We start from the raw sequence: 56,861 nt of genomic DNA on the forward strand, positions 1-56,861 counted from the left end.
TTGCGGGGTATCTCCTTTCGAGGATAGGTAGGAGTTGATTCGAAAGGTACCCGCGATGGTCGCCTTTGTGTATACCGACACGAGGATCACCGCGGGATACAGATACACCACACTAACGGACGCAACCGCGTACCTATCGAATTCGGCGATAAAGAAAAACAGCGTGCATTCCGCCGGAAATTCTTTGGGGTGGTCTATCAAAATGCTGAGCTTTACGGCCCCATGAGCGCAGTGGAAAACGTTGCGCTTCCACTCCTCTTTTCCGAGGATAAAGAAGTACGGAAATATGCTATTGGCCGGGCCCGCACATTATTAGAAGAACTCGAAGTCGAATCTATCCACATCCCCGCTTCCCAGCTCTCCGGAGGGGAACGGCAACGCACATCTTTGGCCCGTGCACTCATCACCGAACCGAAGTTCATTCTTGCGGATGAACCAACCGGAAGTCTTGATGATCTCACCAAAAATCGCGTTGCGGACTTGCTCTTCGAGAAACAACGGCTCCACGGCTTCGGTATTCTTTTCGTTACTCACGATCACGAGCTGGCCCGCCAGGCCGATTCATATGCCTTCCTCACTCACCAAGGGCTCCGCGATTCCCAGCCGTCCGGAAACGGTGATGGCCATGAGTGACCCGCTTTCCGCAATTATTCGGATGCCCACCTGGAGGCGCCTCTGCCTCGCGTTTTTTGTTAGCGCTTTTATTCTGGCAGTAACCAGCATTGGCATGATTAGCGCAGGTTATAGCGGTGCCGCCCAGCGCAGCCCCATCCCCGCGGGAGTGCCAGCGCAGACCAACGCGGATACCATCGCGCTTTTCAGTTACGGCTGGGATTCTCTGGAAACTGAACAATACGGTGTTTACTACTACATCCGCACAAATGATACCGCTCCCCCACCACCTGGCTTAGATTCGTGGCCAACTCCTGGCTCAACCGCGGCTTCTCCCGAGCTTTATGAAGCCCTCCGTAGCGAGCGTGGATCTTCTTCCACCCAAAATATGGCCGTTATTGCGCCGCAGTTTTTGACACAGCCCACTGAAAAACTGGCCTACGTCTTCCCCTCCCGTGCCCAAGCCCAGCTTGATAAGTTCACTCCAATTTCGGCCTACGGCGGCAACCTGGCATCGGTGAGCGAAATGCTCAACTACCAGAATATGTGGATGTTGCAGGCCGTCTTCGCCCTCATGTTCATCCCCGCCGCCGCTCTGGGTATTTTCACCGCTGCCCGTATTGACCACCAGCGCTGGAGGGACCTATCCCGCATTTTCCGCGTCCTCGCGCTTCCCCACCGCGATTTACGCGCTCTGATTCTTCGATACGTGACGCCCAGCCTGCTGTACGGGATTGCCGGGGCGGTCATTATCCTGGCTGTCTTCTGCACGCTGCCGATCCGTCTGCCTTTCACAGGTTTCGTCACCACACCCTCCGATTACAGATCCGCGTTAATCTTGCTTCTTCTCCTCGCAACCCTCGGGCTGGTATGCGCCACATTCCTGACCGTGAGCGCCATCGCTACGCATCTGAATAAAACATCAGGAACAGCTCACCGCGGCTCAGAATTACGCTGGTATCACTATGTGTGCGCCCTGGTTTTCCTCACGATACTATGCGGGTTAATCCCCCTGGTTTCTCTCCTATCCGATATTCCCATTATTGAGCTAACAACGATCATCTACGCGGCATGCACGATTGTGGCGTGCACCGTTCTCCCCGGAACCATCACGCTTATCTCAGCGCTCACGGGCAGGCTCACCGCCGCGCTCGGAAAACGCCGCCACGCCGGCGCACTCCTCCTGGTCGGAACGGCCCTGCGCAGCGCACCACGCATGGCTGGTAAAACTGCAACAATTCTCGCCTTTGCCCTATTCTTCGTATCCCAACTTCAGTTGTGGCAGGGGACCCTGGGGCGCGATTCGCGGGGAATCGAGATATACCAGGCTCAATTCGGCCATATTCTTGAGGGGGACGACAACGCACCAGCCGTCCTCGAGCACTTCCGCACGGGTCTGGATCAGATTCCAGAAGCAACCTGGGTTCTCATGTATATGGATCGAGCCGAGAGCGGTGATCGTGAACTGACGGTCTCCGCAACAGATGAGAATCTTCGGAAACTGGGGGTTGCTGCCGGCACCGTTCATGAACTCAACACCAATTCTTCCCCTTCCGACTCAATTCTGGAACAGCGCGCGAGCCTGTTACGGGTCGAGCGAGTGTATTACACCTCCCTCACGGAAGCTCATCCGGAAAGCCGCTTAGCTCTTTATTCGGACGGAATCCACCGTTTTGACGCGAAACAGGTCATCAACCTTGGCCGGAGCGTCGCACCTTTTTACAGGTTTGACACTCCCGCTTCTTCCTCAGTGATCGGATCACAACGTCTCATCCACCAGGGGCACTGGCTGACATTCGCCACGGTAGGAGGATGTATTCTCCTCACCTTAGCCACTCTCATCTGGACAGCTTCTCAAGCACGACTGAAGCCAGAGGAATGCGGCCCACTTGCCATAAGCAATGTTCCTCGCTCTGCCGCTCGCAGACTCACAATGTCCAGATTTATGGTTCCGGTGTGGATCGCCATCGCGCTCTCCTTCCCCATGACCTACGTTTTTGGCTATATCCACATTGACCCGCTTTTCGGCGTAACTATCCCCTGGCCGGCACTCTTAGCAAGTGCGGCATGCGTGGTGCTGTGTGCCTGGATCATCGGTCACTACGTGGCTAGGGCGTCCGCGAATACCGCGGACGCCTGGACTCCCGGCAGGAGCCAAGGTGAGCTTTAGCTAGCGCGCCACTTCGCCGCCGGAGATCTCCGCGATGGTGAGTTCTTCGCGGGTGGGCCCGCCTTCCCAGTCCCCGATGGTTCCCACTGCGAAGGCTCCCAGCAGGTGCCCGCGATCCAGGCGTTCCGCGAAGGAGAGCCCCTCGAGCCACCCGGAAAGATAACCAGCCACGAAAGCATCGCCAGCCCCGATGGTATCCACCACGGTGACCCGCCGCCCCGGTCGTTCCACCGACTCGGTGGGGGTGGTCACGCGCGCCGTCGTCGAATCTTTCCACACTACTTCCGCAACGCCCCAGTCCAGCAGGCGCTGAGTTGCCGCGGCCACCCCGGATTCACCGGTGAGCAGCTCCAGTTCCTCCGTGCCGCCGAAAACCACATGCGCCCCGCGCGCGATCTGCGCGAGCACCGGGGCTGCGTCCGTGGCATCCCAGAGCCGGGAACGGAAATTAACGTCAAAGGAGACCGGCACCCCGCGCTCCCCGGCCAGTTCCACCGCGAGCATCGCGGCAGCACGCGCCTCCTCCCCGAGCGCCGGAGTGATACCCGTCAGGTGCACAATTTTCGGCTCCAGATCAAACATGGCGCGAATCTGCGCGGCGGTAATGAGGCGCCCGGCGGAGAACTTACGGTGGTAATCCACCGCAAAAGTCCCCAACCCCGCATGGCGCGAAACTAGCACCCCGGTAGGCGCGGTGGTGATCTGGCGGGCGTGATCCCAGCGCACGCCCTCGCCGCGCAGGGTACGCATAATCATGTAGCCAAACAGATCCTTGCCGACGCTCCCGACCCAGGCGGTGGAATGCCCCAGCCGCGCCATCCCGATGGCAACATTCGTTTCCGCACCGCCGAACGACGCGCGCGGCCGCGCTCCGATCTGCGGGGATTCCGTGAAGGTGAGAGCCCCCATCGATTCGCCAAAAGTCACCAGATCCGTCATATTTTTCCTCCTTGACGACGACGCCGCCCGCGCCCCGCAGCCCCGGCCTTGTGCGCCGGCGCAGCTCACGTGGCGGTCACCATAGCCATCATATCGAGGGGGAGCACGCGCGGGAGGAGAGGCCCGGCGTCGTCGTTAATAAAGGGAAAAGCACGCGGAGCACGCCGCCACGAGACGCAACCACCCGCGTGAAACTCAGCACATCACAGCTCCCGGCGCCCCACGTAACTAAAACATCACGGGAGTTTTACTGTATCTTTACCAATGGGAGGAGGTTCCACGCACCTCTCCCGTCAGCTTCGCGCAACTATCGCAACCGTAGGAGGGACGATGAACGCATATACGCCGTGGACCATGCTGGTCGACGCCGGAATGATTGGCCTGCTGCTCGCCATTGGGGTGTTCCTGCGCGCCCGGGTGAAGTGGCTGCAGAATATGCTGGTTCCCGCCTCGGTGATCGCCGGTGCGCTGGGGCTGCTGCTCGGCCCGAATGTGCTCGGGGCGGTAGCGAAAAGCCGCGGCTGGCATATCGGCTCCTGGCAGGTGACCGGGATCCCCTTCTCCGAACACATGGGCACCTACGCCTCGATTCTTATCGTCATTGTGTTCGCCTGCATGGCTCTCACCGATGATTTCGATATCCGCAAAGTCAATAAAGCGGTAGGCGGCTTCGCGTCCTACGGGGTGCTTATGTACGGGGCGCAGGTGGCGCTCGGCATGGCCTTCGCGCTGTTGTTCCTCACCCCGGTACTCGGTTCGCCGGACGTACTGGGAATTATGCTTTTCACCGGCTGGGCCGGCGGCTTCGGAACCGCCGCGGCCGTGGGCAATATTTACGCGGAAAACGGGCAGCCGGAAGTGGCGTCGCTGGCCTTTACCTCGGCCACGGTCGGACTGCTGGTCGGGGTGATCGGTGGGATTATCCTCGCGAAATTCGGGGCGCGGCGCGGGCAGGCCAAGGCCTTCCGCGGCATGGAGTCCCTACCCGATGAACTCCGCACCGGGGTGCTCGACGCCAATAAACGCCGCCCGGCGCTGGGCTACCACACCTTCTCCGGCGGCTCGATTGAAACGCTTTCCTTCGAGGTGGGGATTGTGAGCCTGGTAGCGGTGGCCGGCTACGGCATCGGCCAGCTCCTCAAGCATCTTTTCCCCGGCATTTCCTTCCCGCTTTTCGCCATCGCCTTCCTGGTGGGCATCGTGGTGCGCATCGTTATGAACGGGGTTGGGGCATCCCACCTGCTCGACGCGGGCACCCTGCGCTCGGTATCCGGGCTGTGCACGGACATTCTTATCGTGTGCGGTATCGCGTCGATTCGGCCGGAATTTGTATCTGATCACGTCCTCGCTCTCGGGCTCCTCTTCCTCTTCGGCCTTATCCTGTGCACGTCCTTAGGGCTGGTGGTGGCCCCGCGGCTCATGGGCGAAGGCTGGTTCGAACGCCAGCTCTTCACCTGGGGCTGGGCCACCGGCTCGGTCTCCACCGGCCTGGCGCTGCTACGCATCGTGGACCCCAAGCTGGAATCGGGCACCATCGAGCAATTCGGTTACGCCTACCTACCCGTGGTGCCGGTGGAGATTTCGGCGGTATCCTTCGTGCCGGTGATGGCGCTGGCCGGTATGGGATGGGCCGTGGTGGGCGTCTGGGGCGCCATCGCGGTGCTCGGGCTGCTGGGCGGCTGGTGGGTGGTGCGTTCCGGGCACGCGAATACCCACGGCGAACCCGGGCCGGTGGGGACCCTGGGTACCGGGTTTACCGGCTAGGCGGCCCGCGCCGATGCGAGGGCGCAAAACCGCCGCGCCCTCGCTCAGGAAGAAATTTTCCGCCGTCCGTTATCTATTTAAAGCTTTCTCGGGCACACTAGAATGTATCTATCGCCACGTTATTGGCCGACGCAAAGGGGATGTGATGGCGCAAAAAGATGTTGAGAACGCACGGGCAAGCACCACCGGGCCGCTTCCGGGCTCCGGCTACGTGGCGTCCTCCTCCGAAGAAGCACGGGCCGCGGCGGCGCGCGAACCGAACCGCCGCACCGTGGGCGAATTGTTCTCCTCCGCCACGGCGCAATTCTCCACCCTGGTTCGTGATGAAATTCAGTACACCCAGGCCAGCCTCAAGCACAAAGTCCTCAACCTCGGGATGGGCGGGGTGTTCCTCGCCGTGGCCGGCGTGCTGGCCTTGTTTATGTTCGGTTTCCTGCTGCACGCGGCGGCCGCCTTCTTCGCGATGGTCTTTGGTGGGCGCTGGTGGGCCGGCTACCTGATGGTCGCGGGAATTCTGCTCCTTATTATTGCGGTGCTCGCGCTGCTGGGCCTCCTCAAGCTCAAGAAATCCGGAAAGTATCCAACTAATCTTGTTGGCGGCCTGAGCAAGGACGTCGACGCCGTGAAGAAAGGCCTGTCGAAGTGAGCGCTTCCGATAACCGTAAACCTGAAGATATCCAGCGCGATATCGAGCGCACTCGCGCGGAGCTCACCGCCACGGTGAATGAGCTGGTTGACCGCCTCGATCCGCGCACGAATATCAAAAACGCAACAGACGCCGCGAAGGACAAGATGGCTTCCACCACGGCCACCCTGAAAGATAAGGCTGCCGCGTTTGCTGAGGCCGCGAAGGATAAAACTGCTGCTTTCACCGAGAGCGCCAAGAGCACCGCGGCCGACGCCTCTGCCAAGGCCTCCGATTTCGCGCACACCGCGAAGGCGAAGGTAAGCGACCTGGCCGATTCCGCGAAGGAACACTTCGCCGGCGCGGGTGCCAGTGCCGGGGGCGTTGATGACTGCGGCCCGTGCGGTTGCGGTTGTGCCGATTCTGACGCAGCGGTTGCGGAATGCGAATGCGGCGGAGCTTGCGGCGGCGATGGCGCGTGTGAGTGCGGTGGCGGTGCGTGCGGTGGCGCGCATCATTACGACGACGCCGCAGCTGGCCACGGGTGCTCGGGCCATTGTTCCGCGGCCCATCTCTCCCCCCGCCAGGTAGTTCAAGATGTCATTGACGATGCTCGGCGGGGGGAACAAACCGGCCTCGCCGTGGTAGCTGGCCTCGGGATTGCCGCCTTGGGTGCGGCCACGCTGCTGGGCGGTGTTCTCTTCAAGCGTGGCGCGTGACACCTGTCGCGCGGCTCGCCCGATATTTATAGGCCATCTACCTGGGAAAGGTGAGGAGCGCCGTACTATTTCCGCGTATGTCACATAGCCATCTATGGGCTACAGCGGCTAATATAGGTCACGAAATAGTAAACCGGGCTAGAAGAGCCCAGATGAGATGAAGGGGGTCGAGCTCATGGGGCGCGGCCGTCAGAAGGCTAAGCAGCGTAAGGTAGCCCGGAATCTCAAGTACTTTACACCGGATACTGATTACGCCGCTCTCGAACGTGAGCTGGGTATTAATCGTGATGCGCGCCAGGAATCCCACTACGATTCCTCGGATGATCCGTACGCTCGTTACGCAGACTACGCAGATTACAACGAGTCAGATGACAATGACGATGACTGGGCGGACGATTACGATCCGAACAATATTCCACCAGCCACCAAATAGGTACTCATTCCTTTAACGGACGTGCCGGCAGCCCCGAGGCTGCCGGCACAGTTGTTTCCAGAGAGCTAGGCGGCTTTCCCGTAAGCGGGCTTTCCCACAAGCCGGGTTCCCCATAAGCCGGATTTCCCGTGGCAGGTTTGCCGTGGGCCGATTCGCCGTGGAATATCTCTCCGACGAGATTATGCCCCGCGAGTTAACCTTCCCGCGAGCTACACCCCGCGGCCCGCAGAGAACCCGAGCAGCTCTCACCAGACATCGCTGCCTCCGCCAGCATACGCTCCACCGAAACAACAAAATGCAACGGCAACTACATTAACTTTTCTAAATCATGCGCTGACGTTGCTTTCTGTGAGCCCCCACGCTGAGGCGTTGCATTCTGTAAGGCCCCGCGCTGAGATGTCGCATTCTGGAAAGACCCCGTGATAGAACGTTGCTTTTCAGGAGGCCTTGTACCAAGAGGTTGCATCTTGCGAGCCAAACCGCCGAGACGCTACTTTTTACGTGGCCCCATGCCGGGACGTTACTTTCTATTCACTACCGCCACAGGGCGTTGCTTTTTGTGAAACCGACGGCGGCACTAACCACGCACCATCACCCCAACTCACAAAGTGGTACTGGAGCTACAACCAACACCCGATTCCCTGTCAGCTAGTACCACTTTATAAAAGCCGATGTCGTACAGGACCACTTTGCCCTCACCTCACAGGACAGAGCCTCCTACCAACTCACCAAACTAGACCTCCCCAACCCCACCAACCCACCACACCAGCGAAGCAGAGTCTTTTTCCAGGGTGTACTTCGCATGTACGACATCCGCACTACACCCCAAACAACACATACCAGCCCCGCAGGGCTTCGTGTGACTATTGCAGCTTGTGAGGCTTGTGAGGCTTGTGGGATTCCCGCAGGCGATCCACATCTTCGACGCGGCGCTCCACGCCCTCGGCTCAGCGAGCCGAGCCTGCCACATGCACCAGCGGGAGAAACTCGGATAGGTTCGCACGGGTCCCCGATGCGTCTACCCGCCCGGAAGCCACGGCATCGTCCCAACCCAGGGTACCCACGCACAGTCCCAGGAACGTAGCAGCATCGCATTCGACCACATTCGGCGGGGTACCGCGCCGATGGCGCACCCCGGCGACCGCCTGCACCGCCCCAACATAGGGAACCCGGATTTCCACCGCATGCCCGGGATGCCGGTCGGCAAGCTCCTCGAGAAGGAAACGCACAGCTGTGCGTGATTCGCCCGCACCCAGCTCCTCACCTGCGCAAAAACGGGCGAGGAGGGGCAGCGCGTCCGCGCTATCGATTTTTCGTGTCACGTCTCTACTGTACGACGCCCGGGAGGACGACGATGCAAGGTACGACGGCGCCACCGCTAGCGCGCTGGACATGCGCCGGGCAGATGCTACGAGCGCGCCGAACTCCGCGCCGGCCGCCCCGCCACGCGCCACAACCAGCATCCGCCACCGCGAGCGCACTGCGCCACGCACGGCGCTCTTAGATCACGCCTTGCGCGATCATCGCCTCTGCGACCATCTCAAAGCCCGCGGCATTGGCACCTACCACGTAGTCACCTTCGTGGCCGTAGCGGGCGGCGGCATCCAGGGCGGTGTCGTGGATATCGCGCATGATGTCGTGCAGTTTGGCATCCACTTTCTCGAAGCCCCAGCTTTGCCGTGCGGAATTCTGCTGCATTTCCAGGGCGGAGGTGGCTACCCCGCCGGCGTTCGCGGCCTTGCCGGGGGCGAAGAGCACGCCGTTCTCCTGGAGGAGGTGGGTGGCTTCCAGGGTGGTCGGCATATTCGCGCCTTCCACTACCGCACGCACTCCCCCGTCGAGGAGCTGGCGCGCATCAACCTCATTGAGCTCGTTCTGGGTGGCACACGGGAAAGCAATATCCGCGTGAATCCCCAGCTCAGCCAGGTTCCACACCTTCGCCCCGGCCTGGTATCGGGCCCCGGGGCGCTGCGCCGCGTAATCAGAGACCCGCCCGCGCAGATCTTCCTTAATATGGCGGAGAAGCTCGACGTCGATGCCGGCGTCGTCGTACACCATCCCGGAAGAATCCGAGGCGGTGACCACACGCGCGCCCAGCTGCTGCGCCTTCGCGATCGCGTACAGCGCGACGTTCCCGGAACCGGATACCACCGCGGTGCGCCCGTCCAAGCTTTCCCCGCGCGCGGCGAGCATGGCGTCGGCGAAATAGACGGCGCCGTAACCGGTGGCTTCGGTGCGCGCGAGCGATCCGCCGAAGCCGAGCCCTTTGCCGGTGAGCACGCCGGCGTCGAAGCTATCGCGGATGCGGCGGTACTGGCCGAAAAGATAGCCGATTTCGCGCCCGCCCACGCCGATGTCGCCCGCGGGAACATCGACATCCGGGCCGATGTGGCGCTGCAGCTCGGTCATGAAGGACTGGCAGAAACGCATGACTTCGTTATCGCTTTTACCCTTGGGGTTGAAGTTCGCGCCACCCTTGGCGCCGCCGATGTGCTGGCGGGTCAGCGCGTTCTTGAAGATCTGCTCGAAGCCGAGGAATTTGAGCATGCCCAGGTAGACGGTGGGGTGGAAGCGCAAGCCGCCCTTGTAGGGCCCGAGCGCGGAGTTGAATTGCACCCGGTAACCTTTGTTGACGCGAATTTTGCCGGCGTCATCCACCCACGGCACCCGGAAAGCGATAATGCGTTCGGGTTCGACCAGCCGTTCCAGGATGGCCTGGTCGGCGTACTCGGGGTGAGCATCGAGAACCGGCGCAATGGAATCGAAAACTTCGCGTACGGCCTGATGGAATTCGGGTTCGCCCGGGTTCGCGGCGATGACCTGATCGTAAACTTTATTCGCGTAATGCATATCAAAATGGTAAAACGTCCGGGCGCTTTCGCGGTATGATTTCGAACCGCGAACACTACTCCGCGGTGCACGTCACATTTAGGTACGGTGTGCGTGTGGTTCGTGAAGCACGACGACGCCGCCCCGGCCAACCGGAACCCTGGCGAGCGCAGCGAACGCGGGGTGCGCCCCGCGCGCGGCAGCCGCACCTAGCGCCCGGGCCAGCGCTCCCCGGTGAGCATTTCGCAAACGCGCAGGTAGCGGTCGCGGATATCAGCCACAACGCTGGCAGGGAGAGCCGGCGGCTGGGTGCCCTGCTCCGCATTCCACCCGGATTGCGGGGACATGAGCCAGACCTGGGCCGCGTCCTTATCGAAGGAACGCAGCGCTTCCGGGGTGGGCAGTACCTCCCCGGATTTCACCGCGCGGTATTCGGTGGACAGCCAGTAGTGGGCGGTATCCGGCGTGAAGGCTTCGTCGGCCAGGATGAGCCGACTGGATCCGGCATCCATATCCGTACCGAATTCCAGCTTGGCATCGGCAAGCACCAGCCCGCGGGCCAGCGCGATGGCGTGGGCGTGTCGGTAAAGGTTGAGAGCCAGAACGCGCACCCGCTCCGCGGTACCCTCCCCCACGCGCCGCATAAATTCCTCCCACGGAATGGGGATATCCGGGCAGCCCGGCCGGCGCTTTTCCGCAATTCCGACCCACGGTAGTTCCAGCTTGGCGCCCACTTCGATGGCGCCGTCGTACGGCATGGCATCGAGCGTGCCGAGGGTCCCGAGCGAGCGCACCGCGCCCGCGGTCAGATAGCCGCGCACCATCACTTCGTAGGGGAGCATGCGCAGGGCCCGCACCAGGATCCCGCGCGCGGCGATATCCCGCGGGACGCCGCCGGGTAGGTAGTGGCTTTCTGCGATGTCCCCGGTGCGGTCGAACCACCAGCGGGCAATCCGGGTGAGGATTTCGCCCTTGTCTGGAATGAATGTGGGAACAACGTGGTCGAAAGCAGCGATACGATCCGAGGCCACAATGAGATAGGTATCCATCCCGGCCATCGCACCCCCGGGCACGGGCCGGTATAGATCGTGCACCTTCCCGGAATAGGTGCGTTGCCATCCCCGAATGGGGACAAGGCTACCTGTGGTGTATGTAGACATTCCCGCCCCTCAATCTCTTCACGCGGGAGGCTCCTTCGCGTTCCCGCTCCGGTGCTGCATGAGGGGCCGCCGCGGGCTCCGCGTAGCACATCGCAGCCCGACGGTGATCCTCCCCACACAACGTTCTTTCCTTATAGTAAAGGAATCTTTACCACCTGCCCTGGGAGCTAAGTCACCTATAGCACATTTACGCAGGTCAGACCGGGTAAAGTGCGACGGCGCCAAGCTCAGCCAAACTCAACGAAGCTCAGCCAAGCAGATCGTGGAGCACGATCGTCTGTTCGCGATCCGGCCCCACTCCGATGAGCGAGAAGCGGCAGCCGGCCATCTCCTCCAGCCAGCGCACGTAGCTTTGCGCATTGGCGGGCAGGTCCGCGAATTCGCGCACCGTGGAGATGTCCTCGGTCCAGCCGGGGTGGTACTCGTAAACAGGCTTAGCGTTAGCGAAATCCCAGGTGTCGATGGGGAATTCGTGGACGCGCTGGCCGTCAATCTCATAGCCCACGCACACCGGGATCTGTTCCACGCCGGTGAGCACATCGAGCTTGGTGAGAACCAGGTCCGTTAGGCCATTGACCCGCACCGCGTAGCGGGTCACCGGGGCGTCATACCAGCCGCAGCGGCGCGGGCGCCCGGTAGTCACGCCGTATTCGCCGCCCGCTTCGCGCAGCCAATCGCCGGTATCTCCGTGCAGCTCAGTGGGGAACGGACCTTCGCCCACGCGGGTGGCATAGGCCTTGACGATGCCCACCACCCGGTCAATGCGAGTCGGGCCCACCCCACTGCCGGTGACCGCCCCGCCGGCCGTAGCATTCGAAGAGGTCACGTAAGGATAGTTGCCGTGGTCAATATCCAGGAGGGTGGATTGCCCACCTTCAAAAACGACCGTCTTGCCGTCATCAAGGGCCTGGTTGAGTTCACGCGAGGCGCTAATCATCATGGGCGCGAGGCGTTCCCCGTAGGCGAGGAGCTCGGTGAGCACGTCGTCGACGTTAATCTCCGCACGCCCCAGGGCCCGCAACACCAAGTTTTTCTGCGCCACCGCGGTCTCTACCTGCCCGCGCAAACGCCGCGGGTGCACGAGGTCCACGATGCGAATCCCCACCCGGTTCGCCTTATCCGCGTAGGTGGGGCCGATACCGCGCCCGGTGGTGCCGATTTTGCCGTCGCCGAGGACTTCCTCGTTGAGGCGGTCAAACATTTTCGTGTACGAGGTGATGACGTGCGCGTTTCCGGCGATGCGGAGGTTTTTCGTGGAGATGCCGCGCGATTCCAGCTCCGCCATTTCCGCGAAAAGAGCTTCGGGATCAACGACGACGCCGTTGCCAATCACCGAGATGCAATCTGAATTGAGAATGCCGGACGGGAGGAGGTGGAGAGCGAATTTCTGGCCATCCACGCTGACCGTATGGCCGGCATTATTACCCCCGTTAAATTTCACAACATAATCGGCACGCTGGCCGAGCTGGTCAGTTGCCTTGCCTTTTCCTTCGTCGCCCCACTGGACGCCGAGAATAATGACCGCGGGCATAGTATCTAATCTCCTCGTTATATCAAACAGGTGTAAAGAGCTCCGCCACCCGTGCCATCGTGCGGCTGCCATGCCGCCACCGTTGGCACCCAGGCCCCAGACCCTCGGGCGAACGTCCCGCTTTACTACACAATAATAACCGCCACAGCCCAACCGGGGCATCTATTCACATTTTCGCAAGGTTTCTCGGCTAGGATAGAGAAGGCACGTGCCCGAATATTTCGAGGAGCAAAATGTCTGAACTGACTCAACCACTCGGGGCTTTTACCCGTTCGGTATCCGGTGTCTCGACCTCCGGATCCTCCCTACGTGATTACTGGGAGGGGCTGTCCGAGCTCACCATGAGCCGGCTGGCCGATAACTGGGAAGCCACCACCAAGAAATACCGGGAGGGTCAGCGCGCCAGCTACTTCTCCGCGGAATTCCTCATGGGGCGCGCACTTCTCAATAATCTCGTCAATCTTGGCCTGGTGGAAGATGCCCGTAAGGCCCTGGAAGATTACGGTCTCAACCTCACCGATGTGCTCGATGAAGAACCCGATGCCGCGCTCGGTAACGGTGGGCTGGGGCGCTTGGCCGCCTGTTTCATGGATTCGTGCGCTACCCTCAATTTCCCCGTGGTCGGCTACGGGATTCTCTACCGCTACGGCCTGTTCAAGCAGAGCTTCGTGGATGGTTTCCAGAAAGAAGAGCCGGATCCGTGGATGGAAAACGGTTCTCCGTTCGTGGTGCGCCGGGAGGCGGAAGCCAAGCACGTGAAGTTCGCGGATATGGATGTGCGCGCGGTTCCTTATGATATGCCGATCACCGGCTACGGCACCGCGAATGTCAATACCCTGCGCCTGTGGAAGGCGGAGCCCCTCGAAGAATTCGATTACGATGCCTTCAACTCTCAGCGTTTCACCGATGCGATTGTGGAACGCGAGCGCGTGAATGACCTGTGCCGGGTGCTCTACCCGAATGACACCACCTACGAAGGCAAGGTGCTGCGGGTGCGCCAGCAGTACTTCTTCTGCTCGGCTTCCCTCCAGTGCCTGATCGCGGAACATAAGGAAGCCCACGGGGATATCCGTTCCTTCGGGGAATACAACTCTATCCAGCTCAATGACACCCACCCGGTGCTCGCCATTCCGGAGCTCATGCGTCTGCTCATGGATGAGGAAGGCTTGGGCTGGGAGGATGCCTGGAAGATTGTTTCCCAGACGTTCGCCTACACCAACCACACGGTGCTGGCCGAAGCGCTGGAGACGTGGGAAACCTCGATTTTCACCAAACTTTTCCCGCGTATTTACGACATCGTGGCGGAAATGGATCGCCGTTTCCGTGCGGAGCTGGCGGAGGCCGGTTTCCACCCGGGCAAGATCGAGTACATGGCTCCGCTTTCCGGCGGACTCGTTCATATGGCCTGGATCGCGTGCTACGCGTCGTTCTCTATTAACGGGGTGGCCGCGATCCACAGTGAGATCCTCAAGCGCGATACTCTCCACGACTGGTACGACATCTGGCCCGAACGTTTCAATAACAAGACGAATGGGGTGACTCCGCGCCGCTGGCTGCATAATTGCAATCCGCGCCTGGCCGCGCTGCTCACCGAAGTGCTCGGGGATGATTCCTGGGTGACGGATCTGGATAAGCTGGCCACCATTGAGGAACGCGGGAATGCTGATATTTACCGCCGTCTCATGGAGATCAAGGCGGAAAATAAGCGTGATTTCGCGCGTTGGATTAAGCGCCGCGACGGCATCGACATTCCCACCGACGCTATTTACGACACGATTATTAAGCGCCTGCACGAATACAAGCGCCAGCTTATGAACGCGCTGTACATCCTCGATCTGTACTTCCGGATTAAGGACAATCCCAGCATGGAAGTCCCGCCGCGGGTCTTCATTTTCGGGGCGAAGGCCGCGCCGGGGTACAAGCGCGCCAAGGCGATTATCAAGTTCATCAACGAAGTGGCGAAGCTCGTGAATAACGACGCCGATACGCGCGGGAAGATCACCGTGCTCTTCGTGGAGAACTACAATGTTTCACCGGCCGAGCATATTATTCCGGCCACCGATATTTCCGAGCAGATTTCCCTGGCCGGGAAGGAAGCTTCGGGTACCGGCAATATGAAGTTCATGATGAACGGCGCGCTGACGCTGGGCACCATGGACGGAGCCACGGTGGAAATTGTGGACGCCGTGGGTGAAGAAAACGCCTATATTTTCGGGGCTCGCGAAGAGGAGCTGCCGGAATTGCGGGCGCGCTACAACCCGCGTGAACAGTACGAAACCGTGCCCGGCCTCAAGCGGGTGCTTGACGCCCTGGTGGACGGCACCGTGAGCGACGGCGGGACCGGCGAATTCCACGACCTCCTCGGGTCTTTGCTGGACGGTTCTTCGTGGGAGACTCCGGACGTGTACTACGTCCTTGGCGATTTCGCTGATTACCGGGCCACGCGTGATCGGATGGCCGCGGATTACGCCAACCAGGAAGAGTGGGGCCGCAAGGCGTGGATCAATATCTGCCGCTCGGGCCGCTTCTCCTCCGACCGCACCATCGCGGATTACGGCCGCGATATCTGGGGCGTGGAGGCGACGCCGATTAAGTAGCGCGGGCGCTGCGTGAGCTGCGGCGCGAACTAAGCGGGCGGCGGGTGTGCTGATTCTGGCACACCCGCCGCCCGTATGTGTATATGCGCTTATCTACTTCGGGCACATCAGGATTGCCCGCTATCAATGTTCATACGCAGGAGACTTCTTATGTTTAAGAACGACGACGCCGTGCCTCTTTCCCGCCCCTAGGGTGCATAGCGCAAACCCAGAACAGAAAAACCGCCGCAACCGTGCCTCAACTTGCACTACGTGATGATGGGTGGCACGCTGCCGGCTCGCGAGGCTCCCCAGACCTCACGGACCTCACAAATTTCAATAGCCGCATGAAACTCGGAATTCACACGAGCACCTGCCGGGGCAGTATGTGTTTTCAGAGCTGTACTGCATCTGTCATACATGAGAAGTACACCCCAGAAAAAGTACCCTCTACCCTCTACCCCCCTGCCCCTCCCCACCAGAGTTGCGAGTATGGCTCAGCAGGTGGGCATCGGAGTGGTACCGGAGAGCTGCGAGCGGCGTTCACATATGTGGACTGCGCAGAGTGGTGCAGGGGAACCCCGGCCCACACAAAGTGGTACTGGAGAACACCAGGCTGCGCAAAGTGGTACCACACAACAGGAAACCGGGTATTGATTGTAGCTCCAGTACCACTTTGTGAGCTGGCCCGGCGTGATGATGGGCGGCTGCCTGAGGCTTTCGCATTGGATTAGCCTTCGGCTTCGGTGAGGAGATCATCGAGTACCGGGCGTTGCAGCCAGGCCGTGAGGTAGAGCGGCACACTCAGCCCGGCCAACGCCAATGCCCAGAAGATGGCCAGGCGCGAAACCGGCGCATAAAGCCAGGCCAGCGGGAGCGCCACCCCGGCCGCTACGCACGCGGCCGTGCGTAGCGGCCGGGTGATGGCGAGGAGCACCGCGTTACCTAAGTGTTCCAGGAAGGCGTTGGAGAAGAATGCCTGGAGCGTCACCAGCCAGACCAGCACGGCAAGCACGAGTAGCAGCGCCACGATAATGAGGCCGGAGAGGATGCCGGCTAAGCGCGGATCCGCGGCGAGAGTCGGGCCGGCCAGGCCAGAGAGCCAGCGGTTTTCCCACCAAGCCAACCCGAGCAGGCCGAGAGTGGGCAGCCACCAGGCCAGCGACGGGAGGAAAGCCGCGCGCACGTGCTGCCACCAGAGGCGCCACGGGCGGGGCGCCTCGCCGCGGAGCAGCTGGGCGCTCACTCGCGCGGAGGCCACCAGGCTGGCTCCCCCGCTCACCACCGGGAGCAACCCGAGCAGCGTCATGATATTAAGCTCCACCAGGACGACGGCATCGGAAAGTCCGCGCTGGAAGGGCGAATCAGGATCGAATATCCGGCGCATACATCTCCTTCGGTTGGTGGCACATCAGCTGGCATAAAGAGTGCCGGGCGAATCGGCCGGGGCGGGATCCGGCGCGTAGCGCGTGGAATACGCGCTCGGGGCCCGGCGCGAACCGCGCGAAACACCCGCTCGGCGCCCGGCGCGAAGCGCGTGGAGCACACACCCGGCGCTCGTGACCAAAGCACCACACAGCCAAAGCACCACGTGGCCGATTTACGGCGCCGCGCTCCCGGTATCGGGGGCGCGGCGCCGCGTCGTCGTCGTGCTTCATGGTGCCCCGCACGAACGGCGGGCACCTACCCCTTGACGGAACCTGCCGCAACGCCTTCCACAATATAGCGCTGCGCAAAGAGGTAGAAAATAATAATGGGGATAATGGCGAGCACCAGCACCGCCATCTGGGCCCCCAAATCCTTATTTCCGTTCGAGCCCACCAGGAATTGGATCACCACCGGGACGGTCCGATAGGCCTCCTCTCGCCCGATCACGAGGTTCGGCAGCAGGAAGTCGTTCCAGATCCACATGGTGTTGAGGATCGCGACCGTGACCGCCGTGGGCTTGAGCATGGGCATGACCACCTGGAAGTAGGTCTTGAACGGCCCGGCGCCGTCAATGGACGCCGCCTCTTCAATTTCGCCGGGAATCGACCGCACGAAGCCCGCGAAAATAAATACCGAGAGCCCCGCCCCGAAACCGAGGTACAGCACGATCAGGCCCCACGGCGAGGACAGCCCCAGCTTGTCCGCGATTTTCACGGTCGGGAACATAACCATCTGGAATGGCGCCACCATGGAGAACACCAGCAGGTAGTACAGCAGCGACGTCCACCAGCTCCGCACCCGCGCCAGGTAGTAGGCCGTCATCGCGCAGAAGAACACAATGACCAGCACCGAGGCCACCGTCACGAAGAAGGACCAGCCCAGGGCCCGCATAAAGCCCGAAAGGTTCAGCGCGGTCTGGTAATTATCTATCCCGGCGAAGGTTTCACCGGCCGGGAGGCTAAAGGGGTCGTCCGAGATGAAGAAACGCCCCTTGAAAGAATTGACGAGGATGAAGAGCAGCGGCACCACGTAAATAAGGGAAAGAATCCCGAGGAATCCCACCGCCGCCCAGCGTCCGGGCGTCATGCGTACCCGGTGGCGCGGGGCCTTGAGCTTCGGTTTCGCCGCGGGATCGGCGCCGCGTACGTCCGTGCGTGTTTCCGTGCGCGTATCCGCGGGAACGACGGCGCGCTTGGACTCAGCGGCGACGGCGCGTTTGCCAGTTTCGGTACTCACAGGTCCACCTCCTTCGTGCGGGTGGCGCGCAGCTGAATAAGCGCAATCGAGGACACAATGAGGAAGAAGATCACGGCTTTGGCCTGCGATACTCCTTGCTGCCCGACCTGCTCATACATGCTCTTGACGATATTGAGCGCCGCCATTTCGGTTTCCCGCATGGGGGCGCCGTTCGTGAGCGCCAAGTTTTGGTCGTAAATCTTGAAGGTATTCGCCAGAGTCAAGAAGAGGCAGATCGTAATCGAAGGCATCATCATGGGGATGGTGACCGAACGGAGGGTGCGCCACCGCCCGGCGCCGTCGATCTGTGCGGCTTCGTTGAGCTCAGCGGGCACATTCTGGAATCCGGCGATATAGATGATCATCATGTAGCCGATCATCTGCCAATTGACCAGCAAGATGAGGCCGATGAATCCGTATTTCGCGTCGTTGACCAGCGTGGTTCCGTAATTGGAGAGGACCGCGTTGAGGAGTGACTGCCAGGTGTAGCCCAGCACGATCCCGCCGATGAGATTCGGCATGAAGAAGATCGTGCGATAGAAATTCGTGGCGGGCAGCTTCTGCGTGAGCAGATACGCCAAGAAGAACGCGATGATATTAACGCTGATAATAGACACAATCGCCACCGAGGCGGTGAAGATCAAAGCCCCGACGTAATTTTGTTGCTCCGTGAAGGCATTGACGTAATTTTGCACGCCCACCCAGGTGGCATCATCAAGCGTGGTGAAATTCGTAAACGAAAGATAAATACCAATAAAGAACGGGGCGAGGAAAGCTATCCCGAACGCCACGTACGTGGGCCCCACGAAGGCAAGCCCGTGTTTTTTCAATGTTCTCATGAGAAACCCCCTGTGACACGCGGGGCCCACCGCGATGGTGAGCCCCGCGCCTCACCTCAGGCAAGGCAGGTGTGGTAGCAGTAGGCGCGGGCGCTGCGTGGCACGCTGCGTGGCGCGCGCAGCACAGCTAATAAGCGCCCGCGGTAGCCTAGCTACTTCACCCCGGCAGCTGCCTTCTCAGTATTCCACTGGGTGACGAAGTAGTCCTTCACCTGATCCCAGCTTTCCTTACCGACCGCATACTGGCTGAGGTGCTGCCCCAGCCCGTTCTTGAAGTCCATAGAAGGTGCCACCTGGAAGTCCCAGGCCACGTTGTAGTGTTCGGTATCCTTCATGTACTTGATGACTTCCTTACCGAGCGGGTCGGTGGGCGAGAGACTCGCGTATTCCTTGAAGGGGGCAATGAAGCCGAGGTCCTCCGCGCAGAGCTTGGCGCCGGTCGGATCGTTGAGCATCCAGTTAAGGAAGTCCATCGAGGCCTTCTTATCGGCATCCGAGGCCTTGTTATTGATGGTCAGGTAGGCTTCGGTCCCCACCGAGATGCCGGCCTTTTCTTCACCCTTAACGCCCATGTAAATAGGCAGGAAGTGAATATCTTCCGACTTGACGGTATTGCCATCCACGCCATCGATCTGGGACCAGGCCCAGTTACCGTTCTGCACGAAAGCCACCTGGCCCAGCGCGAATTCCGCCATGGAATCGGTAACCGCCTTCGCGGTGGTTTGCGAGGGTTCCACCGTGGAATCAGTGAGGTAGAGATCGAAGATCTTCTTCATATTATCCAGGTAGGTACCTTCGATGCTCCCGGTGTCCTGCACGCCCTTATCCCGCAGCTCGTAGAAGAGCGGCCAGTTCATGAGGTGGGTCTGCCAGCGCCAGTCCTCATTCGGGGACAGCGAAGTGACCGCGAAGGCGCCCTTAATACCGAGCTCATCCTTCTTGGCCTGCATATCATCCGCGACTTCCTTGAGCTTGTCGAAGTTCTTGATTTCATCCACGGACTTAGCCTTGGCGCCCGGCAGCGCAAAGTACTTCTGCAAAATAGCATCGTTGTAAATGATGCCGAAGCCTTCCACCGCGTGAGGGACGCCGTAAATCTTGCCGTCTTCACCCTTGAGGGCCATGTCCTTATCCGTCATGGCTTCAATGAAGGGAGCATCGGAAATATCGCTGGCGTACTGCTTCCATTTGGCCAGGCCGATGGGGCCATCCACGCGGAAAATGGTGGGGCCATCCGCGCGGCCGAGCTCATTGGCGAGGGTGGGCTCATACGAGCCACCGGTCGCGGATACGATCTTGATATCCACCCCGGTTTGCTCATGGTATTTCTTCGCCAATTCTTGGAAGGCCTGGTCAGATTCGGGCTTGTAGTTGAGGTAGTATACCTTGCCGGCCCCACCGTCACTACCGCCACTATCGGAATTGGATACACAGCCACCCAATCCCGCGATGGCCACCAACCCAGCTGCGGCGAGAGCCGCGATTTTCTTCACTGAATGCATCGTTACGTCTCCTATGATCGTCAATGCCAGCAAGAAAGCCGTAACCGCGACAGCACCGTAGCGCCCGGCTCCCTTACCTGTGTGGTGGTACTAGTTTACACCACAGTGTGACTTATCTCGCGTCCTACAGGACTAATTTATTATCACCTTCTTGCATGCTTCCGGCGTTGCGGCGTCATCGCCCGTTTCAGCGACGACGCCGCCAACCGCGCTATCAGCACCCCTCCTCGGTATCTGTGCTGAAAGGCACCAGGTAGACCGTGGCATCCGGCGGGAGCACACCTTCTTCCTCCAGGGGTGCGGAGCTGAGAAGCACAGCCCAGCCTTCGGGTAAGGGTAGGGGCTCGGCAAAAGCCGTCATGACCAAGAGGTCCCCGCGGGAGGTGGCGGCGGCGTCGCCCGCAAAATTGACGAGCGCGATGCCGCTGCCGGCATACTCGGGAGCGCGGCGCAATCCGCCCAAGCCCAGGTCGTAACGGGCTCGCAGGTGCAGTAGCTTCGTGTAATAGGCGAGCGCAGATTCCGGATCCGCTTCCTGGGTGTCGACCGCGAAACGGCCCCAGTCCGCAGGTTGGGGCAGCCAGCTTTCCCCATCGGGGGAGAATCCGAAGGCCGGGGCATCCGCGCGCCACGGGATGGGTACCCGGCAGCCGTCGCGCCCCAGTTCCTCACCTCCGGTGCGCGCGAAGGTGGGATCTTCGCGCGATTCGGGCGGCAACTGGGTGGCTTCGGGCAGTTCGAGTTCTTCGCCCTGGTAGAGGTAGTAGGAGCCGGGCAGTGCCGCGGTGAGGGTGTGCCAGGCCCGCGCCCGGCGCGCCCCCACTGCCGCATCGGGCTGCGGGTCATCCGGGCCGATGCCGCTCGGGCCGTTCCCGCACCAACCGGTGGTCACGCCCGCCAGGCCCAGGCGCGAGGTGGCACGCAAGGTATCGTGATTGGAAAGTACCCAGGTGGTAGGGGCGCCCACGGCGTCGGTGGCGCGCAGCGAGGATTCGATCAGCGCATTAATACGATCCGCGCGCCAGGGGGCGGAGAGGTACTCAAAGTTGAAAGCCTGCTGCATTTCATCGCTGCGCACGTAACGAGCCAGGTCTTCCTCGGTGTCCACCCAGGCTTCAGCCACCATCATGCGGTCGCGCCCGTATTCATCCAGAATTCCGCGCCATTCGCGGTAAATATCATGGACGGCGGGCTGGTTGGCCATGGGCGCGGGCGGCACGCTCACGTCCGGGTTGTAGCGCACCTCCTCCACTTTGTAGGGCCAGTCCGGGAGAGCTGGGTCTTTGGCCAGGCCGTGGGCCACATCCACCCGCAGGCCATCCACACCACGATCCATCCAGAAACGAATGGTGTGAGCGAATTCATCATGAATAGCCGGGCTTTCCCAGTTGACATCCGGCTGGGAGCGGTCAAACAAATGCAGGTACCAGGTTTCTTCCGTTTCCTGCGGAGTGCCTTTCACCCAGGGGATGTCCTTGACCTGGGACCAGGCCGGGCCACCGAAGGAGGAAAGCCAATCCGTGGGCGGCTCGCTCCCATCTTCCCCACGCCCGGGGCGGAACCAGAAATTATCGCGCTGCGGGGCACCCGCGCCGGCCAGCACCGCTTCCCGGAAAAGCTTGTGATCCCAGGAGGTATGATTCGGGACGATATCCACAATGACTTTCATGCTGTGCGCGTGGGCGGTCTCGATGAGCCGCTCGGCATCCGCGAGGGTGCCGAAGCGCGGGTCGACATCGCGACAATCGGCCACGTCGTAGCCGGCGTCGAATTGCGGGGAAACATAGAAAGGCGAAAGCCACACCGCATCCACCCCGAGCTTCTCCAAATAATCGAATTTTTCGGTGATGCCGGGCAGGGTGCCGAGCGGCCCGCCGCTCGACGCGTAGGAACGCGGATAAATCTGGTAAATAACGGCATCGCGCCACCACTGGTCGCGCTGCTGGGGCGGGTGGATAACAGTGCCGGGGTGTTGTGCTGTCACGATCAACCTCTTCGTTGCCGGGAACGGAGCCGGTGCCGGTTGGCACCGCACTTCCAAGCTTACGTGATAGGTACGACGACGCCGACAGCTACAGCTACCCGAGCGCTCCGCCGGCGGCGCTGAGTTTGCGGCGGAATTCTTCCAGGTCCCGCGCCGGGCCGGCCGGGAGTTCACCGCCGTCTGCCGCAGCGGCTTCAAGTGCGCTAATGGCAGCCTGCCAGGCGGTGCGCGCAGCGGTCATATCCCGAGCTTCGGCATGGAGATCGCCGAGCAAGCCGCGGCAGTGGGCAGCGGAAAGTTGCTCACCCAAGCCCGCGTAGATAGCGGCAGCTTTCTCCATAGCGGGCACGCCCTGCGCGGGCGCTCCGTTTTTCGCCTGGGCCACCGCAACGTGATGCCAGGACATAGCGGCGACTTCCCAGGCGGCCCGCTCCCCGCCAGCCACATCTGCGCCAGGCTGCTGCGCGCCGGTGACTTCCCCGCCGGTAACTTCCCCGCCGGCCAGCTCCGCAGCGCGCGCCGCCACCTGCGCGAAATGCTCCGCGGCGGCCGGATAGTCCCCGCTTCCGAGCACCGCGCGAGCCCGCCCGAAGGCACAATCAATCGCATTAAATTCCTGGCCGGGGAGCGCCGCGAAAGCCGCCTCCGCCACCCGGTAATCGCGCGCGGCCGCCGCGAATTGCCCGGCGTCCAAGCGCGCCGCGGCGAGGGTGGCCCGAATAGCCACCCGCCCCAGATCCACCTCCGGCAGCGCCCCCGCGGGCACCAGCGCAGCTTCCAAGGCCGCGATAGCCGCGGTGAGATCGCCGGCTTCCGCGTAGGAGATCCCGGCGTTATACAGCGCATTGGCCTGCTGAGCATCGTGCCCGCCCAGGGCTGCGTACACGCCGGCCGCCTCCCGCATGGCCTGAGCGGCTGCGGCGTCGTTAGCGCCGTCGTGCAAAAAATATCCGTATGTTTCCCAGGCGCGCGCGGCCCGCAAGGACGGCGGCGCAGCGCGATACGCCTCCACGGCACGGCGCGCGAGTTCCAGCGGGTTCTCCCCCAGCTGGCCGGTGGCCAGCGCCGCGAAATACAGGGCATCCGCGTCCGTGACCCGGGAGAAGAATTCCTCCGCAGCCCCGCCCGCGGCGCGACGCTCGGTTTCCCGCGCCTCCACGAAACGGGCGCGGGCTTCGCTTTCATTGTGGCGCTCAAGGGCGGCGAGCCCGGCGCGCAGCAGCTCGGTAACGGTGGCGTGCATAGACATCGTTGAGATCGATGAGCCGGCCTAGATGGACCGGAGTTTTTGGAGGACTTCGATCTGGAGCTCCTGGGTATTCGGCGCGGTGCGGTAGGCCGAATACGCCTGGTTGTAAGAGATGCGGGCGGCGTCGAAATCGCCGGCTTCCTCGTTGATCTCCCCGATATGCCAGAAGCAATTGCCCATGCTGACCGCGGCGTCACCGTTTTCCGGGAACTGTTGGAAAAGCGCGATCGCGCGGCCGAGCCGGTCCGCGGCCTCATCCATCTCCCCGATGGCCTTGAGGGAAATCCCGAGCTGGCCGTTGGCGACAGCACGCTCAAGATAGAGCTCCGGATCCCGCTCGAAAGTATCCGCGGCCTTCCGGTAGAGCTCCGCGGCTTGCTTGAGATTGCCGGCACTAAAAGCCTGCTGGGCATCGTTGAAATAGGCAAGGCCCGCACGCTTGCCCTCGTGCGGATCGCGGGCGGCAGGCTCCGGATGCGCGGGAGTGACTGGTGATTGCGTCATGTGCGGGCTTCTTTCTTACTTGTTCGGTTACGTGAGAGCGGCCGCCGGCACGAGGCCGTGGCCTGGACCACTGACCATTCTATTCCTTGTGAGCGGAAACACAAACTCGAGTGCCGCCGCGACGCGCGGGCAGGCACGCGAAAGGCGGGAGGCCGGGCGCTTATCGCGCTCAGCACTCCCGCCCCGTCGCTACCTTTCGTTATTGATCGCTACCCGTCGTTATCTGTCGCGACGTAGCAGCGGATCCACCGCGGTGGATTATTCTCCACGACGGCGCAGCGCCAGCACCCCGCCAGCCAGCAGGGCAAGGACCGCTCCCGCGGCTCCCAACACATCGGCACCGGTGCGCGGCAGGCGCGGACCGGGGCCAGCCGGTGCGGGCGACGCCGGAGTCACGCTCGGATTGCCGCTCGCGCTCAGCGTCGGGTTCGCACTCGGGGTCGACGACGCCGCCGGCCCGTCCGTGCTCGCGCTGGGCTGGGGCGCGGGCGCCGTGGTGCTCGCCGTGGGCACCGGGGCGCTCGGAACCGGAGACGTCGGCGCGGGCGTGGTAGGCGCGGGAACCGTCGGTTCCGAAGTTGTGGGCGCAGGCGCCGTCGGCTCGGGTGCCGGCACGGTTGTCGTCGCGGTCGGCTCCGGCGTTGTCGGCTCCGGTTGCGGTGCGGGTGCCGTGGTTGTGGGCACAGGATCCGGAGTCCGCGAAGGTTCCGGTGCTACCCGATCCCCCGTCGGCTGCGGCGCGGGAGTTGTGGGCGCCGGAGTTGTGGGTTCAGGCATCGTGGGCTCGGGTGCCGGCGGGACCGGCGGCTCCGGCGGAACCGGAGGCTGCGGCGGCACGGGCGGGACCGGCGCCACGTAGTGGAAGCCGAAATCGGCATCCAGCACATCCGCGGTGCTCAGGGTAATCTCCCCGGAGCTGGCCTTCTCCTTATCGCCCAACCCTTCCCGAACATGGGTAGTTTCCCAAGTTCCCTCGCGCTTCGGAAGGGTAGCGCGGTCAACCACAACCGAGTACGTGCCAGGTTCCAGGCCGCGCACAAGGTACTTACCGCTGGCGTCCGTCGTCGTCGTAATAAATGGTTCCGTATCACCGGGGCGGAACACCTTCACGGTGACGCCCGCCAGGCCCGATTCGCCCGGATCGTCCACGCCGTTGTTATTGGCGTCCTCCCAGATGCGATCACCCAGATCCACACCCACGGTCAGGCACGCATTCGCCTGCGCGCCCGCGAACTTCGCGCCCTTCGAATCGAGGCGATCCGCGGCCGGGGTGAGGGCCTCATTGCACACCTGCTGGGAACGCGCGGTCTCATCGACCACCGCGAACAGGTGCAGCACTTCTTCGCTGCCCGGGGCGATCCCGCGTTCGTGCGTGAAGCGCAGGTAGGCATCATCGGTGGCGTTCGGGTCCGCGCCCTCCACCGGGTCACCGGTGCTCGGGTCGATCACGTCGGTCACCGTGTCATTTACGCGCCACGTGCCGGTGGCGGCGTCATACACGCCGTTCGTGCTCCAGTAGCCCACGTACGTGACGCCCTTGGGGAGCATATCCGTGATTTCCACGCCGGTCGCGAAGCCGGGGCCGGCATTCTTGGCGCGCACCACATATTCCACCACGGAGCCGGTGGCCCAGCGGTCAGTTTCGTTCTTCTTCTCAAGATCAGCCAGCGCCACGCCCTCGGCCAGGCCGGCGTGCGCGGGATCAGCGGTGGCCTTCTCGCTCAGTACGCTGAGATCAGCCGATTTCGCGTGGATATTTTCCTTGGTGAGGTCCAGGTCGAAAGGCATGGTCAGCCCGACCTTCGCCGGCTCGGTCGGCATGACCGGTGCGCCGGTTTCAGCATTCTTGCCGGTCACCGCGTAGCTATTCCAGGCGATGCCGCGGGCGGCCGCCGGGGCCGTCACGTTAGCGCTAATCGTCCAGGTATCCGCACGGGTCAGCTTAGAATCCTCCGGGAATTCCACCCGGAAAGCACGCACCTGGGAGAAGTCCCCACCCAGCTCTTCGGCGGTCTTCCACGTACCGGTCTCACAATTCTGCGGGCCGGACTTCGGCGCACCACCCAGGGTGATGACCTCACCGCGGCACGGATTCACGGAGGTGGAGTAGAGCACCGAGGTGGGCTGCGGGGTGCCTTCCCCGAAGGTCAGCGGCCCGTTCAGGCGCGGGCGCCAGGTGGATTCGCGTTTATTCTCAGGGGTATTCGCCCCGCTCACGCCGTGGTCACCCGGGTAGGGCAGCACATCGTACACCACCACGCCAGAAACCCCGGTGTTACCGTTATTGACGAGGTCCAGCTTGAGTTCGGCCGCTGAAGAAGGCGAAACCGTCCCGTAATTCGGATTGGCTTGGAACTCGGTGTCGACGTCGCCCTTCACGTAATTCTTGCCCGCGAGCGCCGGCAAGCCCGCCACGTTGAACTTCGTGGAGGTGGTGCAGCCGCGCGCTTCGGGGCGGTTGAGTCCGTCGAGGTTATCGGTGAGTTTGCGGCTATCCGTGCGCGCCCACCAGTTGCGGATGCACTGGTTCGGGGCGGTGGCGGTGCCCAGGTTGGGGCGCTTGGCATCCGCGAGGATCATGTCATTGGTATTTTCCCCGGGCTCGGTGGCCGCGGTGATCTTCGCACCGAAGTAGAGCACCATCTCCGAGGAGTTGGAGCTGCTCTGGTCCCCGGTGCTGGGCGGGGCGAAGTAGTCGCCCGTGCCGTCTTCCGGCCAGGTGAAGCGCACCAGCTGGCGCTGCTTGCCGTCCACCGTTTTCATCTCGGTTTCCACCCGCATTTTGTCCAGCGGGAGGGAGGCCGGCCAGTTCGCGGAGGTGGTGACCTGCTGCTTGGGATCGTATTCCATGCCGGGGGCGAGCAGGTCCATAATCACCGGGTAGAACTTGGCGCCCTTACCGGTGTAGAAGCCCAGCCCGAAGGTGTAGGTCTGGCCGGTTTGGAAGAGCTCACCGGGTTTGGTGTCGAGGTTGCCGACCATCTGGCCACCCAGGTGCGAGGTTTTCGACACCCCGTAGGTGGGGTAGCCGTCCACGATAGCGACCTGCGCCACGGATTCCCGCGTGGTGATATTCGCGGGCAGCTCCGGGGTGGGGTTGCCGGCAAAGTCAAGGGATTGCGCGGTCACGACGGCGCGATTTTCCAGCGTGGGAACCTCGTAGCGCGGGGCGTAGCTGTAGGTGGCACCATCGGGTGCGGTGGTGCCGTTATGCACATCAGCCGGGAAATCATCCGCTACGGTACCGCGGATGGCCAGCGTGATATCGCTACGTTCACCGTTCATCACGTCCGCGTCCAAGGCGATGGAGGTGATTTCCTCTCCCGCGGGAACGGTGAGCGGGAAATCGCGGGTGGTGGTGGGGTCGACGGCGACGCTGAGCTCCTTCCCACTCGTGGTGGTGTAGGTGACCTTGGCGGGGACCTTCTTGAGGAGCGGGCGCACCAGGCCGGCCGTGACATTACGCAGGGCCGGGGTGGCGCAAGCACCGGGAGCCTCCGGGGAAATATAGCGGCAGGGTAGGTTATCGGCCACGTGCATACGCAGCGGCACGTTCCCGGTATTGGACCAAGAAATATTCCAAACGGCTTCCCCGCCGCGCTGGGTCACGGCCTTATTGGCCGTTTTGCGGAAATTACCTTCGGCACGCAGGTTTTGGAGCTGGCGGGTCACGGAATCAGCGGCGGTGACGGGCGCGAGCTTGGGATCGAGCGGAGTGCCGGTGGCGTTGACGGTGTTGGTGGCGCTGGCACCTTCCGCGAAAGTACCGGTGGGGAAAACAACCGTCACGCGGTAATCGGCAACGGCGTGCACAATAGGCGAACCGGGAACCACCCAGGTGACGGTGCGGGTGGCCGGATCGTAGGTGCCGCCATCGGTGGCGCGCACAAATTCCGCACCTTCGGGAAGGGTATCAACCAGGCGAATTTCCGTTAGGCCCATGAGGCCGGGAACGCCGGTGCCCGGGTCCTTGAATTTATTTTCGTTGGTATTGAAGGCGCCTTCGTAACCTGCGGTGATGGTGTAGGTGTACTGACCACCGATAGCCGGGCGGGATTCGGGAGCGAATTTACGCACCGCAATGCTGGGCTTGGCGTGCACCGGGGTGGCGAGTTCCACCGGATCGGCCACCTGGCCGTTGGTTTCCCCGGCCACCTTCGGGCGGATTGCTTCACCTTCGGGCCAGCGCAGATTCTCCGGGCGCACCTGCACCCGCATGGCGCCGGTGGTACCCACCGGCACGGTTCCCAGATTCCAGGTGTAGGTATCGCCCTCCCGCACCGGGAGCGCGGCCTGATCATGGGAAGAATTAGTGGCAGTTACGTGGGTGAGCGGGAGCTTATCGGCATCCGAAACGGAATCGACCAAGCCCGGAATGGTCACGCTGAGAGTGGTGTTCTCGCATTGACCTTGCACGCCGGCGCAGGACCATTGCACGTCATAGCTGGCCAGGGCGCCGGATTGGACTCCGGCGGCTTTCTGATCTGCTGGTTCGGCCACCGCGACTTCCAGGCGTGCCGACGAGGCCGCGTCCGCGGCCCGATCGGCGGTTTCGCCGGCCGCGTTGGTGTCGGTTCCGTTGGCAGCCGTGCTGCTGGTAGCCTCGCCGTTCGCGGTCGTTCCATTGGCAGCATCCGTTGCGACTCGCACGTTCGCGGCCATGGCCGGTGCGGTCAGCGGAATCGCTCCACCCACCGCGACGACGGCGGCAATAAGAGCCGCCACCGCGCCCGTGATCAAGCGGTGCACCGCGACTCGCGAGCGCGTCGCTCCCGTTCGTAATTTTTGCATTCTTCGATCCCTTATTAGTTACCCGTTTTTACCGGATTCCACGCCCGGCAGCGCGGTGAGACGCCCCAAACACGTGGCTCAGCTGCGGAAACACCTTGATTTCTCGAGGCACTCCCGGCGCCCCGTGATTGTAAACCATTTGGAAGGTGTTCATGCACGACTTAAATAACTATGTGGTAAATCTTATCTTTCGTGGCAACTGTCTCAAAATATGGCCACCGGTGTGGAGGGCGTGCATAGTGCAAGTCCAGAACAGAAAAACCACCACGACCGTGCCCCAACTTGCACAACGTTTTTCGGGGTAGCGCGGAACCCGGCGATGGGAATCCCGGGAACCTCACAAACCTCACTAGTAACACGAGCCCCTGCGGGGGTGGTATGTGTTGTCAGAGCTGTACTGCATTTGTTGTACATGCGAAGTACACCTCAGAAAAACACTCCTGCCCCCTGAGCCCTGAGCCCTGAGCCCTGAGCCCAGTCTGCGGATCAACCAAAGCACACATCCTGAACCGTTGGGGTCGCGCGTTTGGCCGGTGTAATAGTACTGGAGAGCGTCGGGTCTAACAGAGTGGTACTGCACGACAGAAATTCGGGGATTGGCTGTAGCTCCAGTACCACTTTGCGATCCGGCATGCTGATGTGCGGCCCTCATCGCCGCCAGCCTCGCAAAAAGCAACGTCCTGCCGCGGCGGTCAACAGAAAGCAACCCCCTGAGCCATTGACTCACAGAAAGCAACACCAGCGCACGATTTGGCAAAGTTAATGTAGTTGCTGTTGCATTTTGAGGGCTCGGCAGCTTGAACGCGTTGAACGCACGGGAGCTGCACCGGACCGACGCCCACTCGACGCAAGGAATGCGTATTCGCTCAACACCCGTTCCGCGCACACCCCGCACACCCCGTGCACCCCACGCGCCCCGGAAAATTCCCCGCGCAGCAGGGCAGCAGGGCAGCACGAAGGGCCGGCAGCCCATAATGAGCTACCGGCCCTTGTTACCGCTGTTACGGTTCATGCGCGGCGCCGCGAACGGCTCCACGCCCGCGAATGGCTCGCGCACCCGCGAAAGCTAAGCGCGGCGCGCCCGCTTCACAGGCAACGCCCTACTTCACGCAGCTGCGCGCCCGCTTCACGGGCACCGCTGCACGGGCACCACCCTTACTTCATGCGAGTACCGGTGGAGCCGAGGCGCTCGCACGCTTCGACAACGCGGGCGGCCATGCCAGCTTCGGCGGCCTTGCCCCACGAACGCGGATCGTACTGCTTCTTGTTGCCGACTTCGCCGTCGATCTTGAGAACGCCGGAGTAGTTGGTGAGCATCCAGTCGGCCACCGGGCGGGTGTAGGCGTACTGGGTGTCCGTATCCACGTTCATCTTGATGACGCCGTTTTCCACCGCGGTGCGGATTTCTTCGGCGGTGGAGCCGGAGCCACCGTGCATGACCAGGTCGAAGGGCGATTCCTTGCCAACCTTGGCGCCGACTTCCTTCTGGATCTCACCGAGGATTTCGGGGCGCAGCTTGACGTGGCCGGGCTTGTACACGCCGTGCACGTTGCCGAAGGTCAGCGCGGTGATGTAGCGACCGTTTTCGCCCAGGCCCAGCGCTTCAACCGTCTTGAGGCCGTCCTCAGCGGTGGTGTACAGCTTCTCGTTAATTTCACCGACGACGCCGTCTTCTTCGCCACCCACAACACCGATCTCAATTTCGAGAATAGTGTTGGCCTTCTGGGAGAGCGCCAGCAGTTCCTTAGCGATTTCCAGGTTCTCATCCAGCGGCACGGCCGAGCCGTCCCACATGTGGGAGTTGAAGTAGGTCTGCTTGCCGGCCTTGTGCTGCTCAGCTTCGAGCTCCATAAGCGGGCGAATCCAGGAATCGATGTTCTGCTTGGCGCAGTGATCCGTATGCAGGGCGATGGTCACATCGTAGTTCTTGGCGACGGCGCGCACGTACTCCACCAGGGCGATGGAACCGGCCACGCGATCCTTGATGGTGGAGCCGGAGAGGTATTCGGCGCCGCCCACGGACACCTGGATGATGCCGTCCGATTCGGCTTCCGCGAAACCGCGCAGGGCAGCGGTGGCCGTCTGGGACGAGGTGACATTGATGGCCGGGTAGGCGAACTTATTCGCCTTGGCGCGGTTGAGCATTTCGTCGTACTGTTCGCGGGTTGCAACAGCCACTGAGATCTCCTTATATTCGGCGTTCCTCGAACCATCTGTCCGAGAGGTTTTCTGTGTGAGCACGCGAACCACCGCGGTGTGGCGAAGGCTCCGTGCGAGTGCCGCGAGCGGCACTCTTTGAGGGTTCCTCAAACAGGTTTTATTATCCCACGTTTGGCCCCGCCGTGGCCGGACCTTTGCCCTGAGGGGAAAGATTCACCCCACCGCGCATTCGAGTTACGATGAGCGAGGAAGGTGCACACCGGCCGCCGCGCCGGTACCGCTCGCACGATCAAGACCGCAAGCCGCGCCGCCCGCACGCCAGCATGAGGGAGTCACCATGATCACCAGCGACACCACCGAGGCCGCTCGCGCCCTAGCCGAGCTCATGGAGGGGCGCACCACCGTGGTTATTGCGGGAGCGGGCGTCTCCACCGCTTCGGGCATTCCCGATTACCGCGGCACCGGCTCCTCCGATGTCCCCTCCATTGATTACGATGCTTTCGTTTCAGACCCGGTGTGGCAGCGCTGGGTGTGGCAACGTAATCAGGAGACGTGGCGCGCGCTGGACGGCGTCGTCGCCAATAATGCCCACACGGCACTGGCGCGTTTCGAAAAAGCGGGGCTCATTAACGGCGTCGCTACTCAAAATGTGGATAATCTCCACCAGAAAGCCGGTTCTACCAGGCTCGCGGAACTGCACGGAAATTTTTTGCGGGTCGTGTGCGTGGAGTGCGGGGCGGAGTTCCCGCGCGCGCAGATTGCGGCGCAGCTGGACCGGCTCAACCCGGGATGGCCGGAGGATCCCGATCCGGCGCACGTAGCGATTTTGGCGTCCGCGGATCGCGCCGGTGCGGAGGCTTCCGCGTTCCGGGTGGCGCCATGCCCGCGCTGCGGCGGCCTTCTCAAACCCGCGGTGGTGTTTTTCGGTGAGGCGTTGCCGCGCGCGGCGATGGAGCAGTCCTTCGCGTGGGCGCGGGAGGCGGATCTTGCGCTGGTGGTCGGCACCTCGCTCGCGGTTCTCACCGGTTCGTGGGTGCTCGGCGAGGCGCTCCAGCACGGCGCTGCCTGCGCGATTGTCAATATTGGCCCCACTACCGCGGATCGTTACGCCGATCTGCGCGTGGAGGGGGACGTGGGGACGGTGCTCGCGGGCGCCGCGGATCTTTTAGGAGCGTGAGTCCATGCGTGGTTCAGCTTTTAGTGACGACGACGGCGCACGCGGCTGGTTCAAACGCCGCCGCCAGCGTAAACGCGCCCAGGACCTAGCCGAGTGGCAGACCCGCACGCACCGCTCGGCGTTTTCGGAAAGCCAGCCGCACGCCAGTGCGGGGTCGGCTTTCGGGGAACCGAAAAACGAGCGACACCCGGTGGCGGCGCGGGCGCACGCCGGTTCGCGCGCGAAGCCGCATCCGCGTGATAGGCGGGCGCGCGTCCAACAGGAAGCCGGCCGGGGTTACGCGAGTTCGGCGCAGCTGTTCCCAACCGTTCCGCCGCTCCCCTATCCCGCGAGCGCGAATGCGCAGCAGCCCGCCGGTGCAACGCGGGTCAATACGGCACCACCGCCTGAAGCTCCTAAGAAAAAGAAGGATCACGCTCTTTTCTGGTGGATTTTTATTGTTTTTGTGTGTTTCCCGGCCGGGTTCTTCCTCGCGGATATGGACGATGAGGTTAGCGATCCGCCGCCGGCCGAGGTGGAGAGCGCGCAGGGCGCGGAGTCCGGCAGCCGGCCTGATAGCAGCGCTGCGGCCGTGGCTCCGGAATCTGGCGCGCAGCCGCTGGCCGCTTACGCACCCGTTCCGCAGAATTTAGCTGACGCGCAGGCGGTGCGCACGGAAGGTGTTATTCCCACAACCGCTGGTTCGACTTTCGTTATTCCGGCGGGGCACGTCTTCGGGACCTACGATGCGGAGGCGGATTCCACCGGTTTTTATGACACGGAAACCGGGCAGCTGCGCTACACCCTGCCCGGAGCGGTTATGTGTTCCCCTGCGGGGGATACCGCGAATATGTGGTGCGCGCCGAATACGTGGACGAGCCCGTACGCCAGCTCGTATATTTCAGAGGTGCCCGCCACCCTGCGCGCGGCTGCTGATGGCAGCGTGATCTGGGAAAGCGGTGCTGAGGCGCAGGGCTTCGCGCCGGGGGTGCTGCTTTCCGATGCTGATGTCGGGGAGCAGCGTTTTTCATGGCTGTCTCCCACGGATGGCGCGGTGCTCACGGAGGTAACCCTTCCGGCGAGTTACGGAGAATTCCGTGTCACCCCGAACGGGGAAGTTCTCTATCTTGCGCGCAATGACAAGAATATTGAGTGGACGGTTTTCGACGCCGCGGGCCGTACGCGCGGTTCCGGGGTCGCAACGGATACCCGGATCAGTTTCACCCCTGTTATCACAGCGACGGACGGCTGGTTCTTCCCGGAAGCTGATGTGGCATTCACCCTGGATGGGAAGATGAACTCCTGGTCTGCCTTGCCCTCGAACGTGCGGGTGCGGGCAGCTCATTGCGCGGCTCCGCAGGCGAGCACCGCGCAGCTACGTGAGGTTTTGGAAACGTTGCTGGGCCAGAGCGCGGCGATGACCTCTGGGAACTATCACGTGGGGATGTCGGCCTGTACCCCGGGTGGCCTGGGGTATCTATCCGCAATGTCCGGGACTACCACGGCGCTTGTGGCTGGCGGGCAGGCGCGTGAGCTGCCGGTGGCGAGCACCAGTTTAAATTTCCTTCCGCTGGGCAACGGCATCGTGGTGTCCGGCTACCGGGCGGACTCGCGTGATGTTACTTTCGCTTTCGACTGGAACCGGGGTGAGGAGCCAGTCTGGTCGGTTCGAGCTACCCTCACCGATGCCGTGCCCGGCTATGGATTCATCGGTATCGACTTCGCCACCCCTGATTCGGAGCCGGTCTATTACGCGTTGCGGGTGAAGTAGTATCCAGAGGTCTTGCGCTTTTGCGCTCTTGCGCTCATGAACTTTGGCCGCAGCATTGAGCCTTTGCGGCGGTATTGCTAGAGTTTAGCTACCAGAACCGGCCGCCCACTTTCTTTGCGGAGTGGGTCAGGGCCGGTCTTCACATATCGAGGTTCAGCGAGGGCGCGTGACCGAAACAATGTGGCCAGTCCCAAGCCATCTCAACGTCGAAACCTTCGTGCTCCGCGAAACCGCCATCGCAGATCCGCGCGAATTAGCCGACCAACCCGATTCCTACTTAGCCTCCATCACGCGCGAACCACGCGCAGCCGCCAAATGTTGGCGCCGCCAGCACGAAGCTAGCAAGTTCGCCGGGGAAGGTTGGATTTCCCTGGTGCTCAACGGCCAACAGCTCATGCCGCGCGAAGCGTGGACGCATATCGCGCTGTTCTGGCAGAGCATGCTGGATGCGGTGGAGAACTATCTCGATACCGGCGCGGGGCGCGGCGATTTCAGCGAGGAAACCGCGGGTTTTTCCCTCTCCCGCAGCGGGCAGCTGCTCATCTTCGAGCTGCGCGGCCAACGCTACCCGGCCGAGCCGTTCTCTTTCCTGCACGGCCTCCTGCGCGGCGCCGATCAGTTTTATCAGTGGGCCCACGAATATTTGGGGACTGTTCCCGCCGCTAGCCTGGAACGCCTCGCGCAGCTGCAGGCGCGTATTACCGAGCTCGCCACCGCCCGCAAAGCGCGCTAAGCGTGCTAAGCCTCCGGGGCGGATTGCGCGGCCGGATGCCGTTTGTCGATATACGCGGTACACCCCATGGACGTCACCAGCATCCACACCACCAGCAGGAACGACGGCCACCGAATCGACTCATACGCGTACTGAAACACCAGGAAGGACAGCCCGGCAATGATTCCGTAGCCGGCGTCGAGGAGGTAACCGAAGCGCCGCGGCGTTCGCCCTACCGCGCGCGTCATCCAATAACTGGCGATGCTAAAAAGAATGAGTGCCGCGATAAAGCTCCACAGCGGGAAAGAATGCCGCCCGGCGAGGACAACCACGAGGAGCGCCAGCCCGAGGCCCACCACGAGGATGATCGCCCAGCTCGCGATTTTGCCGACCAGAATTCTTTTCTCCCCTTGCCGATTCGGCGCTGCATCTGCCATAGTCCATTCCCGTCGTCGCTGAATGTAGGTAATAATTATCCTATGCACGAGCACGCCACACAAGAATCCGAACAGCTCCGGGGCGCTGCGGCCGCGCAGCCCGCCGCGGAATCCGACGGGCGCAGGGCCCGCTACCGCAAGGGAGCCACGATCCTCATCATGATCGCCTCCGGACTGGCCGCGGCCATCCTCCTGTTCTGGGCCACCGGCAATCCGAGCGTGGAGATGTGGATGTTTTGGACCTCCACCCTCGTTTACTTGGCCGCGAGCGTGCTGCTCACGAAGGCTGCGGCCGTCCTGCGCCGCACCCGGGGAGCTCGGAGCCTGTGGGGCTATGCCCTGGATGCCATCTACGGCGCGTTCTTCGGTATCTCTTTCGTGATCGCGACGGAACTGCCCCGCATCAAGCTCTTCGGCGGCTTCAACTGGTACTCCGCCCTGGCCTGGCTCTGGCTCCTCGCCTTCACGGTCTTCTTCAGCACCTACTTAGCTCAGCGGCATCCGGGCCACAGCACAACGTAGGAAACCCCGAGGAAGTAAATTGTCCATGTCCGCGCTTGATAAGTCAGAGAAGACTGAAGCCCTACGTCCGTTTGTTAACAACCACTTACAACCGCCCCTAGCGCAATCATTTCCACTTCAACGGATTCACCTATCACCCCCAGTCTTTATTCACTTTCCTATAACCGTCATCTGAAGGCTATTCTTGATACTTCTTGAAGTTCTCCGCTTGCTCCATGATTTGATCAAAAACTTCTTTTTTCCATTGGGGTGGGTACCCATTCTTGTAGAGCAAAATGGTGATGTCCCGATTCAGCATACTTTTTACATCGCTCCTACCAGCCCAATCGGCGTATTGAGATTTATCATCAACAAGTTTTTTAATCGCTTTTGCTAGTGGAATACACTTGTCGTCGGCATATTCAAATTCGTGATCATCGCGAACTTTGATCAAGATGTCATAGAACGCTTTTTCCTCGTAACTAATGCCCATCGCCTCAAACGAGTTTTGGTCTTCCTGCAAGTCGTGCAAGATTGTGATGATCTGATCAGAAAGATCATTGATGAAGTCTTCGACTACCTCAGAAACAAATACATCATCACGCGAGTTGTATCGCTCAACAACAAGTGTGAGTCTTTCCTCGAACTGGGCCGCCTTGACCTTATTGGTTTTGCGATAATCCCGAATTGATTGCTTTAGAAGCATCAACAAAGCGTTGAACTTTGTAATTGGCATTTTCATTCGTTTCAGCTTCTCGATCATCTCGTCGCCGAAGAGGTCGACGGACTTATCATCATCGATGATTGATTCGACGCCAGTTGTAGAGATGGCATCGGCCACCATTTTCTCTACCGTTTTGTTCATGATCTCTGCGTCTGGTGCGTCGCCTTTGGTTTGCTTGTAAATAATTGAGCGAATTGCCATGTAAAACTGCGCTTTAGCAATTTCTGAGTCGCTCAACTCCCCAGTAGGCAAAACAATTTGATAAGCACCCTTCATCCGTTTAGTGATGAACATGAACCTTTGCTGGTTTTCAGCACTTTGCTGAATAAACTCCGCCCCTTGATTCAGGCACAACAGGCGCTCTAGCGGAGAACCCCTGAAATATTTGGATGTATCAAAATCGTTGAACAGTTCATCAAGTAACGCGAGTTGGTTCCGAAATACACCAACAGATACTTCGATCTCATCAACAGGACTTTCTTGTGTGTCGCCGTATTGCTTGAGAGCTTGCATCATTTGTTTCTTGATGCCTATGTAGTCAACGACAAGACCTTTATCTTTTCCTTCGAACACTCGGTTCACACGCGAGATCGTTTGCACCAAAGTGTGCCGTTGCAGAGGCTTGTCTATGTACATAACAGCCAAAGATGGAACATCAAAGCCGGTAATCCACATATCCACCACTACCGCAATTCGGAAGTTGGATGCATTGTTTTTAAATTGGGCATCCAGCATTTTGCGGTATTCTTTGTTGCCTGCAGCCTCATATAGGTCTTTTGGATCGTTCGCTCCTTGTGTTACGACTAGGTTTACTAGGGGCAACGCGACGAGTTCGTCGAGCTGGTCTTTACTAAGCGAAGACTCGTCAGCAGCTTTTCTAGGCGCACCCCATTCTGGGCGTTGCCTAATGATCTCTTGGGTCAGACGGAAAGCTATCGACCTGTCGGTACAAACAACCATGGCCTTCTGTACGACGTTTGGTTTTTCAGCAACCAACGACTCATAGTGCTTAACCAAATCTTGTGCCAGCATCCTTAACCGATCGGGATCTCCGATGATCACCCTCATCGCGCTCATAGCGCGCTGGCTCTCCTCGATGGCTTCCTCAGTTGCGCCAAGATCAGCGGCATGATCGTAGTATGCCTGGATTTCTTTGGTTTTCTCATCTGAGAGTACGACCCGCGCCAGGCGAGGCTCATAGGCAATTCGTACAGTGATCCCGTCTTCAGATGATTGCCGCATCGTGTAGGCATCAACTATGTCACCAAAAACTGCAACGGTCTCATCAATTGGAGTACCGGTAAAACCACAGTAGGTCGCGTTAGGGAACGAATCACGCAGGTATTTAGCGAAACCATAAGTGGTAAAAACACCCTCATCGGTACTACGTAGTTTCGCGCCCACACCAGTTTGAGTACGGTGCGCCTCATCAGAAATACATATAATGTTCGACCGGTCTGAAAGAAGACCGATAGATTCAGAAAACTTCTGAATCGTCGTAACATAAACTCCACCGCTCGGCTTGTTCCGAAGCGTGCGAGCAAGATCCTCACGGGATTCAATCGACCTCACACTATCGTCATGCAAGAACTGTTTAGCTGCCGCAAAAATTTTCGAAGTCTGAGAATCTAGATCTTCACGATCTACAATCACCACAATCGTTGGATTCTTAAAAGCCTCCGCATCTCGTAGCATCAAAAGCCTGGCTAAATACAACATCGTATAAGTCTTGCCAGACCCAGTCGCTCCGAAATATACGCCTCCTTTACCATCTCCATGCGGGCGCATGTGATCCCGAATACTGGCCAGCATGTTGTTCGCAGCAAAAAACTGCGGGTAACGACAAACAATGGCGGTCTCGGTAGAGGAATTATCCGGATAAAACACGAAATCCCGTAGAATTTGCAATAAACGGTCCTGAGTAAATACACCGTCGATAAGGGTCACCAATGACGAAATCCCATTCGCAACAGTGTCCAACTCGTTAGCTTTATTCCAAGAATAAAAATACTCGTAAGGAGTGAAAATACTTCCTAAACGGTTATTGGCGCCATCGCTAATAACCGCTAAAAATGCATACTTCAACAGTTTCGGTACATCTCGCGTATAGCGAATAGAAATTTGCTCCCACGCATCATATATCGTCGTGTGTTCTTCAATAGCAGTTTTAAATTCAAAAACCGTTACCGGAATACCATTGACAAAGACAAGCAAATCGGGGCGACGGTTGCGCTGATCCACTACCGTGTATTGGTTTACAACTTTGAACGTGTTGCGTTCGGGATGCTCAAAATCAATGAAATCCACATGGACCGCAATCTGCGAATTATCATCTCTCGCAAAATCAAAGCCTTCTACAACCAAACGATGAGCAGAACGATTCGCCTCATACAAGCTCGGCGCGTTCAGCAAATCCAGCCTGTTAATAATCTTTTGTAGCTCGGTTTCACTAAACTGCTGGTCTCGATAGCGAGCCAGCAAAAACGCTTCAAGATCATCGCGCAGCAACACCTCGTCGAATCGGCGATGTAACTGCTCACCATCTACGTGCTGGTAACCATGCTCACAAAATAACTCGATAATCGCACTCTCTAGCTCGGACTCAGTAAACCTGCCAGCCTCGAAAGTAAACTGATCATCAGTCATGGCGCGCCCCCTCTTCCAGAGAACCTTTAATTAGAACTGGGCAGATAGCTTTAATCTGCGCCTTCAAACGATCATTGATAGCGCGTCGATCAATTAGCGCTCTAGATATTTCTATAAGAGATCTTTGCAATTCTAAATCTGGAACAGGAACACAGATCTCATTGAACCGGGACTTTTCCATTCCGCTGCGTATACTCGTGTCGCATATGAACCATGCATAGCGATCTGTTTCTCCGCGTGACATCCAAGCAAGCAGGAAATCGGGAAGAAGCTCTTGGCTGGTAACTTCGAAAGTGAAATAAGCTGGTGAAACTACCAGCGGTTCTTCCTCTGTGTTCATAGCTATTGGTACGGCAACGTCACGTCCAACGTGCATCAAATTGCAGGCAAATTGATCCTTACTAATAAGTTTATATTTACTCAAATCAGCACCAACGGATACGGATGGCATGAATATTTTTTCTTTTTTAACCCCCTGAACACCACTGTGCTTAGAGTTTATGTTTCTAATGTCAACCTCAGAGATCAGTTCTCCAAGAGGCTTCCGTTTAACGTCATTCTTGAAAGTGTCCAGCAGCGCCTCCTCTGCTAGCTGGAGATCTTCGAGTCCTTGTTCGTAGGCTTTCTGGTTTGCAACCATTGCGTTGTAGATAGCGACGTATTTACGCTGCACCTCCAGTGCAGGAAGATCCAAATCAATCTCACGCATCTCGTTCCACGAGAATGTTTCGCGAGCGCTGCCCCACGAGTTAAACCGTGCATAGCGGTCAAATTCGGGCCTGTTGAAATACATGAACAAATAGTCTGGGTCAAGAACGTCTGTAAGAGCTACGTGAAAAACTACGTATGACGAAGAGACTATGTAAGTATCTCGCCCTGAATTGTGTGCAAGAGTTATTTTTTGACCATTACGAGATGTAACTGTCACATAGGCAAAATCGCTGGGCAAAACTTTAAAGTAAGGGCCTAACGAGACGCCTTTCATGTTGGCTTTTGTGGGTATGAATACTTTTTGAATAGATATTCCTCTTACGTCATCTACACCCAATTCCAAATCATTATTACGCGTTTCACGAACCTCAATCAGTTCGCCAAGTTTGTATCTAGTTAATCCCATAGCCAATTCCTTTAAACGCCGCTTCAAGCATTGCTTGGGATTTCTTTTCTTGGGTAAGCAGGGCGCGCATTTCTACTTGTATGCGCCTCATTTCTGTTTCGTAGTCGATGTCTAGGTCGTGGTCGATAAATTCGACGTATTTGCTGGGCGCCAGAGAGTAGTTATTGGCACGAAGTCCGTTCTCACCTTCTAGGGTGGCGGTTTTGCATAGTTCAGGCACATCCTCGTACCCACCGTTCTCGTTCTGCCAGGAACTGTAGATCTCTTTTATCTCACGAATCTGTTCGTCGGTGAACGCTACTTTCTTCTTTTTCTTGCCTTTGTCAATCTGGATTTCGTCAATGTTGTCATCCCAAGTGCGCAGATCCATGAACAGAACTTCGTTAGTACGATCACGTAACTGGCGACCATGCCAAGTTCCACCGCGTTTGTTCTTGTTTATAATCCATAAGGTAACGGAGATGTCAGTGGTGTAGAACATATCGCGTGGGAGCACGATAATAGCTTCGATGAGGTCTCGCTCTATGAGTTCTTTGCGAATCTCTAGCTCGACGCCATCTGCGTTTAGTGCACCGTTGGCCAGCAGGAATCCGGCGATACCATGTGAAGCATCGAGTTTGTTCGCCATATGTAAAATCCACGCGTAGTTGGCGTTTGCCACGGGAGGTACGACGAATCCCGCCCAGCGAGGATCCTTTGTCAATTCATCTTCGCCACGCCAGTTTTTCAGATTGAATGGCGGGTTTGCCATGATGAAGTCGACTTTACGGTCTTTGTGTAGATCCTCGGTGAAGGTTGATGCGTTCTTCGAGCCTAGGTTATGAGAAATTCCTCGGATGGCAAGATTCATTTTGCACAGCCGCCACGTATCTGGATTTGATTCCTGCCCGAGAATAGAAACTTCGCGTCTATTGCCGTTATGTGAATCAATGAATTTCATCGATTGCACAAACATCCCGCCACTGCCGCAGCAGGGATCATAGACTGTGCCTGAATAGGGTTCGATCATTTCCGCGATCAGTTTCACGATGCTGGCAGGAGTATAGAACTCGCCGTCTTCTTTAGTGCCGGCAGCAGCGTATGCGCGCAAGAAATATTCGTAAACCCTGCCGATAAGGTCTTCTACTTGAAAATACGTGTTATCGAGTTTTCCTACTTCATCGATCAATGCTTTTAGGTTGGTGGTACTTGCCCCGAGTGTGGCGTACAAGTTTTGAGGTAATGCACCTTTGAGCGCGGGGTTCTTTTCTTCAACGTCGGCCATTGCCTGATCGAGCAACACCGCAATATCGTTATCTCCGGCGTGGCGCACCAAATGATCCCAGCGTGAGGTTTCATCTAGATAAAAAACGTTTTCGGCGTTATAGAAACTCGGGTCTTCCAAAAACTGTGGTATATCAGGGTATTCTGCCTCGATAGCTGCACGCTGTTTGCTGAACTTATCACCCGCGAACTTCAAGAACGCCAGCCCGATAACGGCATCGCGGTTTTTCTCGGTGGAGCCTACCGAACGTAAGGCAACACGACAGTTCCACAATACTTGTTCGAGGGTAGAGGTCGAATCCTTCTTCATTACGCCCGCCATAGATCCATCCTATTATCTTGTTGTGCTAGCCGATATTCCGGTTACCCTGACGGTTCTGCCAGGATCGCGATCCACTCCTTGAATGTGGCCTCCGTTTCACTCCTAAGCATTACCCCTCATTTATTTTCTCTGATTCCCGGAAGGAATACCAACTGGGAGTGCAAGAAAAAACACAGCCCCTGGCAGTGAATGACCTGCTTGAGGAACATGTTCAGGACAGTGTCCATGCCGAGGCCGAAGCTACCGAAGCGTCTGTCTGGAATCTAGACGGCCCATCGCAGCGGTAGGGTGAAGCATGGTGTGGAAGAATGCGGCCCGCAGCGTGGCGGGGATATGTGCGGTGTGCTTGCTCGGAGCGTGCACGAATAGCAGCCAGGGCCCCGCGGCGGGATCGCGGAGCGAGACCGGCGCGGCGTCGTCGGCCTTGAAGGAAGATACGGGCAGCGCGGCGAACTCTGCAAGCCCGAGCTCCTCGGCAGCAGAACAGAATGCCGGCAGCGAAGCCTCCAGCGAGGCGATTGCCCGCGAGGCGCTGGAGTTCGTCGACAAACTCACCACCGCGGACATGGGAATTATCCACTGGGACAACGAAAAAGGGAACCCGAAAGCCAGCTATTATGCGGACGAACGGCGCATTACGGTGACCTACTCGGGTGAGGAAGCGAGTGACTATACCGTGCACACCCGGGTGCCTGCCGATGCTGACGGCGGCCCGGTTCTGAAAAGCGATATGCGTTTCCTGATTGAGCACGCCACTTTTGGGCCGGCGGGCGAAAGGGGTGAATCCAACGGGAGCGTGCGCGAGGGAACCGCGGTGCCGGCAACCGAAAGTCGCCTCCTCGAGGGGTGCTCGGAGGGCGAGGGATGGATCATCACGCGGGGTTGGGTGACATACAACCGGAACACCGATGTGATTGAGTCCTTCGACTTCAGCATGAAGAAGCCGGGCGCCACTATTGCGGTACGCCAGTCGGATGGGTCAACGCGGGAGGAAACTCCGTCCTGCACCGTGGTGTGGGACTTTACCGCGGCCAACGGGCGGGTGATCGATAAGCCGATGCCGAATTAGAGAGCGGCGCAGCGACGGGAATGCGGTGGAACCTATGCAAGATTCAAAGAGAACAAAGAGAAGACGCCACTCCGGGTAAGATATGAGCACACCGCCGGCTAGCGTGACGGTGAAATATGCCGCGATCTTTCACTCAGCGTTATTTCTTGTCACGCTTAGGGCAACATGACCGGTTCCGCTGCCCGCTTCGGCGGGAGTCCAGAGCCGGTCCTTGGTCTAATAGACAAAATAGTTGCTAATGATGGCGTGCCGTTAGCCCCCGCTCCCGCCCTAAGAGATTAATAAGCCCTCTCCGCTACGCCCACTTGAAAAACCTAAATTGCTCTGCCTTGAAAAATATCTTTGTGCGATCCAATACGAATGAAACGAATAGTGGGTTCCGAGCGGTGGTGCCGATAGAGAACGATGACGTCAAACTTTCCTTCTTGGAGGTGAAGCCCGAAATAACCCGTGTATGTTCCTCGCGCTTTAGTAAGCGCATGCAGGTTATATCCCGGTGGAATCTCACCCGCTTCTCTAACGGCCGCAACCAGCTCACGTACTTCCTCCAGAATGTGTGGCTGCTGCCGCACTACACGTGTGAGATCATTCTGAAACTGACTATCAAAGATGACCCTCATACCAAGCTATCCAAAAACTTAATGGCTTCTTCAGTATCGTCGAATACCGCACCATCTTCGGGGATATTCCCTTTCATGATCTCCTCTGCATGCGCAATTGCGCGTCGAGTCGTTTCGTTAGGGATATATGACAACGCAGGACGGATCGGAAGTGCTTGCTCACGCACAGCCTGCTTGAGAAACATGTTCAGTGCGGTAGACATATCAATACCTAGCTCATCAAAGAGCCTTTCTGCCTCTTGCTTGGTACGCGCATCCGTGCGGAAATTGATCCTTGTAGATGTTGAAGCCGCCATGAACACCTTCCTCAAGTGAGTCCAACAGACTTACATTGTACGTACATACTACTACTGCTTTCTGAGGTTGTGAGGCGCAGCCGCGGGCCGGGCCAGTGGGTGATGAGCCAGCGGTCGTGCGTGGCGAGGATGATCGTGCCCGGCCAGCGGGCCAGGGATTCTTCGAGGGCGTGCATGGCGGCCAGGTCAAGGTAGTTGGTGGGCTCGTCGATGACAAGGACGGCAGGCTGGGCCGCGAGCGCGTGGGCAAGCTGGGCGCGGCGCTGATTACCTGCCGAAAGCTGAGGTATCGGGGTTGCCCACATGGATGGGTGCAGGATGCCCGTACCGAGCTCACCAACACCTGAATTCCAGACCTCGGGAGTGAAGCCGGGATCACCGCAGCGCGGGAGGCGTTGCGGTACGAAAGCTACGGGGCCGGCGCAGGAGATGGTGCTAGAAAACTGCGCGGCAGTAGGTTGGGCCACGGCTGGCGGCGGGGTCCCGGTAGCAATCCAGGTGAGGAGCGTGGATTTGCCGCTACCATTAGCGCCGGTCACGAGCAGATGCTCGCCGTGGGAAAGGTCGAACGTCACCGGGGCGAGGCGGCCGGGCACCGCCGCCGCGCGTGCAGACACTGCGAGGCCGGCGGTTGGGTGGGCCGAGGGTGATTGCGGCCGGGCCGCGCCGGCATACTCCGGAAAAGTAAAGGTGTAACTACGGGGTTTGCGAACTTCCCGTGCGGTAAGGGCTTCGAGTTTGCGGTCGTCGTGGCGGGTGCGGCGGGTAGCCGTGCTTTGGGCGCGGTCCGCGAAGAACTTTTTCGCCTTGCCCTCCGCGCTTGCCAGGCGCACCCCACCGCGGGCAATACCACCGGACGCCTGGCGATGCGCACGCAACTGCGCCTTTTCTTCTTGTTGGGCCAGGTAGAGCGCCCGGTAGCGCTGCTCAGCATCACGCTTGGCTTCAAGATAATCCGTGTAGGTACCGCGGCACTCCCACACCCCGCACACCTCACCACCGCCTTCGGCGCGGGCCAACTGTGCCCACACACTCACATCCATATCCACGATGAGGGTCGCGACATCCTCAATAAAAGCACGGTCATGGCTGGACATGAGCACCGGGCCCGGCCAGGAACGCAGCGCACGGCTGAGGTACGCGCTCGCCTCCGCATCCAGATGGTTGGTGGGCTCATCCAAAATAAGAACCTGCGGGCGGGCCACCAACGTGACAGCCAGGTTCAGCCGCGCGCGTTGGCCCGGTGAGAGCGTGGCCAACTTCCGCGAGCGCCCGCTCCCGGTCAACATAGCCAGTCCCAAACCCGCAAGAGCGTCGTCAACCCTATCCTCAAGTGACCACAGATCCAGGCGCGTGATCTCGGTGAGGAGCCGGTCGTATTCGGCCGCGACCGGGCGCCCCTCCCCCAGCTGCGCGCTGAGCGTTTCGAAGCGGGCGAGTAGTTCCCGCGCGGGTGCGAAGGCGCTTTCAAGAAAGTGTGCGACGGTCGCGGCGGCGTCGTTCGGCACGGGGTTCCACGGGATGGCGCTGGCGTTTGTGCGGGTGACTGTGCCGCGCTCGGGGCTGAGGTGACCTGCGGCGATACGCAGCAGGGTAGTTTTGCCGCAGCCGTTTGGGCCGATGAGGACGGCGCGGTCGGTGGCTGTCAGGCGCAGAGTAATGCGGTCGAGGAGCGGACGCGCAGTATAAGAAAATGAAATATCGTCAAGAATGAGGGCAGGCATAGTGATCTCCTTGGACGCGACGGGTGGTGCGGGCGTCTCAGCTGGGCTGAGTGGAGATCACAGTGTCATCGGAACGACAGCCTCCTTTGAGTGTGGATTGTAGCCCCGGTTACATAAGTAAATGTAGCGACGGCGCGGTCGGTGGGTCAATGGTGCGCGAATGGTGTGCGAATGGCACGTGAATGTGCGCGAACGACTCGCCACGCACTAACTAACGAAATGCGCACAGACTGACAGTGCGGACGCCAGACTTATAATTAGACTTATAGTTTCGCAGTCTTAATTGATAGTCTGAGGCAGACTTTGATAGTCTCGGCGATTATTTTGACAGTCTGAGCAAGAATCTCCCGCACAGACTTCGATTTAGACATTGAAAATCCGTATGACTCATAATAATCTATGAGTGTGATGTCAAAGTTAGAAAGCGAAGAAGAGCTGCTTGCCCTTCTTGCTCGTTTGCGCCTGCACTGCGGGGATGACACGTTTTACGAGGTAAAAGCCGCACAAGGCGGCCTCCCGGAAGACCTTGGGAAAACAATTTGCGCTTTCGCTAATATGCCTGAAGGCGGATTCATTGTTTTAGGAGTCTCGGAGCCTAATTTTGATGTTATCGGTGTTACGCGCCCCGCAGACATTGAAGCGGGCATCGCCAGCGTTGCACAAAACGCGGTAGTACCGGCACCCTCCGTGACTACTCGAACTCTGACGGTCAAGGGCGAATCTGTTGTAGTGGCTCAGGTGCACCCACTCGCTGTCATACACAAACCTGCCACATTCCAAGGAAGTCCTTACTTGCGCCAGGCCGATGGCGATTATGTTATGCCGGCCAATGAACAGCGGATGCTGGAAGTTGCTAAGCTGACGGATCGCGAAATTGATTCGCCGGATGCACGGGTCGTAGCGGATACGAGTGTAAGTGACCTCAAAGCCGACCTCATGGAGAAATATATACGTGCGTGCCGGCGCGAGGTTCGCCAACTGAGCGAAAGCACCGATGAAGAGGTGCTGCGGAATACTCGCGTGGTGCGCGAGGACCAGCTCACCCTCGCGGGGCTATATGGATTAGGCGCGTTCCCCCAAGGGGCTTGCCCTGCCCTCACGGTAACCGTAGCCGTCCGGTACTCGGGCACTCGTGCGACGGTCCGAACTTCTGACTTAAAGCGGTTCAACGGTCCGGTTCCAGAACTCTTCGATGCGGTGATGGATTGGATTCGCCAAAATCTCAGGAGTTACCAAGCTTATCTCCCCAGTGGCGACCTGCGTTCCGTCCCCGAGCTTCCCCTCAACGCGATTCGAGAAGCAGTAGCCAATGCATTGGTTCACCGAGACCTTGGACCTCACACCGTCATGGAAAAAAGTATCGATATCCGCCTGGAGCCACGGAAACTCGTCATATCTTCCCCGGGCGGGCTCAAGTCGCTAACAGTTTCTCAGTTACTGAGCGAAGAGCTCACACGTGTGCAAGTCAACCAACATCTGTACCGCATCGCTACCTATATGACCGACGCCGATGGAAATAACATCATTGAAGGCGAAGGCGGCGGTATCCAAACGATGCTCCGCGAAATGAAACGGTACGGGCTTGACGCTCCCACAATTATTGATACGGGCGTCAAGGTCACGGTGGTCTTCCCGCGCCCGCAATCTGTCGATGATATTGACGTGGAGACTATCCTCGGGTCTTCTGCACGCCTCTCGCCATTCGTGAACCCAGGGCCAATTCCCGCCGAGCTTCTCTCGCCAGAAAGTACCTCGCAAGAAATAGCTTCGCCTGATACGAGCGGCCCACTCCTAGCATCGCTCGATACAGACTCCTGGCTCCGCGGGCTGAGCCGAAACGCACCCGCGATTGTAGAAGCGTTGCGCGCCCGCAAGGAAGCGCTGTCCACCGGGGAGCTCGCTCTACTGACAGGGCTGTCCGTCGCGCAGGTCCGATATGCTGTCAAACCGCTCCAAGAGGAAGGCGTGGTGCGGCGCGATGGCGGACAGGGCGTAAAAACCACGACGTATACCCTCTGCGAGCCGTTCACGCAGGTATAAAAGCCGTTCAGATGTAAAAAGTGCGGAGAACCCCAGCCATCTCAGGAGTCACACGGGTCCTGGCGGAGGCCCTATGTGTTGTCACGGCTGTACTGCGATTGTGTTACACATGCAGTACAGCCGGGAAAACACATACCACCCCTCGCCGCATCGGCTGCGGTATTTTCAACGACGACGCACTCTAGCTCGCCGGCGGCTTGTCCAGCACCGTGCCGTTGACAGAGCGGAAGTCCCACACCGAACGGCACTGCGATTTTTCTTCCCCGGCGCTGGCATCCCGAAGCGTGCCTTGCGAATTGAAATCGGGGGTTTCCACCATGTAATCCACGTACTCAATCACCCCGGTGCGCCGGTTGTAACCCACGCTTCCCGCGGTAATGAACCACGTCCCATCTTGCGCGCAGGTATCCAGCAGTTGGGTGCCCAGCGAAGGGAGCTGCGTTCCCGCACGCAAACTCCCCGAAACGACCCCGCGTTCATTTTCCGGACCGTAATCGGCACTGCGAATCAGCAAGCGCATATCGTCCTTCGAGAGCGGTGCCAGGCTCGCCTTATTGGGAGGCTGCCCGTTAATGGTGTACTCCAGCACCTTATCCCCGTCATACCGCTGCGCCAGCTCATTTACGCTGAATCGCGACGCCCAATCATCCAACCCCGAACGGTTATTGGTGCGCAGCACCCGAACCTCGAACTCGGTGAGGTTATCTACCGCCCGTAGAGCCTGCGCCGCGACCGAGTCCTCCACTGCGGATTCCGTGCCTTGCCCGCCAGCCGCACCGGGTGCAGTGGGTGGCGCGACCGATTGCGCGGCGCCTGGTGAACTTGCCGCGCTAGGCGCCGGAGTCGAGCTTGCCGAACCGACCGGCGCTGCCGGGGTGCTGGTGGCCGGTGGCGGCGTCGTCGTACTAGTACAGGAAGCGAGGGCCGCAACCGCGCAGATTCCCGCGACGCTGCGGAAAAGATTTTTTCGTGCCATACCTCATGCTACCGCCACACGGCGCGTAAGTGTGACGGGCGCCGCAGCCTGGCGTGCCCGCGCCGTTCCGCGCCGCACGCCCCGTTATGCCGCGCGCCCAAGAAATCTTCACCCGACGTCCAGCTTCCTTGCCTAGAATCGTTTTTTATGAACGACGCCGCATCCGCGCCCGCCGCGGGAACCGCATCCGCGCAGCCGGACCACGAATCCCTCGCCCTAACCGACCCCACCACCGGCAACGAGCACGTGCCCGCCAGCGACCCGGCCCGCGGGCTGAGCGCCGCGCAGGCCGCCCAGCTCGCCGCGGACGGCAAAGCGAATACCCGCCCCGACCGCTCGGGGCGCTCGGCCGCGCAAATTGTGCGCGATAACGTTTTCACCCGCATTAATTTCATGCTCGGCGTGCTGTTCATTGCCGTGATCCTCACCGGATCGTGGATCAATAGTGCCTTCGGCCTGCTCATTATTGCGAACTCGATTATCGGGATTATTCAGGAGCTGCGCGCCAAGCACACCCTCGATTCCCTGGCCGTTATCGGGGAGGCGCATCCGCGGGTGCGCCGCGACGGCGAGGTGCGCGAGATCGCCCGCGAGGAGGTGGTGCTGGGCGATATTATCGTGGTCGCCGCGGGCGAGCAGATCGTGGTGGACGGCGTCGTCACCGAAGCTGATTACCTCGAGGTCGATGAATCCCTCCTCACCGGCGAATCTGATTCCATCCACAAGGAACCCGGCGCCGCGATGATGTCCGGCTCCTTCGTGTCCTCCGGCTCGGGTAGCTACCGCGCCACCCGCGTGGGCGCCGACGCCTACGCCGCGAAGCTCACCTCCGCCGCCTCGAAATTCTCGCTCGTCGATTCCCAGCTGCAAAACGGGATCGACCGCATCCTCAAAGCCATCACCTGGGTGCTGGTGCCCGTCGGGCTGCTGACCATCTGGGGGCAGATCCGCGTGGTGGGTCTGGATTGGGCGGCTCTCGGCGCGCAGTGGCGCGATATCGTGCTTTCCGTAACCGGCGCGCTGGTGCCGATGATCCCCGAAGGACTGGTGCTCATCACCTCGACCGCTTTCGCGCTGGGTGTGATCCGGCTTGGCCGCCTGAACGTGCTGGTCAACGAGCTGCCCGCCATCGAAGGCCTCGCGCGCGTGGACACCGTGGCCGTGGATAAAACCGGCACCCTCACCGAAAATACCTTGCGTTTCGCGGGGCTCGAGTTGGTGCCCGGCGCGGCTTCGCACAGCGGGTTCAGTTCCGGCAGCACGGATTCGCACAGCGGCTCCGGTTCCGGTGCCACCGCGGTGCAGCACGACGACGCCGCCACTCCCGCCGCGCGTGCTCAGGCCACCGCACGGGAAGCCCTGGCCCAGCTGGGGGCGGCCGATCCGGCTCCGAACTCCTCGATGGAGGCCATTCAGGAAGCCCTCGGTGCACCGGCCCAGCCGTGGGATGTGGCCGAGCGCCAGCCTTTCACCTCGGCAAAGAAGTGGTCCGGGGTGAGTTTCACCAATGGCCAGCACTGGATTATGGGGGCCCCGGATGTGCTCCTTGACCTGGCGAGTCCGGCCGGCCAGGCGGGCGCCGCCATCGCCGCCACCGGCCAGCGCGTATTGCTCCTGGCCCGCAGTGATACGCCCGTCACGGCCGCGACCGCGCCCGGAAACCTCGAGCCGCTCGCCTTTATTCTCCTCGACCAAAAAATCCGCCCGGATGCCTCCGATACCCTGCGTTATTTCGATTCCCAGGGTGTGGCGGTCAAGGTGATCTCCGGTGATAATGCCGCGGCGGTCGGGGCGGTGACCACGCAGCTCGGCGTCGACGTCGGCACTCCCGTGGATGCCCGCACCATCCCGGAAGCGAGCTTCGCGGAAACGATTAACGACAATGCGGTGTTCGGGCGGGTGACCCCGGATCAGAAGCGCGCCATGGTGGCGGCGCTGCGCGGGGCGGGACACACCGTCGCGATGACGGGCGACGGCGTCAATGACGTGCTTGCCCTCAAGGACGCTGACCTGGGCATCGGCATGGGCTCGGGCACCTCCGCCACCCGCTCGGTCGCGAAGATTGTGCTGCTCGACGATAAATTCGCGTCGCTGCCGCACGTGGTGGGCGAAGGCCGGCGCGTGGTGGGGAATATCGAACGCGTGGCCCGGCTTTTCCTCACCAAAACGGTGTATTCGGCGGTGCTCGCCATCGCGGTGCTGCTGTTCGCGCTGCCCTACCCCTTCGTGCCGATTCACGTGACGATCACCGGCTGGTTCACCATCGGCATCCCGGCGTTCCTCCTCTCCCTACCGCCGAATAACGACGCCGCCCGCCCCGGTTTCGTGCAGCGCGTCATGCGTTTCGGTTTCCCGGCGGGCCTGATTGTGGGGGTCGCGACCTTTATTACCTACGTGATGTTGTACGACGGCGCAGCTAGCTCGGCGTATGCGACTCAGGTTTCCACCGCGACGCTGCTGACGATGATTATTGCCTCCTCGTGGGTGCTCGTGGTGGTGGCCCGGCCCTATGTTTGGTGGAAGATTCTGCTGATTTTGCTGCCGCTGGTGGGTTACGGGGTGATTTTCCTCTGGCCGTTCACGCAGCGCATTTTCATGCTGGATTCCTCCAATTCCGGGGCGATGGCCCTGGGCACCCTGGTGGGGCTGATCGGGGCGGCGCTCATTGAGGCACTGTGGTGGTTCTTAGGATTGCACTTCGGGGAGCCGGCCCGACTGTGGCAAAGCGCGGAGCAGCGGGCCGCGCAGCGCACCCAGGCCGAACTGCGCAAAAAGGCCACGGCGGCTACGGGCGCGGCGGCTACGGGCGCGGGCACGGCGGCTACGGGCACGGGCACGGCGGCTACGGGCGCGGCGAAGTAGCAGAACTAGCGGAACGAGCAGTTGTTTCTCTGCTGGCCGAAAGGCGCTGAGCTTGGCGAACGCGAAATTTGCTTGCCGCTCCCGGCTGCCCTCTGATTGAATGAATGTGGCTTGGCCCGTGTAGCCGAACGTTCCGGTGTGTCCGGTGGCGTGCGGAAGGCGGCCAGGCATCTGTCACATCGGGGGCGTTTTCGCCGGTTACCGTGCACGTTTATCGCGCGGGGTTACCGCGCACCGCTCCCGCGCATCGTTAGGATTTATCGTGAGCGAAGAAGACGCAACCCGTTCGCCGCAGGGCGGCGAACCCACCCGAGCTTTCCCTCCACACGGCTCCGAGAACACCACTTCCGGCGCGAGCAGCTCACCCGAAGCCGCCTCTGCTCCCGGCACGGGCAATACACCCGATATCACCGGCGCACCCGATATCACCAGTGCGCCCACCCAAGCTTTTTCTACACCCACCTCGCCTTCGGGCGACTATCCTACCCAGGCTTACCCCGCTCACGTCGGCGCCTACCCCGATCCGGGCCAATATGGTGGCGGGCAGGGCAGCCAGCCCGGTCAATACGGGGCTAGCCAGGCCGGCCAGTACGGTAGTCCGGCGTACCCGGGCGGTCCCGGCGCCTACCCGCAGCAAGGCAATTATCCGGGTCAGGCTCCGCAATATGGCTCCGGCCCGGCTGGCCAGTACGGCGGGCCGGGTTACCCCGGCGGGCAATACGGAGCCGGCCAGGGCGGTCAATACGGGGCTCCCTGCTACCCGGGCGCGCCGGGTGGTCAGGGTGGTCCGGGTAATCAGTACCCCGGCGCCGGCGGCCCGAACGGTCCGCGCGGCGGTTACCCGGCCGGATACGGCCCACAGCCCAAGCAGAGCAAAACCGGGCTTTTTGTTGGAATTGGGGTCGGCGTAGTGGCGCTGATCGCGCTGGTTGTTGGCCTCATTTTCTTCCTCAACCGGGACAAGGCCAGTGATGATGTGCAGCCCGATCCCAGCTCGGCGCCTTCGATCAGCGCCCCCGCCACGCCGGACGGCACCGCCGCACCGGAAACTAGCAAGGCCCCCATTTTCGATTCGCCCACAACTCCCGCACCCGCGCCCTCCGGCAACTCGGGTGACTCAGCGGGCAAAGATGGCAAGGATGGGCTGACCTACACCTATCCGCCGGAGAAAATCGGGGCCCTCTTCGATTCCTTCCTTAAGGACCCGACTTTCACCGAGGCTTTCGGTAAACCCGAACGCGATGACGCCGGTGCCTGCATCGGCAATGCCGCGCAAGGCAAGCTATCTGACCAGTTCATCGATGTCCTCGAGCGTGCCAGCAAGGGCGATATCACGGCCGGCAGCGAAATTGAGGACCCCAAGTTCATGAACGACCTCCTCAACTTCATCCTCATCATGGACTCCTGCGGAGTAAATATCACGATGCAATAGGATCCTGCGCCGGCATACGTCACCTCATTGCAATGCACCCGGGCACCGATTCCCTTCGCGGAGTGAGTGCCCGGGTGCTTGTCTCTTGGCTCATGCCACTGCGTATTATGCGCGTGGCCGCATAGGCGTCGTCGTACATGCTCCGCATCACAGGCTGTACCCTGCCGCAAACTCAGCCGGCCGGGTACACTCAGAGCCCCAAGGAGGTTATGTTATGCATAATAATAATTATTATCATTGCGAGCACGGCGACCACGCCGGCGGGCAATGCACCTGCGCCCAGCGCAGTTCCAACACCTCCTCTGCACCGGCGTCAGAGGAGAGTGGCCCATCCGAGGAGGATGGCGAATCATTTAACGAGGATGGCGCCGGCGACCACCTCTGCCGCCTGGCTCGCACCCCCGCCGCGGTAGCTCCCGCGGCCGGCCACGATCATGCCAGCGGGCACGACCACGGGCCCGGGCACGTGCACGGCGCCGGAGCGCAACGCGGGCGCATCGCCTGGGCGCTCGGTATCACGTTCTCCATTCTTATCGCTGAGGTGATCGGGGCGTTCTGGCTCGGCTCGCTGGCCCTCCTTGTGGATGCCGGCCATATGCTCACCGATAGCGCCGGCCTGGTCATGGCGCTGGTCGCCGCTCACCTCACCACCAAACCCGCCACCAACCGCCGCACCTGGGGTTATGCTCGGGCAGAGATTATTTCCGCGTGTTTGCAGGCCACGCTGCTTCTCGGGGTGGGTATTTTCGTTATTATCGAAGCGATCAAACGCCTGACCGACCCGCCCGAGATGCCGGCCGCGCCGCTCTTGATTTTTGGCATTATCGGCCTGCTCGGCAATATCGCCTCCATGCTGATTTTGTTCACCGGGCGCGGTGCCAGCCTCAATATGAAGGCCGCCTTCCTGGAGGTGTGCAATGATGCGCTCGGTTCGGTGGCGGTCATCGTGGCTGCGGCGTCGATCTACTTCACCGGGTGGGGTGGCGCGGACGCGATTGCCGCGATCCTCATCGGGATTCTTATTATTCCGCGCGCGCTGCGGATTCTGTCCACCGCGCTCAACGTGCTTATGGAGGCGACGCCGCAGGGCCTCGACCTGGACGAAGTACGCCAGCACATGGAAAATCTGCCGCATGTGATTCGCGTGCACGATATGCATGCGACGACGGTGGCGACCGGGCTGCCGGTACTGAGCGCCCACGTTGTGGTTGAGGATGAGTGTTTCTTTGACGGGCACGCCCCGCGGATCCTTGACCAGCTCCAGCAGTGCGTCGCGGAGCATTTCCCGGTCAAGGTGGAGCACTCCACTTTCCAGCTTGAGCCGGCCGAGCACAGCAAATGTGAGTATGTGCCGCACGGGTAGGGAGTAGCTCAACGCGAGCGCGACCGGAGGCAACCGAATGCAGCCGCAGGCACAAGTGTGGGGGCACCTCAATTGAGATGCCCCCACACTTTTTTGCTAGTGCGTTAGCGGGCTAGCTTGCCAGCTAACAAGCGCGCGGCGTCTTATGCTTTCTTGCGGCGGGTGGCCACGAGGGCGGCACCGGCCAGCAGAAGTGCGCTACCGAGGGTGAAGGGCAGGGCAGCTTCGCTACCGGTATGGGCGAGGGAACGGCCGGGCTTCGTGACCTTGGCTGGCTGCTTAGTCACCTTGCCAGGCTTCTTGACTTCCCCGGCCTGGCCGGGTTCGCCGGTCTTGGCGGGATCGGTCACCGTGCCGGGCTGACCCGGGGTGCCAGGCTGGGCTGCCTTGGCCTTGACCGTGAGGGTCGCGGTCTTGATAACCTTCGCGCCCTTGTCATTGGTTACGGTGAAGCTCAGGGTGTACGTACCCGGCTTGTTAGCGTCGTACACATTGCCAGGGTTGGCAACGACCTCGCCACTGGCGGAAACAACCATGTCCTTCGGGTCGAAGGGATCACCCACGATGATCTTCACGTCCTTCAACTCCAAAGTCGGAGCCGGAACCAGCTTAACGAGCGGCTGCTTAACCGTGAGGGTCGCCGTCTTCGTCGTCGTAATACCCTGCTCATTCGTCACCGAGAAAGTGAGCGTGTACGTACCCGGAGTATTCGGGTCATACACGTTATCCGGGCTGGGCACCACGGTCCCGTTCGAAGAAACAATCATGTCCTTCGGATCGAACGGATCGCCGGCCTTGATCTCCACGTTCTTCACCACGAGCTGCGGGGCCGGAATAATCGCGGTCCACCGCTGCACGACCGTGAGCGTCGCGGTCTTCGTCACCTTCGCACCCTGCTCATTGGTCACCGTGAAGCTCAAGGGGTACTTACCCGGCTTGTTCACGTCATACACGTTATCCGGGCTGGGCACGGCCTCACCACCGGTAGCGGAGACAACCATGTCCTGCGGGGTGAAGGGGTCACCCACGATAATCTTCACGTCCTTCAGCTCCAAAGTCGGAGCCGGAACCAGCTCAACGAGCGGCTGCTTAACCGTGAGGGTTGCCGTCTTGGTGACCTTCGCGCCCTGTTCGTTGGTGACCGTGAAGGTCAGGGTGTAGGTGCCCGGAGTATTCGGATCGTACACGTTATCCGGGCTGGGCACGGCCTCACCACCGGTAGCGGAGACAACCATGTCCTTCGGATCGAACGGATCGCCGGCCTTGATCTCCACGTTCTTCAGCTCCAGCGTGGGAGCCGGAACGAGCGGGGTCCAGCGCTTCTTGACGATGAGGTTGGCGGTCTTCGTGACCGTGCCGCCGTGCTCATCGGTCGCGGTGAATTCGATCGGGTAGGTGCCGTAGGTGGTGGCGTCATAATTGCCCGTGTGGGTCACCGAGCCGCCCGACGCCGGATCGGTAAGGTCACGGTTCTTGTAGTCCTTCGCGGACACAATCATGCTTTGCGGATCGAAGGCATCATTTTCCCAGATCTCGATGTTCTTCACCTCGAGCGTGGGCAGCTTCGCCCACTCTGCGGTCAGGCGGACGACGCCGCCGCGACGTTTCCCGACGACCTGATTGCCGTCGATTTCATCGAACTGGTAGGGGTTCTCCGCCGTGAAATACTTCGTTTCACTACCCGTGGCACGATCACCGATAAGGTCACTTTCCCCGGACCACCCGATAAAGGTGTAGCCCTCACGCGTGGGATCGGCTGGCTTTTGCACGGTACTGTGCGGGGTAATGAACATTTGGTGATAGTATCCGGGGCGCTGCGCCAGATGGTCAGTCGGAATCTCACCCGACCAGGTACCGCCATTGAGGTAGTACGTAGCGTAATTGAAGAACGTGGTGTTGGTCCCCAGGTAGATCCGCCCCTTCGGGGTGTAGTCCTTCAACGTATACGTAACAACGGCATCCTTACCGATGCCGGCCACGCTTTCCGTCAAGTCCGAGCCGAGCTCGAAGGCGCCGCTGGTGCCGGTGAGGACACGGGTCGGCTTCATGACGATTTCACCGCTGAGCTTCCAGCCCGCGGGGTACGTGGTGGAACGGTAGCTACGTGCCGGATCGGTCGGGAAAACGACCTTTTCGGCGGGGTTCTCCGGATTGTATGCAGCGATGTCAAACTTCTGCACGCTATCCCAGGAAATATTGTAACTAAATTCGTACGTTGCCCGTGGCGCTGCCTCGGCACGTAACGGATGCCCCGCGACCACCATTGCCACGGCGGCGATGATCGCGAGGAACCGTGATACGGTTCGCGTGAGCATTTTATCAATCCTTATCTAGGTAGACGAGATACCTAAACTAAGTGTCCTATAGGGTAAATAGACAGAAATGGTTGCTAATACCCAGACTTTCCCTCGCTATACCAACACAAAGTCCGGGTCGTTGAGCTTTCCGGCCTCAATAGCCTTGCATACTTGACAAACACCGGGATATCCACATGGAGTGAAAACCCTGTCCCGACATGCCCGACGCTGCCCCGTATGCTCTACCCCAATGAAGAAAAACGGCCACCACCCAAACGGCCGTCAGCGTTGGTATTGCAAGGAATGCCACTACAGTTTCACCGCGCTAGACGACCGACAAAAACACGCTAAAGAATTCGCTGAATTCCTCACCTACCTCACCACAACCACACCCCGACGCCTCAGCGCCCGCGACACCCGAACCTGGGACCGGGCCCATGCCTGGTGTTGGCACACCCGCCCCATCTGGACGCCTACCGGGC

At 60.3% G+C, this 56,861-nt stretch carries 40 protein-coding genes; 17 read left to right on the plus strand and 23 right to left on the minus strand.

Features of this window, described 5'->3' with window-relative positions; genetic code table 11:
- The first annotated feature begins 135 nt into the window (after nucleotides 1-135).
- Nucleotides 136-633: an ATP-binding cassette domain-containing protein gene (locus DDD64_RS04085; protein WP_276330027.1), complete on the plus strand. Its 498-nt coding sequence runs from the start codon at nucleotides 136-138 to the stop codon at nucleotides 631-633.
- Nucleotides 626-2,782 carry a hypothetical protein gene (locus tag DDD64_RS04090; protein WP_276330026.1) on the plus strand — a complete coding sequence of 719 codons (2,157 nt, stop codon included), beginning with the start codon at nucleotides 626-628 and terminating at the stop codon, nucleotides 2,780-2,782. Before DDD64_RS04085 ends, DDD64_RS04090 begins: the two co-directional genes overlap by 8 nt.
- Here the strand turns inward: DDD64_RS04090 and DDD64_RS04095 are convergent, their stop codons facing one another.
- The gene (locus DDD64_RS04095) at nucleotides 2,783-3,721 is read right to left on the minus strand and encodes a sugar kinase (protein ID WP_126135150.1); all 939 of its coding nucleotides are present in this window, start codon (nucleotides 3,719-3,721) and stop codon (nucleotides 2,783-2,785) included.
- Between the two features lie 330 nt (nucleotides 3,722-4,051).
- On the opposite strand from DDD64_RS04095, the gene DDD64_RS04100 reads away from it, so the two are divergent.
- From DDD64_RS04100 to DDD64_RS04115, 4 genes are all read left to right on the plus strand, one after another.
- Nucleotides 4,052-5,485 (plus strand): sodium/glutamate symporter, encoded by a 1,434-nt coding sequence (locus DDD64_RS04100; RefSeq protein ID WP_126135151.1) that lies wholly within the window; start codon nucleotides 4,052-4,054, stop codon nucleotides 5,483-5,485.
- 145 nt (nucleotides 5,486-5,630) lie between these two features.
- Nucleotides 5,631-6,131 (plus strand): phage holin family protein, encoded by a 501-nt coding sequence (locus DDD64_RS04105; protein WP_126135152.1) that lies wholly within the window; start codon nucleotides 5,631-5,633, stop codon nucleotides 6,129-6,131.
- Nucleotides 6,128-6,829 (plus strand): DUF3618 domain-containing protein, encoded by a 702-nt coding sequence (locus DDD64_RS04110; protein ID WP_126135153.1) that lies wholly within the window; start codon nucleotides 6,128-6,130, stop codon nucleotides 6,827-6,829. The genes DDD64_RS04105 and DDD64_RS04110 overlap by 4 nt, the downstream gene beginning before the upstream one ends.
- A gap of 157 nt (nucleotides 6,830-6,986) precedes the next feature.
- Nucleotides 6,987-7,262: a DUF3073 domain-containing protein gene (locus tag DDD64_RS04115; RefSeq protein WP_375712906.1), complete on the plus strand. Its 276-nt coding sequence runs from the start codon at nucleotides 6,987-6,989 to the stop codon at nucleotides 7,260-7,262.
- A 947-nt stretch (nucleotides 7,263-8,209) separates the two neighbouring features.
- On the opposite strand, the gene DDD64_RS04120 is transcribed toward DDD64_RS04115, so the two are convergent.
- The 4 genes from DDD64_RS04120 to DDD64_RS04135 all read right to left on the minus strand — a co-directional run bounded on the left by DDD64_RS04120 (nucleotide 8,210) and on the right by DDD64_RS04135 (nucleotide 12,782).
- Complete coding sequence (locus tag DDD64_RS04120) at nucleotides 8,210-8,584, minus strand: sterol carrier family protein (RefSeq protein WP_126135154.1); 375 nt, start codon at nucleotides 8,582-8,584, stop codon at nucleotides 8,210-8,212.
- A gap of 178 nt (nucleotides 8,585-8,762) precedes the next feature.
- Nucleotides 8,763-10,112 carry an NADP-specific glutamate dehydrogenase gene (gene gdhA / locus DDD64_RS04125; RefSeq protein ID WP_126135155.1) on the minus strand — a complete coding sequence of 450 codons (1,350 nt, stop codon included), beginning with the start codon at nucleotides 10,110-10,112 and terminating at the stop codon, nucleotides 8,763-8,765.
- Nucleotides 10,113-10,300: 188 nt separating this feature from the next.
- A complete protein-coding gene (locus DDD64_RS04130) occupies nucleotides 10,301-11,251 on the minus strand; it encodes a phosphoribosylaminoimidazolesuccinocarboxamide synthase (RefSeq protein WP_126135156.1) in 951 nt (316 codons plus the stop codon).
- 247 nt (nucleotides 11,252-11,498) lie between these two features.
- Nucleotides 11,499-12,782 carry an adenylosuccinate synthase gene (locus DDD64_RS04135; protein WP_126135157.1) on the minus strand — a complete coding sequence of 428 codons (1,284 nt, stop codon included), beginning with the start codon at nucleotides 12,780-12,782 and terminating at the stop codon, nucleotides 11,499-11,501.
- Nucleotides 12,783-13,015: 233 nt separating this feature from the next.
- Between DDD64_RS04135 and DDD64_RS04140 the strand changes: the two genes are divergently transcribed.
- The gene (locus DDD64_RS04140) at nucleotides 13,016-15,379 is read left to right on the plus strand and encodes a glycogen/starch/alpha-glucan phosphorylase (protein ID WP_126135158.1); all 2,364 of its coding nucleotides are present in this window, start codon (nucleotides 13,016-13,018) and stop codon (nucleotides 15,377-15,379) included.
- A 709-nt stretch (nucleotides 15,380-16,088) separates the two neighbouring features.
- Here the strand turns inward: DDD64_RS04140 and DDD64_RS04145 are convergent.
- The 9 genes from DDD64_RS04145 to fbaA form a co-directional block, all read right to left on the minus strand.
- A complete protein-coding gene (locus DDD64_RS04145) occupies nucleotides 16,089-16,745 on the minus strand; it encodes a YesL family protein (protein ID WP_126135159.1) in 657 nt (218 codons plus the stop codon).
- Nucleotides 16,746-17,041: 296 nt separating this feature from the next.
- Nucleotides 17,042-17,872: a carbohydrate ABC transporter permease gene (locus DDD64_RS04150; protein ID WP_241227368.1), complete on the minus strand. Its 831-nt coding sequence runs from the start codon at nucleotides 17,870-17,872 to the stop codon at nucleotides 17,042-17,044.
- Between the two features lie 146 nt (nucleotides 17,873-18,018).
- Nucleotides 18,019-18,861, minus strand: a complete 843-nt coding sequence (locus DDD64_RS04155) for a carbohydrate ABC transporter permease (protein WP_126135161.1) — start codon at nucleotides 18,859-18,861, stop codon at nucleotides 18,019-18,021.
- A gap of 152 nt (nucleotides 18,862-19,013) precedes the next feature.
- Nucleotides 19,014-20,363 (minus strand): ABC transporter substrate-binding protein, encoded by a 1,350-nt coding sequence (locus tag DDD64_RS04160; protein WP_126135162.1) that lies wholly within the window; start codon nucleotides 20,361-20,363, stop codon nucleotides 19,014-19,016.
- A gap of 214 nt (nucleotides 20,364-20,577) precedes the next feature.
- Entirely contained in the window at nucleotides 20,578-22,347 is a 1,770-nt protein-coding gene (locus DDD64_RS04165; protein ID WP_126135163.1) for a glycoside hydrolase family 13 protein, read from the minus strand.
- Nucleotides 22,348-22,441: 94 nt separating this feature from the next.
- Nucleotides 22,442-23,590 (minus strand): hypothetical protein, encoded by a 1,149-nt coding sequence (locus DDD64_RS04170; protein ID WP_126135164.1) that lies wholly within the window; start codon nucleotides 23,588-23,590, stop codon nucleotides 22,442-22,444.
- A 27-nt stretch (nucleotides 23,591-23,617) separates the two neighbouring features.
- Nucleotides 23,618-24,100, minus strand: a complete 483-nt coding sequence (locus DDD64_RS04175; protein ID WP_126135165.1) for a tetratricopeptide repeat protein — start codon at nucleotides 24,098-24,100, stop codon at nucleotides 23,618-23,620.
- A 258-nt stretch (nucleotides 24,101-24,358) separates the two neighbouring features.
- Entirely contained in the window at nucleotides 24,359-28,891 is a 4,533-nt protein-coding gene (locus tag DDD64_RS04180) for an SdrD B-like domain-containing protein (protein WP_126135166.1), read from the minus strand.
- Between the two features lie 1,155 nt (nucleotides 28,892-30,046).
- Nucleotides 30,047-31,069, minus strand: coding sequence for a class II fructose-bisphosphate aldolase (gene fbaA, locus DDD64_RS04185; RefSeq protein ID WP_126135167.1), 1,023 nt, complete (start codon nucleotides 31,067-31,069; stop codon nucleotides 30,047-30,049).
- A gap of 319 nt (nucleotides 31,070-31,388) precedes the next feature.
- On the opposite strand from fbaA, the gene DDD64_RS04190 reads away from it, so the two are divergent.
- The 3 genes from DDD64_RS04190 (at nucleotide 31,389) to DDD64_RS04200 (ending at nucleotide 34,711) form a co-directional block, all read left to right on the plus strand.
- Nucleotides 31,389-32,228, plus strand: coding sequence for a Sir2 family NAD-dependent protein deacetylase (locus DDD64_RS04190; RefSeq protein WP_126135168.1), 840 nt, complete (start codon nucleotides 31,389-31,391; stop codon nucleotides 32,226-32,228).
- Between the two features lie 4 nt (nucleotides 32,229-32,232).
- On the plus strand, nucleotides 32,233-33,978 hold the full coding sequence (locus DDD64_RS04195) for a hypothetical protein (RefSeq protein WP_126135169.1): 1,746 nt from the start codon (nucleotides 32,233-32,235) through the stop codon (nucleotides 33,976-33,978).
- Between the two features lie 166 nt (nucleotides 33,979-34,144).
- Complete coding sequence (locus DDD64_RS04200; RefSeq protein ID WP_241227365.1) at nucleotides 34,145-34,711, plus strand: hypothetical protein; 567 nt, start codon at nucleotides 34,145-34,147, stop codon at nucleotides 34,709-34,711.
- A gap of 5 nt (nucleotides 34,712-34,716) precedes the next feature.
- Here the strand turns inward: DDD64_RS04200 and DDD64_RS04205 are convergent, their stop codons facing one another.
- Entirely contained in the window at nucleotides 34,717-35,127 is a 411-nt protein-coding gene (locus DDD64_RS04205; RefSeq protein WP_126135171.1) for a hypothetical protein, read from the minus strand.
- A gap of 42 nt (nucleotides 35,128-35,169) precedes the next feature.
- On the opposite strand from DDD64_RS04205, the gene DDD64_RS04210 reads away from it, so the two are divergent.
- A complete protein-coding gene (locus DDD64_RS04210) occupies nucleotides 35,170-35,649 on the plus strand; it encodes a hypothetical protein (protein WP_126135172.1) in 480 nt (159 codons plus the stop codon).
- A 178-nt stretch (nucleotides 35,650-35,827) separates the two neighbouring features.
- On the opposite strand, the gene DDD64_RS04215 is transcribed toward DDD64_RS04210, so the two are convergent.
- Genes DDD64_RS04215 through DDD64_RS04225 form a run of 3 tightly spaced genes read right to left on the minus strand, consistent with a single transcriptional unit; the run spans nucleotide 35,828 to nucleotide 41,688 of the window.
- Nucleotides 35,828-38,998 (minus strand): type I restriction endonuclease subunit R, encoded by a 3,171-nt coding sequence (locus DDD64_RS04215; protein ID WP_126135173.1) that lies wholly within the window; start codon nucleotides 38,996-38,998, stop codon nucleotides 35,828-35,830.
- The gene (locus DDD64_RS04220; RefSeq protein WP_126135174.1) at nucleotides 38,991-40,115 is read right to left on the minus strand and encodes a restriction endonuclease subunit S domain-containing protein; all 1,125 of its coding nucleotides are present in this window, start codon (nucleotides 40,113-40,115) and stop codon (nucleotides 38,991-38,993) included. Before DDD64_RS04220 ends, DDD64_RS04215 begins: the two co-directional genes overlap by 8 nt.
- Entirely contained in the window at nucleotides 40,102-41,688 is a 1,587-nt protein-coding gene (locus DDD64_RS04225; protein WP_206435378.1) for an N-6 DNA methylase, read from the minus strand. Before DDD64_RS04225 ends, DDD64_RS04220 begins: the two co-directional genes overlap by 14 nt.
- A gap of 307 nt (nucleotides 41,689-41,995) precedes the next feature.
- Between DDD64_RS04225 and DDD64_RS04230 the strand changes: the two genes are divergently transcribed.
- Nucleotides 41,996-42,769 (plus strand): hypothetical protein, encoded by a 774-nt coding sequence (locus DDD64_RS04230; protein WP_126135176.1) that lies wholly within the window; start codon nucleotides 41,996-41,998, stop codon nucleotides 42,767-42,769.
- Between the two features lie 314 nt (nucleotides 42,770-43,083).
- Here the strand turns inward: DDD64_RS04230 and DDD64_RS04235 are convergent, their stop codons facing one another.
- Genes DDD64_RS04235 through DDD64_RS04245 form a run of 3 tightly spaced genes read right to left on the minus strand, consistent with a single transcriptional unit; the run spans nucleotide 43,084 to nucleotide 45,409 of the window.
- Entirely contained in the window at nucleotides 43,084-43,389 is a 306-nt protein-coding gene (locus tag DDD64_RS04235) for a type II toxin-antitoxin system RelE/ParE family toxin (RefSeq protein WP_126135177.1), read from the minus strand.
- Complete coding sequence (locus DDD64_RS04240; RefSeq protein ID WP_126135178.1) at nucleotides 43,386-43,685, minus strand: type II toxin-antitoxin system RelB/DinJ family antitoxin; 300 nt, start codon at nucleotides 43,683-43,685, stop codon at nucleotides 43,386-43,388. The genes DDD64_RS04235 and DDD64_RS04240 overlap by 4 nt, the downstream gene beginning before the upstream one ends.
- 11 nt (nucleotides 43,686-43,696) lie before the next feature.
- Nucleotides 43,697-45,409 (minus strand): ATP-binding cassette domain-containing protein, encoded by a 1,713-nt coding sequence (locus tag DDD64_RS04245; RefSeq protein WP_126135179.1) that lies wholly within the window; start codon nucleotides 45,407-45,409, stop codon nucleotides 43,697-43,699.
- A gap of 408 nt (nucleotides 45,410-45,817) precedes the next feature.
- On the opposite strand from DDD64_RS04245, the gene DDD64_RS04250 reads away from it, so the two are divergent.
- The gene (locus DDD64_RS04250; RefSeq protein WP_164545910.1) at nucleotides 45,818-47,449 is read left to right on the plus strand and encodes an RNA-binding domain-containing protein; all 1,632 of its coding nucleotides are present in this window, start codon (nucleotides 45,818-45,820) and stop codon (nucleotides 47,447-47,449) included.
- A 181-nt stretch (nucleotides 47,450-47,630) separates the two neighbouring features.
- Here DDD64_RS04250 and DDD64_RS04255 read toward each other — a convergent pair whose 3' ends face one another.
- Nucleotides 47,631-48,425, minus strand: a complete 795-nt coding sequence (locus tag DDD64_RS04255; RefSeq protein WP_126135181.1) for a hypothetical protein — start codon at nucleotides 48,423-48,425, stop codon at nucleotides 47,631-47,633.
- Between the two features lie 147 nt (nucleotides 48,426-48,572).
- Between DDD64_RS04255 and DDD64_RS04260 the strand changes: the two genes are divergently transcribed.
- The 3 genes from DDD64_RS04260 to DDD64_RS04275 all read left to right on the plus strand — a co-directional run bounded on the left by DDD64_RS04260 (nucleotide 48,573) and on the right by DDD64_RS04275 (nucleotide 54,082).
- On the plus strand, nucleotides 48,573-51,287 hold the full coding sequence (locus DDD64_RS04260; protein WP_241227366.1) for an HAD-IC family P-type ATPase: 2,715 nt from the start codon (nucleotides 48,573-48,575) through the stop codon (nucleotides 51,285-51,287).
- A gap of 262 nt (nucleotides 51,288-51,549) precedes the next feature.
- On the plus strand, nucleotides 51,550-52,719 hold the full coding sequence (locus DDD64_RS04270) for a flagellar basal body-associated FliL family protein (RefSeq protein ID WP_126135182.1): 1,170 nt from the start codon (nucleotides 51,550-51,552) through the stop codon (nucleotides 52,717-52,719).
- Nucleotides 52,720-52,933: 214 nt separating this feature from the next.
- On the plus strand, nucleotides 52,934-54,082 hold the full coding sequence (locus tag DDD64_RS04275) for a cation diffusion facilitator family transporter (RefSeq protein WP_206435379.1): 1,149 nt from the start codon (nucleotides 52,934-52,936) through the stop codon (nucleotides 54,080-54,082).
- Between the two features lie 143 nt (nucleotides 54,083-54,225).
- Here the strand turns inward: DDD64_RS04275 and DDD64_RS04280 are convergent, their stop codons facing one another.
- On the minus strand, nucleotides 54,226-56,397 hold the full coding sequence (locus DDD64_RS04280; RefSeq protein WP_126135185.1) for an InlB B-repeat-containing protein: 2,172 nt from the start codon (nucleotides 56,395-56,397) through the stop codon (nucleotides 54,226-54,228).
- 232 nt (nucleotides 56,398-56,629) lie between these two features.
- Here DDD64_RS04280 and DDD64_RS08910 point away from each other — a divergent pair.
- Nucleotides 56,630-56,861, plus strand: a 232-nt coding sequence (locus tag DDD64_RS08910; protein WP_206435364.1) for an IS1/IS1595 family N-terminal zinc-binding domain-containing protein, incomplete at its 3' end; no start/stop codon positions are given.

Source organism: Actinotignum sanguinis (genome assembly GCF_003957255.1).
In the GTDB taxonomy this organism is placed as follows: domain Bacteria; phylum Actinomycetota; class Actinomycetes; order Actinomycetales; family Actinomycetaceae; genus Actinotignum; species Actinotignum sanguinis.

Excerpts from the sequence above, each read along its gene's own strand:
- DDD64_RS04090 (WP_276330026.1), top strand. The coding sequence starts at position 626 with ATGAGTGACCCGCTTTCCGCAATTATTCGGATGCCCACCTGGAGGCGC.
- DDD64_RS04095 (WP_126135150.1), bottom strand. The coding sequence starts at position 3,721 with ATGACGGATCTGGTGACTTTTGGCGAATCGATGGGGGCTCTCACCTTC.
- DDD64_RS04100 (WP_126135151.1), top strand. The coding sequence starts at position 4,052 with ATGAACGCATATACGCCGTGGACCATGCTGGTCGACGCCGGAATGATT.
- DDD64_RS04105 (WP_126135152.1), top strand. The coding sequence starts at position 5,631 with ATGGCGCAAAAAGATGTTGAGAACGCACGGGCAAGCACCACCGGGCCG.
- DDD64_RS04115 (WP_375712906.1), top strand. The coding sequence starts at position 6,987 with ATGAAGGGGGTCGAGCTCATGGGGCGCGGCCGTCAGAAGGCTAAGCAG.
- gdhA (WP_126135155.1), bottom strand. The coding sequence starts at position 10,112 with ATGCATTACGCGAATAAAGTTTACGATCAGGTCATCGCCGCGAACCCG.
- DDD64_RS04130 (WP_126135156.1), bottom strand. The coding sequence starts at position 11,251 with ATGTCTACATACACCACAGGTAGCCTTGTCCCCATTCGGGGATGGCAA.
- DDD64_RS04135 (WP_126135157.1), bottom strand. The coding sequence starts at position 12,782 with ATGCCCGCGGTCATTATTCTCGGCGTCCAGTGGGGCGACGAAGGAAAA.
- DDD64_RS04140 (WP_126135158.1), top strand. The coding sequence starts at position 13,016 with ATGTCTGAACTGACTCAACCACTCGGGGCTTTTACCCGTTCGGTATCC.
- DDD64_RS04145 (WP_126135159.1), bottom strand. The coding sequence starts at position 16,745 with ATGCGCCGGATATTCGATCCTGATTCGCCCTTCCAGCGCGGACTTTCC.
- DDD64_RS04150 (WP_241227368.1), bottom strand. The coding sequence starts at position 17,872 with ATGACGCCCGGACGCTGGGCGGCGGTGGGATTCCTCGGGATTCTTTCC.
- DDD64_RS04155 (WP_126135161.1), bottom strand. The coding sequence starts at position 18,861 with ATGAGAACATTGAAAAAACACGGGCTTGCCTTCGTGGGGCCCACGTAC.
- DDD64_RS04160 (WP_126135162.1), bottom strand. The coding sequence starts at position 20,363 with ATGCATTCAGTGAAGAAAATCGCGGCTCTCGCCGCAGCTGGGTTGGTG.
- DDD64_RS04170 (WP_126135164.1), bottom strand. The coding sequence starts at position 23,590 with ATGCACGCCACCGTTACCGAGCTGCTGCGCGCCGGGCTCGCCGCCCTT.
- DDD64_RS04175 (WP_126135165.1), bottom strand. The coding sequence starts at position 24,100 with ATGACGCAATCACCAGTCACTCCCGCGCATCCGGAGCCTGCCGCCCGC.
- DDD64_RS04180 (WP_126135166.1), bottom strand. The coding sequence starts at position 28,891 with ATGCAAAAATTACGAACGGGAGCGACGCGCTCGCGAGTCGCGGTGCAC.
- DDD64_RS04190 (WP_126135168.1), top strand. The coding sequence starts at position 31,389 with ATGATCACCAGCGACACCACCGAGGCCGCTCGCGCCCTAGCCGAGCTC.
- DDD64_RS04195 (WP_126135169.1), top strand. The coding sequence starts at position 32,233 with ATGCGTGGTTCAGCTTTTAGTGACGACGACGGCGCACGCGGCTGGTTC.
- DDD64_RS04205 (WP_126135171.1), bottom strand. The coding sequence starts at position 35,127 with ATGGCAGATGCAGCGCCGAATCGGCAAGGGGAGAAAAGAATTCTGGTC.
- DDD64_RS04210 (WP_126135172.1), top strand. The coding sequence starts at position 35,170 with ATGCACGAGCACGCCACACAAGAATCCGAACAGCTCCGGGGCGCTGCG.
- DDD64_RS04215 (WP_126135173.1), bottom strand. The coding sequence starts at position 38,998 with ATGACTGATGATCAGTTTACTTTCGAGGCTGGCAGGTTTACTGAGTCC.
- DDD64_RS04220 (WP_126135174.1), bottom strand. The coding sequence starts at position 40,115 with ATGGGATTAACTAGATACAAACTTGGCGAACTGATTGAGGTTCGTGAA.
- DDD64_RS04225 (WP_206435378.1), bottom strand. The coding sequence starts at position 41,688 with ATGAAGAAGGATTCGACCTCTACCCTCGAACAAGTATTGTGGAACTGT.
- DDD64_RS04230 (WP_126135176.1), top strand. The coding sequence starts at position 41,996 with ATGGTGTGGAAGAATGCGGCCCGCAGCGTGGCGGGGATATGTGCGGTG.
- DDD64_RS04235 (WP_126135177.1), bottom strand. The coding sequence starts at position 43,389 with ATGAGGGTCATCTTTGATAGTCAGTTTCAGAATGATCTCACACGTGTA.
- DDD64_RS04240 (WP_126135178.1), bottom strand. The coding sequence starts at position 43,685 with ATGGCGGCTTCAACATCTACAAGGATCAATTTCCGCACGGATGCGCGT.
- DDD64_RS04245 (WP_126135179.1), bottom strand. The coding sequence starts at position 45,409 with ATGCCTGCCCTCATTCTTGACGATATTTCATTTTCTTATACTGCGCGT.
- DDD64_RS04250 (WP_164545910.1), top strand. The coding sequence starts at position 45,818 with ATGTCAAAGTTAGAAAGCGAAGAAGAGCTGCTTGCCCTTCTTGCTCGT.
- DDD64_RS04255 (WP_126135181.1), bottom strand. The coding sequence starts at position 48,425 with ATGGCACGAAAAAATCTTTTCCGCAGCGTCGCGGGAATCTGCGCGGTT.
- DDD64_RS04260 (WP_241227366.1), top strand. The coding sequence starts at position 48,573 with ATGAACGACGCCGCATCCGCGCCCGCCGCGGGAACCGCATCCGCGCAG.
- DDD64_RS04275 (WP_206435379.1), top strand. The coding sequence starts at position 52,934 with ATGCATAATAATAATTATTATCATTGCGAGCACGGCGACCACGCCGGC.
- DDD64_RS04280 (WP_126135185.1), bottom strand. The coding sequence starts at position 56,397 with ATGCTCACGCGAACCGTATCACGGTTCCTCGCGATCATCGCCGCCGTG.